The organism is Serratia sp. 14-2641, from assembly GCF_001692375.1.
Lineage (GTDB): Bacteria > Pseudomonadota > Gammaproteobacteria > Enterobacterales > Enterobacteriaceae > Chania > Chania fonticola_C.
Map to the genome: position 1 here is coordinate 1 of NZ_LXKR01000021.1, position 56,481 is coordinate 56,481.

At 56.0% G+C, this 56,481-nt stretch carries 58 protein-coding genes (1 of these 58 only partly in view); 32 read left to right on the forward strand and 26 right to left on the reverse strand.

The window, feature by feature from the left end; genetic code table 11:
• The first annotated feature begins 461 nt into the window (after positions 1-461).
• From A6U95_RS08740 to A6U95_RS08780, 9 genes are all read left to right on the forward strand, one after another.
• Positions 462-2,129: a methyl-accepting chemotaxis protein gene (locus A6U95_RS08740; protein WP_065684191.1), complete on the forward strand. Its 1,668-nt coding sequence runs from the start codon at positions 462-464 to the stop codon at positions 2,127-2,129.
• An 88-nt stretch (positions 2,130-2,217) separates the two neighbouring features.
• Positions 2,218-3,849: a methyl-accepting chemotaxis protein gene (locus A6U95_RS08745; RefSeq protein ID WP_065684192.1), complete on the forward strand. Its 1,632-nt coding sequence runs from the start codon at positions 2,218-2,220 to the stop codon at positions 3,847-3,849.
• 21 nt (positions 3,850-3,870) lie between these two features.
• Positions 3,871-4,743 carry a protein-glutamate O-methyltransferase CheR gene (gene cheR, locus A6U95_RS08750; protein WP_065684193.1) on the forward strand — a complete coding sequence of 291 codons (873 nt, stop codon included), beginning with the start codon at positions 3,871-3,873 and terminating at the stop codon, positions 4,741-4,743.
• Positions 4,743-5,792, forward strand: coding sequence for a chemotaxis response regulator protein-glutamate methylesterase (locus tag A6U95_RS08755; RefSeq protein ID WP_021180928.1), 1,050 nt, complete (start codon positions 4,743-4,745; stop codon positions 5,790-5,792). Before cheR ends, A6U95_RS08755 begins: the two co-directional genes overlap by 1 nt.
• 49 nt (positions 5,793-5,841) lie before the next feature.
• On the forward strand, positions 5,842-6,231 hold the full coding sequence (cheY, locus tag A6U95_RS08760; RefSeq protein WP_021180929.1) for a chemotaxis response regulator CheY: 390 nt from the start codon (positions 5,842-5,844) through the stop codon (positions 6,229-6,231).
• A gap of 14 nt (positions 6,232-6,245) precedes the next feature.
• Complete coding sequence (gene cheZ, locus A6U95_RS08765) at positions 6,246-6,890, forward strand: protein phosphatase CheZ (protein ID WP_065684194.1); 645 nt, start codon at positions 6,246-6,248, stop codon at positions 6,888-6,890.
• 153 nt (positions 6,891-7,043) lie between these two features.
• A complete protein-coding gene (gene flhB, locus A6U95_RS08770; protein WP_065684263.1) occupies positions 7,044-8,186 on the forward strand; it encodes a flagellar biosynthesis protein FlhB in 1,143 nt (380 codons plus the stop codon).
• Complete coding sequence (gene flhA / locus A6U95_RS08775) at positions 8,179-10,257, forward strand: flagellar biosynthesis protein FlhA (RefSeq protein WP_024528908.1); 2,079 nt, start codon at positions 8,179-8,181, stop codon at positions 10,255-10,257. The genes flhB and flhA overlap by 8 nt, the downstream gene beginning before the upstream one ends.
• Positions 10,257-10,658 carry a flagellar protein FlhE gene (locus tag A6U95_RS08780; protein WP_065684195.1) on the forward strand — a complete coding sequence of 134 codons (402 nt, stop codon included), beginning with the start codon at positions 10,257-10,259 and terminating at the stop codon, positions 10,656-10,658. Before flhA ends, A6U95_RS08780 begins: the two co-directional genes overlap by 1 nt.
• On the opposite strand, the gene A6U95_RS08785 is transcribed toward A6U95_RS08780, so the two are convergent.
• Positions 10,649-11,560 carry a LysR substrate-binding domain-containing protein gene (locus tag A6U95_RS08785; protein ID WP_065684196.1) on the reverse strand — a complete coding sequence of 304 codons (912 nt, stop codon included), beginning with the start codon at positions 11,558-11,560 and terminating at the stop codon, positions 10,649-10,651. The genes A6U95_RS08780 and A6U95_RS08785 overlap by 10 nt on opposite strands.
• 129 nt (positions 11,561-11,689) lie before the next feature.
• Here A6U95_RS08785 and A6U95_RS08790 point away from each other — a divergent pair, with 129 nt between their 5' ends.
• Complete coding sequence (locus A6U95_RS08790) at positions 11,690-12,262, forward strand: hypothetical protein (protein ID WP_065684197.1); 573 nt, start codon at positions 11,690-11,692, stop codon at positions 12,260-12,262.
• Between the two features lie 135 nt (positions 12,263-12,397).
• Here A6U95_RS08790 and flgN read toward each other — a convergent pair whose 3' ends face one another.
• The 3 genes from flgN to flgA all read right to left on the reverse strand — a co-directional run bounded on the left by flgN (position 12,398) and on the right by flgA (position 13,944).
• A complete protein-coding gene (gene flgN / locus A6U95_RS08795; RefSeq protein WP_024528906.1) occupies positions 12,398-12,832 on the reverse strand; it encodes a flagellar export chaperone FlgN in 435 nt (144 codons plus the stop codon).
• A 21-nt stretch (positions 12,833-12,853) separates the two neighbouring features.
• A complete protein-coding gene (gene flgM / locus A6U95_RS08800) occupies positions 12,854-13,165 on the reverse strand; it encodes a flagellar biosynthesis anti-sigma factor FlgM (protein WP_024528905.1) in 312 nt (103 codons plus the stop codon).
• A gap of 122 nt (positions 13,166-13,287) precedes the next feature.
• The gene (flgA, locus tag A6U95_RS08805; RefSeq protein WP_065684198.1) at positions 13,288-13,944 is read right to left on the reverse strand and encodes a flagellar basal body P-ring formation chaperone FlgA; all 657 of its coding nucleotides are present in this window, start codon (positions 13,942-13,944) and stop codon (positions 13,288-13,290) included.
• Positions 13,945-14,106: 162 nt separating this feature from the next.
• Between flgA and flgB the strand changes: the two genes are divergently transcribed.
• The 11 genes from flgB to flgL all read left to right on the forward strand — a co-directional run bounded on the left by flgB (position 14,107) and on the right by flgL (position 24,191).
• Positions 14,107-14,520: a flagellar basal body rod protein FlgB gene (gene flgB, locus A6U95_RS08810; RefSeq protein ID WP_024487043.1), complete on the forward strand. Its 414-nt coding sequence runs from the start codon at positions 14,107-14,109 to the stop codon at positions 14,518-14,520.
• Positions 14,521-14,525: 5 nt separating this feature from the next.
• Complete coding sequence (flgC, locus tag A6U95_RS08815) at positions 14,526-14,930, forward strand: flagellar basal body rod protein FlgC (protein WP_021180939.1); 405 nt, start codon at positions 14,526-14,528, stop codon at positions 14,928-14,930.
• A gap of 15 nt (positions 14,931-14,945) precedes the next feature.
• On the forward strand, positions 14,946-15,656 hold the full coding sequence (flgD, locus tag A6U95_RS08820) for a flagellar hook assembly protein FlgD (RefSeq protein WP_024528902.1): 711 nt from the start codon (positions 14,946-14,948) through the stop codon (positions 15,654-15,656).
• A 79-nt stretch (positions 15,657-15,735) separates the two neighbouring features.
• Complete coding sequence (flgE, locus tag A6U95_RS08825; protein WP_065684199.1) at positions 15,736-16,974, forward strand: flagellar hook protein FlgE; 1,239 nt, start codon at positions 15,736-15,738, stop codon at positions 16,972-16,974.
• Between the two features lie 12 nt (positions 16,975-16,986).
• Positions 16,987-17,742, forward strand: coding sequence for a flagellar basal body rod protein FlgF (locus A6U95_RS08830; RefSeq protein WP_021180942.1), 756 nt, complete (start codon positions 16,987-16,989; stop codon positions 17,740-17,742).
• Between the two features lie 17 nt (positions 17,743-17,759).
• Entirely contained in the window at positions 17,760-18,542 is a 783-nt protein-coding gene (gene flgG, locus A6U95_RS08835) for a flagellar basal-body rod protein FlgG (RefSeq protein ID WP_021180943.1), read from the forward strand.
• 125 nt (positions 18,543-18,667) lie between these two features.
• Positions 18,668-19,321 carry a flagellar basal body L-ring protein FlgH gene (locus A6U95_RS08840; RefSeq protein WP_051363241.1) on the forward strand — a complete coding sequence of 218 codons (654 nt, stop codon included), beginning with the start codon at positions 18,668-18,670 and terminating at the stop codon, positions 19,319-19,321.
• A gap of 10 nt (positions 19,322-19,331) precedes the next feature.
• Positions 19,332-20,432 (forward strand): flagellar basal body P-ring protein FlgI, encoded by a 1,101-nt coding sequence (locus A6U95_RS08845; RefSeq protein ID WP_065684200.1) that lies wholly within the window; start codon positions 19,332-19,334, stop codon positions 20,430-20,432.
• Positions 20,432-21,373: a flagellar assembly peptidoglycan hydrolase FlgJ gene (flgJ, locus tag A6U95_RS08850; RefSeq protein WP_065684201.1), complete on the forward strand. Its 942-nt coding sequence runs from the start codon at positions 20,432-20,434 to the stop codon at positions 21,371-21,373. Before A6U95_RS08845 ends, flgJ begins: the two co-directional genes overlap by 1 nt.
• Before the next feature lie 141 nt (positions 21,374-21,514).
• The gene (flgK, locus tag A6U95_RS08855; RefSeq protein WP_065684202.1) at positions 21,515-23,167 is read left to right on the forward strand and encodes a flagellar hook-associated protein FlgK; all 1,653 of its coding nucleotides are present in this window, start codon (positions 21,515-21,517) and stop codon (positions 23,165-23,167) included.
• Between the two features lie 61 nt (positions 23,168-23,228).
• On the forward strand, positions 23,229-24,191 hold the full coding sequence (flgL, locus tag A6U95_RS08860) for a flagellar hook-associated protein FlgL (protein WP_024528896.1): 963 nt from the start codon (positions 23,229-23,231) through the stop codon (positions 24,189-24,191).
• 293 nt (positions 24,192-24,484) lie between these two features.
• Here flgL and sra read toward each other — a convergent pair whose 3' ends face one another.
• The 14 genes from sra to fliF all read right to left on the reverse strand — a co-directional run bounded on the left by sra (position 24,485) and on the right by fliF (position 35,768).
• Complete coding sequence (gene sra / locus A6U95_RS31190) at positions 24,485-24,610, reverse strand: stationary-phase-induced ribosome-associated protein (protein ID WP_098930689.1); 126 nt, start codon at positions 24,608-24,610, stop codon at positions 24,485-24,487.
• Positions 24,611-24,901: 291 nt separating this feature from the next.
• A complete protein-coding gene (gene fliR / locus A6U95_RS08865) occupies positions 24,902-25,684 on the reverse strand; it encodes a flagellar biosynthetic protein FliR (RefSeq protein WP_024528895.1) in 783 nt (260 codons plus the stop codon).
• A 2-nt stretch (positions 25,685-25,686) separates the two neighbouring features.
• A complete protein-coding gene (gene fliQ / locus A6U95_RS08870) occupies positions 25,687-25,956 on the reverse strand; it encodes a flagellar biosynthesis protein FliQ (RefSeq protein WP_025121519.1) in 270 nt (89 codons plus the stop codon).
• 203 nt (positions 25,957-26,159) lie between these two features.
• A complete protein-coding gene (gene fliP, locus A6U95_RS08875) occupies positions 26,160-26,915 on the reverse strand; it encodes a flagellar type III secretion system pore protein FliP (RefSeq protein WP_021180951.1) in 756 nt (251 codons plus the stop codon).
• On the reverse strand, positions 26,912-27,316 hold the full coding sequence (gene fliO, locus A6U95_RS08880; RefSeq protein WP_065684203.1) for a flagellar biosynthetic protein FliO: 405 nt from the start codon (positions 27,314-27,316) through the stop codon (positions 26,912-26,914). The genes fliP and fliO overlap by 4 nt, the downstream gene beginning before the upstream one ends.
• Positions 27,316-27,729, reverse strand: coding sequence for a flagellar motor switch protein FliN (fliN, locus tag A6U95_RS08885; RefSeq protein ID WP_021180953.1), 414 nt, complete (start codon positions 27,727-27,729; stop codon positions 27,316-27,318). The genes fliO and fliN overlap by 1 nt, the downstream gene beginning before the upstream one ends.
• Complete coding sequence (gene fliM, locus A6U95_RS08890) at positions 27,722-28,726, reverse strand: flagellar motor switch protein FliM (RefSeq protein WP_024528892.1); 1,005 nt, start codon at positions 28,724-28,726, stop codon at positions 27,722-27,724. Before fliM ends, fliN begins: the two co-directional genes overlap by 8 nt.
• A 6-nt stretch (positions 28,727-28,732) precedes the next feature.
• A complete protein-coding gene (gene fliL, locus A6U95_RS08895) occupies positions 28,733-29,221 on the reverse strand; it encodes a flagellar basal body-associated protein FliL (protein WP_065684204.1) in 489 nt (162 codons plus the stop codon).
• 135 nt (positions 29,222-29,356) lie between these two features.
• A complete protein-coding gene (locus tag A6U95_RS08900; protein ID WP_065684205.1) occupies positions 29,357-30,577 on the reverse strand; it encodes a flagellar hook-length control protein FliK in 1,221 nt (406 codons plus the stop codon).
• On the reverse strand, positions 30,574-31,020 hold the full coding sequence (gene fliJ, locus A6U95_RS08905; RefSeq protein ID WP_065684206.1) for a flagellar export protein FliJ: 447 nt from the start codon (positions 31,018-31,020) through the stop codon (positions 30,574-30,576). Before fliJ ends, A6U95_RS08900 begins: the two co-directional genes overlap by 4 nt.
• An 18-nt stretch (positions 31,021-31,038) precedes the next feature.
• A complete protein-coding gene (gene fliI, locus A6U95_RS08910) occupies positions 31,039-32,400 on the reverse strand; it encodes a flagellar protein export ATPase FliI (RefSeq protein WP_065684207.1) in 1,362 nt (453 codons plus the stop codon).
• Positions 32,400-33,098 (reverse strand): flagellar assembly protein FliH, encoded by a 699-nt coding sequence (gene fliH, locus A6U95_RS08915; protein ID WP_021180959.1) that lies wholly within the window; start codon positions 33,096-33,098, stop codon positions 32,400-32,402. The genes fliI and fliH overlap by 1 nt, the downstream gene beginning before the upstream one ends.
• Complete coding sequence (gene fliG, locus A6U95_RS08920; protein WP_021180960.1) at positions 33,091-34,083, reverse strand: flagellar motor switch protein FliG; 993 nt, start codon at positions 34,081-34,083, stop codon at positions 33,091-33,093. Before fliG ends, fliH begins: the two co-directional genes overlap by 8 nt.
• Positions 34,080-35,768: a flagellar basal-body MS-ring/collar protein FliF gene (fliF, locus tag A6U95_RS08925; protein ID WP_065684208.1), complete on the reverse strand. Its 1,689-nt coding sequence runs from the start codon at positions 35,766-35,768 to the stop codon at positions 34,080-34,082. The genes fliG and fliF overlap by 4 nt, the downstream gene beginning before the upstream one ends.
• A 317-nt stretch (positions 35,769-36,085) precedes the next feature.
• On the opposite strand from fliF, the gene fliE reads away from it, so the two are divergent.
• Complete coding sequence (fliE, locus tag A6U95_RS08930) at positions 36,086-36,400, forward strand: flagellar hook-basal body complex protein FliE (RefSeq protein ID WP_024528887.1); 315 nt, start codon at positions 36,086-36,088, stop codon at positions 36,398-36,400.
• An 818-nt stretch (positions 36,401-37,218) separates the two neighbouring features.
• Here the strand turns inward: fliE and A6U95_RS08935 are convergent.
• The 4 genes from A6U95_RS08935 to fliD all read right to left on the reverse strand — a co-directional run bounded on the left by A6U95_RS08935 (position 37,219) and on the right by fliD (position 40,605).
• The gene (locus tag A6U95_RS08935; protein WP_065684209.1) at positions 37,219-38,085 is read right to left on the reverse strand and encodes a helix-turn-helix transcriptional regulator; all 867 of its coding nucleotides are present in this window, start codon (positions 38,083-38,085) and stop codon (positions 37,219-37,221) included.
• 314 nt (positions 38,086-38,399) lie between these two features.
• Positions 38,400-38,768 carry a flagella biosynthesis regulatory protein FliT gene (fliT, locus tag A6U95_RS08940; protein ID WP_065684210.1) on the reverse strand — a complete coding sequence of 123 codons (369 nt, stop codon included), beginning with the start codon at positions 38,766-38,768 and terminating at the stop codon, positions 38,400-38,402.
• Entirely contained in the window at positions 38,768-39,178 is a 411-nt protein-coding gene (gene fliS, locus A6U95_RS08945; RefSeq protein ID WP_024528884.1) for a flagellar export chaperone FliS, read from the reverse strand. Before fliS ends, fliT begins: the two co-directional genes overlap by 1 nt.
• A 23-nt stretch (positions 39,179-39,201) precedes the next feature.
• A complete protein-coding gene (fliD, locus tag A6U95_RS08950) occupies positions 39,202-40,605 on the reverse strand; it encodes a flagellar filament capping protein FliD (protein WP_065684211.1) in 1,404 nt (467 codons plus the stop codon).
• Positions 40,606-40,888: 283 nt separating this feature from the next.
• Between fliD and A6U95_RS08955 the strand changes: the two genes are divergently transcribed.
• From A6U95_RS08955 to tcyN, 7 genes are all read left to right on the forward strand, one after another.
• Positions 40,889-42,145 (forward strand): FliC/FljB family flagellin, encoded by a 1,257-nt coding sequence (locus A6U95_RS08955; protein WP_065684212.1) that lies wholly within the window; start codon positions 40,889-40,891, stop codon positions 42,143-42,145.
• A gap of 181 nt (positions 42,146-42,326) precedes the next feature.
• On the forward strand, positions 42,327-43,049 hold the full coding sequence (locus A6U95_RS08960; RefSeq protein ID WP_065684213.1) for an RNA polymerase sigma factor FliA: 723 nt from the start codon (positions 42,327-42,329) through the stop codon (positions 43,047-43,049).
• Positions 43,050-43,109: 60 nt separating this feature from the next.
• Complete coding sequence (gene fliZ / locus A6U95_RS08965; protein ID WP_065684264.1) at positions 43,110-43,619, forward strand: flagella biosynthesis regulatory protein FliZ; 510 nt, start codon at positions 43,110-43,112, stop codon at positions 43,617-43,619.
• Positions 43,620-43,745: 126 nt separating this feature from the next.
• Positions 43,746-44,732: a D-cysteine desulfhydrase gene (locus tag A6U95_RS08970; protein ID WP_065684214.1), complete on the forward strand. Its 987-nt coding sequence runs from the start codon at positions 43,746-43,748 to the stop codon at positions 44,730-44,732.
• A 118-nt stretch (positions 44,733-44,850) separates the two neighbouring features.
• On the forward strand, positions 44,851-45,651 hold the full coding sequence (gene tcyJ / locus A6U95_RS08975; RefSeq protein WP_024528878.1) for a cystine ABC transporter substrate-binding protein: 801 nt from the start codon (positions 44,851-44,853) through the stop codon (positions 45,649-45,651).
• Entirely contained in the window at positions 45,651-46,313 is a 663-nt protein-coding gene (tcyL, locus tag A6U95_RS08980; RefSeq protein ID WP_021180972.1) for a cystine ABC transporter permease, read from the forward strand. The genes tcyJ and tcyL overlap by 1 nt, the downstream gene beginning before the upstream one ends.
• Before the next feature lie 3 nt (positions 46,314-46,316).
• Positions 46,317-47,069 carry an L-cystine ABC transporter ATP-binding protein TcyN gene (gene tcyN, locus A6U95_RS08985; protein WP_021805696.1) on the forward strand — a complete coding sequence of 251 codons (753 nt, stop codon included), beginning with the start codon at positions 46,317-46,319 and terminating at the stop codon, positions 47,067-47,069.
• 32 nt (positions 47,070-47,101) lie between these two features.
• On the opposite strand, the gene A6U95_RS08990 is transcribed toward tcyN, so the two are convergent.
• The 3 genes from A6U95_RS08990 to A6U95_RS09000 form a co-directional block, all read right to left on the reverse strand.
• A complete protein-coding gene (locus tag A6U95_RS08990; protein WP_065684215.1) occupies positions 47,102-47,515 on the reverse strand; it encodes a type II toxin-antitoxin system HicB family antitoxin in 414 nt (137 codons plus the stop codon).
• Between the two features lie 27 nt (positions 47,516-47,542).
• Positions 47,543-47,731 carry a type II toxin-antitoxin system HicA family toxin gene (locus A6U95_RS08995; RefSeq protein WP_065684216.1) on the reverse strand — a complete coding sequence of 63 codons (189 nt, stop codon included), beginning with the start codon at positions 47,729-47,731 and terminating at the stop codon, positions 47,543-47,545.
• Positions 47,732-47,930: 199 nt separating this feature from the next.
• The gene (locus A6U95_RS09000; protein WP_065684217.1) at positions 47,931-48,866 is read right to left on the reverse strand and encodes a nitronate monooxygenase; all 936 of its coding nucleotides are present in this window, start codon (positions 48,864-48,866) and stop codon (positions 47,931-47,933) included.
• Positions 48,867-49,074: 208 nt separating this feature from the next.
• On the opposite strand from A6U95_RS09000, the gene A6U95_RS09005 reads away from it, so the two are divergent.
• Positions 49,075-49,704, forward strand: a complete 630-nt coding sequence (locus tag A6U95_RS09005) for a TetR/AcrR family transcriptional regulator (protein ID WP_065684218.1) — start codon at positions 49,075-49,077, stop codon at positions 49,702-49,704.
• Between the two features lie 81 nt (positions 49,705-49,785).
• Here A6U95_RS09005 and putA read toward each other — a convergent pair whose 3' ends face one another.
• Positions 49,786-53,757, reverse strand: a complete 3,972-nt coding sequence (gene putA, locus A6U95_RS09010; protein ID WP_065684219.1) for a trifunctional transcriptional regulator/proline dehydrogenase/L-glutamate gamma-semialdehyde dehydrogenase — start codon at positions 53,755-53,757, stop codon at positions 49,786-49,788.
• 556 nt (positions 53,758-54,313) lie between these two features.
• Here putA and putP point away from each other — a divergent pair.
• On the forward strand, positions 54,314-55,792 hold the full coding sequence (gene putP / locus A6U95_RS09015; protein ID WP_139102346.1) for a sodium/proline symporter PutP: 1,479 nt from the start codon (positions 54,314-54,316) through the stop codon (positions 55,790-55,792).
• Between the two features lie 239 nt (positions 55,793-56,031).
• Positions 56,032-56,481 carry the 5' portion of an iron uptake transporter permease EfeU gene (gene efeU / locus A6U95_RS09020; RefSeq protein ID WP_065684221.1) on the forward strand. The gene runs 396 nt beyond the window's last position, so the window shows 450 of its 846 coding nt (coding positions 1-450); it begins with the start codon at positions 56,032-56,034; the stop codon falls past the right edge of the window.

Genomic DNA, 56,481 nt, shown 5'->3' on the forward strand with positions numbered 1-56,481 from the left:
GATCGACCTGAGAAATAGGTCGATCATCATGGGTAAAGGATGTTAAAAAGTGTTCACCATGTCCTTGAACACCTGTCTACCATGTCCCCGGTCTGTACACTCCCACAGGGAGAGGGAGCTGGTACGGCGCTGTGTTCAGATGCAGAAGCTAATCTGTAAAACGTGCGATATTGGCTGTAGTTAATCAGTGGTACTTTCGTTTCCTTTGCCCTTTGGGAAAGCTGTAATCGGGATGATGTGAAGGACGCATACGGTACTAATCAGTTGCACGTTCTGTTCCCTCTCCCTGTGGGAGAGGGTTAGGGTGAGGGGCCATCCCTTCGCCGAGCTAAAATCTTACCCCCCGCACAATACAAAAAAATAGTTACAGATTTTTCTTAAAGTTCTCTTCTGCCACGCCGATAACCCAGACAGTTAACGTACACAGCGCTTGTCTGTGCGGGCTTCCAAGAAGGGTAAAAATGTTTAATCGTATGAAGGTGGTCACCAGCTTATTGCTGGTGCTGGTGTTATTCGGTGCCTTGCAGCTGGTTTCCGGTGGGCTGTTTTTCACTTCGCTGAAAGATAACAAAGAAAATTTTACCGTACTGCAAACTATCCGACAGCAGCAGTCAGAACTGAATGAAAGCTGGGTAAACTTGCTGCAAACCCGCAATACCCTCAATCGTGCCGGGATCCGTTACATGATGGACCTCAATAAAGCGGGCACCGGTGCTACCGTTGATGAACTGCTGGTCTCGGCGAAAAACACCTTGAGCATGGCGGAACAGCACTACGCTGCCTATGAGAAGATCCCTCTGGATGCTCGCCAGGATGCCGCAGCGGCAGATGAACTCAAGCAGCGTTATACCACTTTGCACACTGCACTGTCGGAACTGATCCCGCTGTTGGGTGACGGCAAGCTGGACGCCTTCTTTGAACAGCCCACTCAGCGTTATCAGACTGAATTTGAACAGCTCTATAACCGCTACCTGACTCAGAACGACAAGCTATACCAGATTGCGGTCGAAGATGGCGACAGCTCTTTCGAATTTGCCGTTTGGACGCTGGGCGTGGTGCTGGTACTGGTGGTGGCGGTGATCGCCATGGTTTGGTTCGGCATCCACCATATCCTGGTGCGTCCACTCAACCGAATGATTGAGCACATTAAACTGATCGCCGCAGGCGATCTGACTCACCAGATCGACGTCAACAGCCGCAACGAAATGGGCGTGCTGGCAGCCAGCCTCCGACATATGCAAGGCGAACTGATCGACACCGTCAGCGGCGTGCGTCTGGGGGCCGATGCCATCTACAGCGGTGCTTCCGAGATTGCCGCAGGTAACAACGATCTCTCTTCCCGTACCGAACAGCAGGCCGCCTCGTTGGAAGAAACCGCCGCCAGCATGGAACAGTTGACCGCGACGGTGAAACAGAACGCCGAAAATGCCCGTCAGGCCAGCCAACTGGCGTTGAGCGCCTCAGAAACCGCGCAGAAAGGCGGCAAAGTGGTCGCCAACGTGGTGCAAACCATGCACGACATCGCTGGCAGCTCGCAGAAGATTGCCGATATTACCAGCGTGATCGACGGTATCGCCTTCCAGACCAACATCCTGGCGTTGAATGCGGCAGTAGAAGCGGCTCGTGCCGGTGAACAGGGCCGTGGCTTTGCCGTGGTGGCCGGTGAGGTACGTAACCTGGCAAGTCGCAGCGCGCAGGCAGCCAAAGAGATCAAAGGCCTGATTGAAGACTCGGTTAGCCGCGTCGATATGGGCTCGGTGCTGGTGGAAAGCGCCGGTGAAACCATGGGCGATATCGTTAATGCCGTCACCCGCGTCACCGACATCATGGGTGAAATCGCTTCGGCCTCCGACGAGCAAAGCCGTGGTATCGATCAGGTTGGCCAGGCGGTTGCCGAAATGGATCGCGTCACCCAACAGAACGCCTCTTTGGTCGAAGAATCGGCCTCTGCGGCGGCAGCTCTGGAAGAGCAGGCCAGCCGCCTGACCCAGTCCGTTGCGGTATTCCGACTGAAAGCGGAAGGCCAAAACGAGTTCAAGTCATCCGCCAACAGTAAAGTCGTTACCCCGGTAATCAATCATAAAAAAATGAACGCCAGCGATCCGCAGGAGAACTGGGAAACGTTCTAACCGGCATTGGGCTGCGTTCTCCCTACGAGAGCGTGGCCCTTTTTTCCGTCCTAAGTCGTGTTAACCCGCGGCTACCTGGAGGTTTATCGTGTTTAACCGAGTCCGTATCTCTACCAGTCTGTTTTTATTACTGCTGACCTTTTGCCTGATGCAACTGATTAGCACCGGCTTGTCGTATACCGCTTCCCGCTCCGATAACCACAATCTTAATCTGATTAGTCTGGGTAGCCAGCAGCGTGACGCCCTCAGCCTGAGCTGGGTTTCCCTGCTACAGGCACGTAACACCTTGAACCGGGCCGGCACCCGTGCAGCGCTGAAAGTGCCGCAAGAACAGGTCGATGCCCTGATGGGCAACGCCCGCAGTTCGTTGCAGAAGGCCGATCTCTATTTTAATCAGTTCCTGGCCGTCTCGCGTAACAGCGACCAGGAGCAGCAACTGACAGAAACCACCCAAGCCAGCTATGAGCGGCTACGCGGTGCGCTGCGCGAACTGATCGTCTTCCTGGAGGGCGGCAATCTGCAGGGCTTTATGGATCAACCCACGCAGAAAATGCAGGACCTGTTCGAAGCCGACTTTGTCCAGTACCTGCAACTGGTCAACGAAAATATCGCCCAGGCCAATGCGGCCAACCAGCGCTCCTTCACGCTGGCCGGTTGGCTAGTGTGCGGCGCGGTGCTGATGCTGATCCTGGTGACCGCCAGCGCCATGTGGTGGTTGCGCAATATGTTGGTTCAACCGCTGAATATTATGCGCAGCCACTTTGACCGTATCGCCGACGGCGATCTGGCCGCGCCGATCCAGGTGTATGGCCGCAACGAGATCAGCCAGCTGTTTGCCAGCCTGCACCGCATGCAGAACTCGTTGATTGGCACAGTGGGTGCGGTGCGCGAAGGTGCCGAGTCGATCCTGATCGGGCTACAGGAGATTTCGGAAGGTAATAACGATCTCTCTTCCCGCACCGAACAGCAGGCCGCGTCGCTGGAAGAATCTGCCGCCAGTATGGAGCAGTTAACTGCCACGGTGAAACAGAACGCCGACAATGCCCGCCAAGCCTCAAAGCTGGCGCGCGATGCCTCAGCCACCGCTGCCAAAGGCGGGGAAATGGCCGACGATGTGGTGACCACCATGCACGATATTGCCAGCAGCTCGCAGAAAATTGGCGCCATTACCAGCGTGATCGACGGCATTGCCTTCCAGACCAACATCCTGGCATTGAACGCGGCGGTTGAAGCGGCGCGGGCGGGTGAACAAGGGCGAGGCTTTGCCGTGGTGGCCGCAGAGGTACGCAATCTGGCACAGCGTAGCGCCCAGGCAGCCAAAGAAATCAAAGTGCTGATCGATGAGTCGGTCGGCCGTGTTAAGCAAGGGTCGGTGTTGGTCGAAAACTCTGGTGCCACGATGAAGGATATCGTGCGTTCGGTGACTCGCGTTACCGACATCATGGGCGAGATCTCCTCGGCTTCCGATGAGCAAAGCCGCGGTATCGAGCAGGTCACTCAGGCCGTGACCCAGATGGATCAGGTGACGCAACAGAACGCCGCGCTGGTGGAACAAGCGGCCTCTGCGGCGGCGGCATTGGAAGAGCAGGCTATTACGCTGGCCGATGCGGTAGCGGTATTCCGCCTGGCGGACGACAACATCACCTTATCAGAAAGTCTTAACAACGGAGTTTTATCAGTGGCAAAGGAAGCAACTAGTGTCGAATTGTATGGCAAGTAACAACCCATTGGGTGAAGGGCTATGAGTGGTTCCTCTTCACCCGCCAATAAAGAGCCTGCGTCTTTACTGACACAGATGGTGCAACGGCTGCCCCTGTCGGATGTGCATTTCCGACGGATCAGCCAGTTGATCTATCAGCGTGCCGGTATTGTGTTGGCTGAGCACAAACGCGAGATGGTTTACAACCGTCTGGTTCGCCGTCTGCGGCTGCTGGGAATACCCGATTTTGGTAGTTATCTGGTGCTGCTGGAAAGTGACACCAACAGCGCCGAATGGCAGGCATTCGTCAACGCCCTGACCACCAACCTGACGGCGTTCTTCCGTGAGGCGCATCATTTCCCGATCCTGGCGGAACATGCGCGTTCGCGGCCCAATGGTTACTGCGTGTGGAGTACCGCTGCCTCGACCGGTGAAGAGCCTTACTCGATCGCCATTACCTTGAATGAGGCGCTAGGACAGCGGGCTACGGGGACGCAGGTGTGGGCCAGCGATATTGATACTCAGGTATTGGAAAAGGCCGAAGCGGGGGTGTATCGCCAGGAAGATCTGCGCACCCTGACACCGGCGCAGATGCAGCGTTATTTCCTGCGAGGGACCGGGCCTCACCATGGTCTGGTACGGGTTCGGCCAGAACTGGCGGCACAGGTGCATTTCCAGCCGCTCAATCTGCTGGCCCCTGAATGGGCGTTGCCGGGTCAATTTGATGCGATATTTTGCCGTAACGTCATGATCTATTTTGACAAGGAAACACAAGAGCGCATTTTGCGGCGCTTTGTGCCGCTGCTTAAACCGGGGGGCCTGATGTTTGCCGGCCATTCCGAAAACTTCAGCCAGATCAGCCGGGATTTCTACTTGCGTGGGCAGACCGTGTATGGCCTGACCAAGGAGAGGTAATGAATAAAATCAGCGTATTAAGCGTAGACGACTCTGCCCTGATGCGGCAGCTGATGACCGAGATTGTCAATAGCCATCCCGATATGGAGATGGTGGCGACAGCCCCCGATCCGCTGGTGGCGCGCGATCTGATCAAGAAATTCAACCCGCAGGTGCTGACGCTGGACGTCGAAATGCCGCGTATGGACGGGCTGGATTTTCTGGAAAAACTGATGCGCCTGCGGCCGATGCCGGTGGTGATGGTATCGTCGCTGACCGGAAAGGGATCGGAGATCACCCTGCGGGCGTTGGAACTGGGCGCGGTGGATTTTGTCACCAAGCCGCAGCTGGGGATCCGCGAAGGCATGCTGGCCTATAGCGAGCTGATTGCCGAAAAGATCCGCACGGCGGCCAAGGCGCGTCTGCCACAGCGTTCAACGGCACCGGCTCCGGAGATCCTCAGCCATACGCCGTTGTTGAGCAGTGAGAAGCTGATCGCTATCGGGGCGTCTACCGGCGGTACCGAGGCAATCCGCCACGTCTTGCAGCCGTTACCGGCTACCAGCCCGGCGTTATTGATCACTCAGCATATGCCGCCAGGGTTTACCCGTTCATTTGCCGAGCGGCTCAACAAGCTGTGCCAGATCACGGTGAAAGAAGCCGAAGACGGCGAACGCGTCTTGCCGGGCCATGCCTATATCGCGCCGGGAGATCGTCATCTGGAGCTGACGCGCAGCGGCGCCAACTATCAGGTTCGGCTGCATGATGGCCCGCCGGTGAACCGGCATCGTCCTTCGGTCGATGTGCTGTTCCGTTCGGTGGCCCAGTTTGCCGGGCGCAATGCGGTGGGGGTGATCCTCACCGGTATGGGAAATGACGGTGCGGCAGGCATGCTGGAAATGCACCGTGCCGGGGCGTACACCCTGGCGCAGAACGAAGCCAGCTGTGTGGTGTTTGGTATGCCACGTGAGGCGATTGCCACCGGCGGAGTCAATGAAGTAGTGGAATTGGAGCGCATGAGCCAACGCATGTTGGCGCAGATCGCGGGTGGTCAGGCGCTGCGTATTTGATGTTATGCCCCGAACCTCGGGGCAAAAACGATTAACCTTAGGAGCAATAATGGCAGATAAGAACCTTAAATTTCTGGTGGTGGATGACTTTTCTACCATGCGCCGCATCGTCAGAAATTTGCTGAAAGAACTGGGTTTTAACAACGTCGAAGAGGCGGAAGACGGGGCGGATGCGTTGAACAAACTGCGCGCTGGCAGCTTCGATTTCGTGGTATCGGACTGGAATATGCCGAACATGGATGGTCTCGAGCTGTTGCAAACCATCCGTGCCGACGGTGCACTGGCATCTATGCCGGTGCTGATGGTGACGGCGGAAGCCAAGAAAGAGAACATCATTGCTGCCGCTCAGGCGGGTGCCAGTGGTTACGTGGTCAAACCCTTCACGGCGGCGACGCTGGAAGAGAAGCTCAACAAGATCTTTGAAAAACTGGGCATGTAAAAAAGGAGAGGGCGATGAGAGATATTCCAATGCCTGCCAGCGATGCAGCGACAGCGGGTGAGATCATCTCCCGCATCGGTCAACTGACCCGCATGCTGCGTGACAGCATGCGTGAGCTGGGGCTAGATCAGGCTATCGCTCAGGCTGCCGAAGCGATCCCGGACGCACGCGACCGTCTTGATTATGTGGTCACCATGACGGCGCAGGCGGCGGAACGAGCGCTCAACTGCGTGGAAGCGGCACAACCCCGACAGGCGGAGTTGGAGTCGCAGGCCAATACGCTTAAAGGGCGCTGGGACGAGTGGTTTGCCAACCCGATCGAGCTGGCAGATGCCCGTTCACTGGTGACGGATACCCGTCAGTATCTGGATCGGGTGCCGGAGCACACCGCATTCACCAACGCCCAGTTGCTGGAGATCATGATGGCGCAGGATTTCCAGGATCTCACCGGCCAGGTGATCAAGCGCATGATGGACGTGGTGCAGGAGATTGAAAAGCAGCTGCTGATGGTACTGATGGAAAACATCCCGGATCAGCCAGCCAAAGAGAAAAGGCCGAACGGCAGCTTGCTCAATGGCCCGCAGCTGGATCAGAACGGGGCTGGCGTAATTGCCAATCAGGCCCAGGTGGACGATCTGCTCGACAGCCTGGGTTTTTGATCATTTATTAGGGCGCACCCTGCGCCCTAAATCTTTTTGCTAGCCCATCCCCGAAATAACCGGCCTTTTGCGCCGTTGTTCCCGCAATGAAATCCGTATTTTTTTGGCATGCTGGCGGCAATTCTATTCTTCGCACGCATGGGAACCCTCGCCTTGGCCGAAGACAGTGATATGGAAAAAACTGAGGCCCCCACACCCCACCGGCTGGAAAAGGCGCGTGAAGAGGGCCAGATTGCGCGTTCGCGTGAACTGACTTCGATCCTGATGCTGATCGCGGGGTTGTCGATCTTGTGGGTAGCGGGCGGCCATATCGCGCAACAGTTGGCGAGGATGTTATCGGAAGGGCTGCATTTTGATCACAACATGGTCAGCAACGATAAGCAGATGCTGCGCCAGTTTGCCATGCTGCTGCGTCAGGCGGTGTGGGCGCTGATGCCGATCCTCGCTGGATTGGTGCTGGTGGCGCTGTCGGCCCCGATGCTGCTGGGTGGCGTGGGCTTCAGCCTTAAGTTTGATGCCAAGCGCATGAACCCGATCTCCGGATTAAAACGGATGTTCTCCACCCAGGTGCTGGCAGAGTTGTTGAAGGCCATTCTCAAAGCGACGCTGGTGGGGTGGGTAGCCGGGCTTTATCTGTGGCACAACTGGGCGGCGATGCTGCATCTGGTCACCCAGCAACCGCAGGACGCACTGCGCAATGCGCTACAGATTGTGATCTTCTGCGGCATGCTGATCGTCCTTGGGCTGGTGCCGATGGTGGCCTTCGACGTGTTTTATCAGCTATGGAGCCACTTCAAGAAATTGAAGATGACCAAGCAGGAAATCCGCGACGAACATAAGCAGCAAGAGGGCGATCCTCATGTCAAAGGGCGTATTCGCCAGCAACAGCGGGCCATCTCTCGCCGCCGCATGATGTCCGACGTGCCGAAGGCCGACGTGATTGTCACCAACCCGACACATTACGCCGTGGCATTGCAATACAACGACAAGAACATGAGCGCGCCAAAAGTCCTTGCCAAAGGGGCAGGGGAGATCGCCTTGCGTATCCGTGAATTGGCGAACGAACACCGTATCCCGACTCTGGAAGCTCCGCCGCTGGCGCGGGCGCTATACCGTCACAGTGAGATTGGGCAACACATTCCCACGACCTTGTATGCCGCCGTGGCCGAGGTCCTGGCCTGGGTCTACCAGCTGCGCCGTTGGCAGCGTGAAGGTGGCCTGATCCCGAAAAAACCTCAACGTTTACCGGTGCCTGAAGCACTGGATTTTGCTGGAGAGAATAACTCAGATGGCTAATTTGGCCTCCCTGCTTCGTTTGCCGGGTAATTTTAAAGATACGCAGTGGCAGGTGCTGGCTGGCCCGATACTGATCCTGATGATCCTGTCGATGATGGTGCTGCCGTTACCGGCATTTATCCTCGATCTGCTGTTTACCTTCAATATTGCCTTGTCGATCATGGTGCTGTTGGTGGCGATGTTTACCCAGCGGACGCTGGAGTTCGCCGCCTTCCCGACCATCCTGCTGTTCTCAACCCTGTTACGCCTATCGCTGAACGTCGCTTCCACGAGGATCATCCTGATGGAAGGGCATACCGGCGCGGCGGCCGCGGGGCGGGTGGTTGAAGCGTTCGGTCACTTCCTGGTGGGTGGCAACTTCGCCATTGGTATCGTGGTGTTCATCATTCTGGTGCTGATCAACTTTATGGTGATCACCAAAGGGGCCGGGCGTATTGCCGAAGTGGGCGCCCGTTTTGTCCTTGACGGGATGCCGGGCAAACAGATGGCGATCGATGCCGATCTGAACGCCGGGTTGATCGGCGAAGACGAGGCTAAAAAGCGCCGATCCGAAGTGACGCAGGAAGCGGATTTCTACGGTTCGATGGACGGTGCCAGCAAGTTTGTGCGCGGTGACGCGGTAGCAGGCTTGATGATCATGGTGATTAACGTGGTGGGTGGCCTGTTGGTCGGCGTGATCCAGCACGGTATGGAGTTGGGTACCGCGGCTGAAACCTATACCTTACTGACCATCGGTGATGGCCTGGTCGCCCAGATCCCTGCGTTGGTGATCTCGACGGCGGCCGGTGTGATCGTCACCCGCGTAGCGACCGATGAGGACGTTGGCGAGCAGATGGTCAACCAGCTGTTCAACAATCCGCGTGTGATGGTGTTGAGTGCTGGGGTATTGGGGCTGCTGGGGATGGTTCCTGGTATGCCAAACCTGGTGTTCCTGCTGTTCACGGCGGCACTGCTGGCGTTGGCCTGGCGGCTACGCGGGCGTGAACAGCAGGCGCCGAAAGTCAAAGAACCGCCGCTGCCGCAGGAAAATCCGCAGGCGGTGGAGGCCAGTTGGTCAGATGTACAGCTGGAGGATCCGTTGGGCATGGAAGTCGGTTACCGCCTGATCCCCATGGTGGACTTTCAGCAAAACGGCGAGCTGCTGGGGCGTATTCGTGGCATCCGTAAAAAATTCGCTCAGGATACCGGCTATCTGCCGCCGGTGGTGCATATTCGCGACAACCTCGAACTGTCGGCGGCCAGTTACCGCATTCTGATGAAAGGGGTAGAGATCGGTAGCGGTGAGGCACATCCGGGGCGCTGGCTGGCGATAAATCCGGGCAATGCGGTGGGTGAGCTGGCCGGTGACAAAACCGTCGATCCGGCCTTCGGGCTGGAGGCGGTGTGGATCGATAGCGCACTGCGTGAACAGGCGCAGATCCAGGGGTTCACGGTGGTGGAAGCCAGCACCGTAGTCGCCACTCACCTTAACCATTTGCTTGGTCAGTTTGCCAGCGAGCTGTTTGGCCGCCAGGAAACCCAGCAATTGTTGGATCGTGTCTCGCAGGAGATGCCGAAGCTGACGGAGGACTTTGTGCCTGGCGTAGTTTCGCTGACCACGTTGCACAAGGTACTACAGAATCTACTGGCCGAGCGGGTGTCGATTCGCGATATGCGTACCATTATAGAAACGCTGGCGGAACATGCGCCAACGCAAAGCGATCCTTTCGAACTGACCTCCGTGGTGCGCGTGGCTCTTGGGCGGGCCATCACCCAGCAGTGGTTCCCAGGTAACGGTGAGATCCAGGTCATTGGTCTGGATACGCCGCTTGAGCGCCTGCTGTTGCAGGCTCTGCAAGGGGGCGGAGGTCTTGAGCCGGGGCTGGCGGACCGCTTGTTGGATCAGGCCAAGCAGGCGCTGCAGCGTCAGGAAATGCTCAGCGCACCGCCGGTGCTGCTGGTAAACCATGCGTTACGTGCCCTGCTGGCCCGCTTCCTGCGCCGTACCTTGCCGCAGTTGGTGGTGCTGTCGAACCTGGAAATCAACGACGAACGTCAGATCCGCATGACCTCAACCATAGGCGCCGCCTGATGAAAGCTTTCCTTCCTTTATTGGTGTTGTTCGCTCCGTTGGCTGCGCAGGCAGTGTCGGGCTCTTGGGCCGCGGATGCCAGCGGCGTCACGTTGGAAACGGGGAGCGTGCGTGATGCCTCCCCCAGCCTGCGGCCAGCTAATCCACCGGCGGCCGATGCTCGGGTGACCAGCGTAAGCTGGCGTTATCAGTTGCTGGCAGGCGCGCCTGCCGGATTACAGGTGCAGCTTTGTACCTCCTCACGCTGCCTACCGCTCGGCGCGGGCAGCGGCCGAAGTGAGGCGTTCAACGGTATTCCCGCGGACAGTGAGTTCCGCTTCATTTATTACGTGCAGTCTCGCGGCGCGTTAAATCCTCCGCTGCGGGCGATCTCTAATCAGGTGATTGTGAATTATGAGTGAGGATGATAGGTCATCCCTGGCGTTATTTGCCTTAACAGCCAGTCACGCAACGCAATGATATCCGGGCGTTGCGCGTTTTCTTCCGTGGTAACCAGGTAATAGCGGGCACCGGGTAATGACATTTCGAACGGCGCGGTTAACACGCCGCGTTGTAACAAATCTCGCGCCAGCAACTGGCTGGCAATCACCACCCCCTGTCCCGCAATCGCCGCTTGAAGCGCATGGGTTTCATCGCTGAAGGTCAGCCCCGCCTCTACATTCAGATCCTGTGGCCCATAGTTCCTCCGCCAGTTTTGCCAGCTCGGGGAGTCGGTGGGCACTAGCCGGTTTTCTACGTGAAACAGCGTCGCCCCGCGTAAATCGTCGATATCTGCCAGCGCCAATGACGGGCTGGCTACTGCGATAAAGCGATCCTCGTACAATAAAGTTGAGTGCAACGTTTGCTCCGGTATTTCCCGGTAGCGAATGGCGACATCGACGGTGCGTTGCGTTAAATCGACCCGTTCTACGCTGGTATGTAACCGCAGGTCGATGTCCGGGAATTCCGCCTTGAAATCGGCCAGGCGCGGCACCAGCCAATGGGTCAGAAAATTGGAAGTGGTGGTGACCGTCAGAGCCTGAGGCTGTTGAGAATGCATAATCTGCGCGGCGGCCTGCTCCAGAGCCGCAAAGGCGCGTTGCGTGCCGGCATATAACATCTCGCCGGTTTCGGTCAGGCTAACCCCGCGCGCACTGCGTTCGAAGACCCTGCATACCAGAATCGACTCCAGTAATTTGATCTGATGGCTGATCGCCGTTGCGCTGACGTTGAGTTCCTCACCAGCCTGTTTAAAGCTGCTACAGGTGGCAACGGCATGAAAGGCGCGCAAAGCGCCCAGCGGGGGGAGATGGATTTTTTTCATGGCTGAATTATTCTCATCCAAGGCTGAAAACTATGAGTTTGTTATGACTATATACCTTGGATAGGCTGATGGCATTCGATTAATGGAGTGAGATTAATTCATCATTCCATCCCAGTGTCAGGAGCCGTGATGAGAACACCAGCAGAAATAAGTACCGCAGGCGCGGTAGGGGAACCGGGAGCGATTGCTCGCACCATCATATACAGCGTATTGATATCGGCAGGCGTTGTGCTGTTGAACATTGGGTGGGGAAGGCCGGAGGTTGCCATCACGCAGTTACTGACGCTGCTGTTAGCCTATGCCTGTGGCGTGGTGTTAATGCGTTTGCTGGCGGCGAAAAAACAGAAAACCCTGGCCGCGTTATGGCAGAGCCTGCTGCTTTCTGCCGTCGGATTGTTGCTGGTGTTACTTGGCAGCAATGATTGGCTGATGATGTTGCCGGGGATCGTTATCGGCGGTATTGGGCTGGGGAGCGCTAGCCGGGTGACGACGGTGCTGTTGCAGCCGTTAGCCCATATCAGCGTAGTTGCCGGTGTTGCCTCATTAGCGGTCATCGGTGTCGTTTTGTCGGTGACGTTGTTGATCTACGCACAGGCATCGCCGAACTTTGCCATCGCGTGGTTGATCGATCTGCTTTTGCTCGGCGCGTTGGTGGTGCGCATTGCAGAGCGTGAAGGCCCCTCACCCCAACCCTGGAGCTAGAGCGAGTACAGGAGCCAATTCCAGCTGGCGCTAGCTCAGGTGCAAATGAAATTGTGGGAATGGTATGAGATGCAGACTCAGCAGCAGAGTTGTGGCACGTTCTGTCCCCTCTACCTGTGGGTGAGGGGGCCGTGCTCAAACCCCAATCTTACGGCCCAGCAGGCTCCCTGCGCGGGACTGACCATCGGGGCCGTACAGCGATTTATTCTGCTTGTTTAAAATCGCCAGAGCCTGCGTATTGTGCTCAATATGATGATTGAGCAGCATGCCGTTATGGTGATTCTGTTCGCGCAGTTGCAGGCTTTGCTGTTGCACTTGCTGCCAGCGGGTCGCCAACTGCGGTTGGCCATCATAAGGTGCCTGGCAGTGTTGCAGCCGTTCCATCTCCAGCCGCTGTTGGTCCAGATAATTGACCGTCGCCAGCAGTTGGCTTTTTGCATCGGTCACGCGTTGCAGAGCCACGCCAGCCAAGGTTTTCGAGCACAGTAAAGTGTGCTCCTCCGTCTGCACCGTGCCTAATGCCTGCAAGGTGTCCAGCAGCTTATCCAGCAGTTGTGCCAGGTTTTCCATATCAATGACTCACCCTTGGTGTTAACCCCGATCGGCGCCGGACTGCCATTCGCTTTGCACGTCTTGTAACAAGGCGTCGGCAATCTTGCCGGTATCCATCTTCAATTCGCCGTTGCGGATCGCTTGCTTGATGCTTTCCACTCGCTCCATATTGATATCTTGGCTACCCGGCTGCATCAGGCGAGCCTGTGCATCACTCAGCTTAACCTGGGTGCCGCTGACCGCAGTTTCCGTCGATACCTTTTTACGTGCTTGCAACGTGCTGTCTGTCTGTGTTTCTCGCGGATGCACCGTGGGCACGGGTTGCAACCGTTGGGTACGATCGATACTCATGTTCAATCTCCATCTTTACCACCGCCGCCGAGGCAACGGGGAATTCAACTCTGTGGCCCTGGTGGCCGGATAAATGCTGCTATGACTTTGTTATCGACAAGTATTGGCAAAGCTTTATTTTTTTATAGAGTAATACGAATTGTGCCATCGTCATTGGCAGTACCGCTGACAATCTGCCCGGAGGCCATGCGCACGCGCACGCTGTCTTCGGCGGCGGCGTTGTTCATCGCTTTCCCTGCACCGCTGATATTAAATCCATCGCCCTGCGCCATCACCTGTACCGTTTGCCCGGCCTTGATCGCCCAGGCCCGTCTCAGCATCACCATATTCAAGGGCTGCCCAGGGCTGATATTGCGCAGGCTGACGGCTCCGATCGCCTTGGCGTTATCGGTCAGGGTACGCGCCGGCAGGGTGTCTAATCGGCCGGTTTTCAGCTTGATATCCGCTGCAGTGAGTTTGCTACCCGCGCTGATCCCCCGTGCTGCCACCAGATAATGTCCCGCCACCTGCACCTGCGCCTGAATAAAACGCCGCTCCTGGCCACAACGGGCCGAGATGCTGATGTTACCCCAGCGGCGAGCATTCTGTGGCAACGAAAGCTGTGGCAATTCGCACTGCGGCCAACGGCTTGCTGGCGTGCGCACCAGCACCTTGACGTCAGTCACGTTGGTACTGGTGGCAAATTGTGACTTGATAAAGCTCTCCACCTGTCCGTCCAGGCCCTCGGCGTGCGCGTTCAGCCCGATCAGCAAGCCGACCAACAGCAGGATCCTTTTCATATTTTGCCTCACAGGCGCAGCGACCACAGGGGGACAAGTGTAACCGTTACGCGCGCAGGCTAAGCAGACAAATAGCGACGCATTTTGCCCTTATTCCCACGATAGGCTGACAGGTAGGGCGTTTATGCTGTCGGCTCCAAATTCTAACCTCGCGGAGGGAGCATGCTCGACAAATTGGACGCTGCTCTGCGTTTTGGCCAGGAGGCGCTGAACCTGCGCGCCCAGCGGCAGGAAATCCTGGCGGCCAACATCGCCAACGCAGATACGCCGGGCTATCAGGCTCGTGATATCGATTTCGCCAGCCAACTGAACAAAGTCATGGAGCAGGGGCGCGTCAACGGCAGCGGTGTGGCGCTGAATCTGACCTCGGCGCGCCATATCCCGGCGCAGAATATGCAGCCACCGTCGCTGGATCTTATGTTCCGCGTACCGGATCAGCCTTCCCTGGATGGCAACACGGTCGATATGGACCGTGAGCGCACCAACTTTGCTGATAACAGCCTGAAATATCAAACCGACCTGACGCTGTTGAACGGCCAGATCAAAGGCATGATGTCCGTGCTGCAAGGAGGATAATTCCCATGTCGTTATTGAATATTTTTGATATCTCCGGTTCGGCCCTGTCCGCACAATCCCAACGTCTGAACGTCAGCGCCAGCAATATGGCCAACGCCGACAGCGCCACCGGCCCGGATGGCCAGCCTTATCGGGCCAAACAGGTGGTGTTTGAGGTTGCAGCAGCACCAGGCCAGTCGACCGGCGGCGTGCGTGTCGCTCAGGTGGTAGACGATCCCTCTCCGGAGCGCTTGGTGTTTCAGCCGGGTAACCCGCTGGCGGATGCCAAAGGCTACGTGCGAATGCCCAACGTCGATGTAGTAGGGGAAATGGTCAACACCATCTCGGCCTCGCGCAGCTATCAGGCCAACGTCGAAGTGTTGAATACCACCAAATCCATGTTGATGAAAACCCTGACGCTGGGTCAGTAACCGGAGCTTTTATTTATGGCCATTGCCGCCACCACCAATGAATCACTCGACAACAGCATTGCCGGTACCGGCGCCAAAAGCGGTGCGAATGGCAATACCAGCCAGGATCTGAGCAACAATTTCCTGACGCTGTTGGTGGCCCAGTTGAAAAACCAGGACCCCACCAACCCGATGCAAAACAACGAACTGACTACCCAACTGGCCCAGATCAATACGGTCAGCGGGATCGAGAAGCTCAACACCACGCTGGGGTCGATCTCCGGCCAGATCAGCGGCAACCAGTCGATCCAGGCCAGTTCGCTGATTGGCCACGGCGTGATGGTGCCGGGCAAGGAGATCCTGGTGGGGAATGACGCTGGCAAGGTCAGCACCACGCCGTTTGGCATCGAGCTGGAACGCACCGCCGATGCGGTGACGGCGACCATCAGCGATGCCACTGGCAAAGTGGTCCGCACCATCGATCTGGGCGGGCTGACCGCCGGTGTGCACTCCTTCTCCTGGGACGGTTCGCTGGAGGATGGCACCAATGCGCCAGATGGCTCTTACACCGTGGCGATCAACGCCAAAAACGGTGGTGAGCAGTTGGTGGCGCAGCCACTGCGTTTCGCCATGGTTAATGGCGTCACGCGCGGTACGGATGGGGCAAAACTGGATCTGGGCGTGGCGGGGACCTCAACGCTGGATGACGTACGCCTGATCCTGTCCAAACTGGGTTCGTCAAACTAAGCGCAGTGATTTTCCACGTCGGCAATGGATCGCTCGATCCTGAAGACACCTTTTTAAATGACCTATTTCGGAGAACGACATGGCTTTTTCTCAAGCGGTCAGCGGTTTAAACGCGGCTGCAACCAACCTGGATGTGATTGGTAACAACATCGCCAACTCCGCCACCTATGGCTTTAAATCCGGCAGCGTATCCTTTGCCGATATGTTTGCTGGCTCGCAGGTCGGGCTGGGGGTGAAAGTGGCGGGGATCACCCAGAACTTCAACGGCGGTACTACCACCAACACCAACCGGGCAATGGATATCGCCATCAGCCAGAACGGCTTCTTCCGTATGCAAGACGCCGATGGTGGCATCTTCTATACGCGTAATGGGCAGTTCATCATGGATGCCAACCGCAACATCACCAACATGCAAGGGTTGAGCCTGACCGGCTACCCGGCGGCTGGCTCGCCTCCAACCATCCAGCAGGGAGCCGATCCGGTACCGCTGAGCATCCCTGAAGGCATGATGAACGCCAAAGCCAGCACCAGCGGCAATATGGTGGCCAACCTGAAATCGACCCATAAGCCACCGGCGGTGACGCCTTTCGATCCTAACAAGACCGACTCGTTTAACTACGTCAACACCATTACCACCTACGACACCCTGGGCAATGCACACAACATCAACGCCTACTTTGTTAAAACAGCCGATAACAAGTGGGACGTTTACACCCAGGACGGCAGCGTGACAGGTGCTCCGTCTGCCAAAGCGGGCAGCCTGAACTTTGACAACAGCGGTACGCTGACCGGAACGCTGAATGCGCAGGGCCAACCAAGCGCCACGCCATTCAACCTGGTCGTGCCAATGTCGGCTAAAGACGGCGCGCTGGCGCAAAACTTTAACCTGAGCTTTGCCGGTAGCCTGCAACAGAACGTTGGTAGTGACTCTGTCAGCAAGATTTCCCAGGACGGCTATGCCACCGGGGAATACCAGGGCTTCCAGATCAACAAAGATGGCACCGTGGTCGGGGTATACAACAACCAGCAGACCCAATTGCTGGGGCAGATCGTGTTGACCAACTTCTCCAACCCGGAAGGGCTGGCCGCACAGGGCGATAACGTCTGGAAGGAGACCGGTGCTTCAGGTCAGCCACGTGTGGGCCTGGCGGGCGGCGGTGGTTTCGGTTCACTGACCAGCGGCGCGCTGGAATCTTCCAACGTCGATCTGAGTCAGGAACTGGTGAACATGATCGTCGCGCAGCGTAACTACCAGTCAAACGCGCAAACCATCAAAACTCAGGATTCGATCCTGCAAACGCTGGTCAGCCTGCGCTAATAGGATTGATTTATGGATCACGCGATTTATACCGCGATGGGGGGTGCCCGGCAGACGCTGGAGCAGCAGTCGGTCACGGCCAACAACCTGGCCAACGCCTCCACGCCGGGCTTCCGTGCACAGCTTTCGGCGCTGCGTGCAGTGCCGGTTGATGGGCCAAGCATGCAGACGCGTACGCTGGTGGCCGCTTCGACGCCTGGGGCAGACATGAGCCAAGGGCCGCTGAACTACACCGGGCGGCCACTGGATGTGGCATTGCAGCAGGACGGGTTTCTGGCGCTAAGGCTGCCGGACGGCACCGAAGCTTACAGCCGTAACGGCAGCATCCAGATCTCTTCCACCGGGCAGTTGATGGTGCAGGGCGTGCCGCTGATGGGGGATGGCGGGCCGATCGAAGCCCCGCCGCAGGCAGAACTGACGCTGGCGGCGGACGGCACCATCTCGGCGTTAAATCCAGGCGATCCGCCTAACACCATTTCCCAGATTGGCCGCCTGAAGCTGGTAAAGGCCGATGCTCGGGAAGTGGTGCGCGGGGACGACGGCCTGTTCCATCTGACTGCCGAGGCTCAGCAGCAGCGTGGCAACCAACTACCGAACGATCCCGATGTGCGGATCATGCCGGGAGTGTTGGAGGGCAGTAACGTCAAACCGCTGGAGACGATGGTGGATATGATCGCCAACGCTCGCCGGTTCGAAATGCAAATGAAGGTCATCCACAGCGTGGATGAAAACGCACAGCGCGCCAACTCATTGCTGTCAATGAGCTGAGTGCAGAGGAATAAATCATGATCCCATCCTTATGGATTGCCAAAACCGGTCTGGATGCGCAGCAGACCAATATGGACGTGATCGCCAACAACCTGGCGAACGTCAGTACCAACGGGTTTAAACGCCAGCGTGCGGTGTTTGAAGATCTGCTGTACCAGACCATGCGTCAGCCCGGGGCTCAGTCTTCCGAGCAAACCACGCTGCCTTCCGGTTTGCAGATTGGTACCGGCGTACGCCCGGTGGCGACCGAGCGCATCCACAGCCAGGGTAACCTGTCGCAGACCAACAACAGCAAAGACGTGGCGATCAAGGGGCAGGGCTTCTTCCAGGTGGTGTTGCCGGATGGCACCCAGGCCTATACCCGCGATGGTTCATTCCAAATCGATCAGAATGGCCAATTGGTGACCGCCAGTGGTTTCCAGGTGCAACCGGCGATCACCATTCCGGCCAACGCCCTGAGCATTACCGTGGGCCGTGATGGCATCGTCAGCGTGACCCAGCAGGGTCAGACGGCGGCGCAGCAGGTCGGGCAACTGACGTTGACCACCTTTATCAACGATAGCGGCCTGGAAAGCATGGGTGAAAACCTGTACCAGGAAACCGAAAGCTCCGGCGCACCTAACGAAAGTACCCCTGGCCTCAACGGGGCAGGCCTGTTGTATCAGGGTTATGTTGAAACCTCTAACGTCAACGTGGCGGAAGAGTTGGTCAACATGATCCAGACCCAGCGTGCCTATGAGATCAACAGCAAAGCGGTATCAACGTCTGACCAGATGCTGCAAAAGCTGACGCAACTGTAATCGACGGGCGCAGCCTGCTGCGCCCGTAATCCTTATCCAGAGCAACAAAGGCGATACCCGTGGTAACCACCTTTTTAGCGGCCAGCGTGCCGCAGCAAGGCAAACGCGTCCTGGCCGGGCTGCTGATGCTGACAGTTGGCGGCTGTGCCTATATTCCGCATACCCCCCTGGTTGACGGGGCTACCACGGCTCAGCCCGCTCCGGCAGGCGCACCGGTGCCGAACGGTTCGATTTTCCAGACGGTACAGCCGATGAACTACGGCTATCAGCCGCTGTTTGAAGATCGTCGCCCGCGTAATATCGGCGACACCCTGACCATCGTGCTGCAAGAAAATGTCAGCGCCAGCAAGAGTTCATCCGCCAACGCCAGCCGCAATGGGGCCAGCAAATTTGGCGTAGCCACTTCACCGCGTTACCTCGAAGGGCTGCTTGGTAACGCGCGAGCCGACATGGATATCTCCGGCGACAGCACCTTCGGCGGCAAGGGTGGGGCGAACGCCAACAACACCTTTAACGGCACCATTACCGTCACGGTCAATCAGGTCTTGGCCAACGGCAACCTGCACGTGGTGGGCGAAAAGCAAATTGCCATTAATCAGGGCACCGAATTCATCCGTTTCTCCGGTGTGGTTAACCCCCGCACCATCAGTGGCAATAACTCGGTCACGTCCACCCAGGTGGCGGATGCGCGTATTGAATACGTCGGCAACGGCTATATCAATGAAGCGCAGACCATGGGGTGGCTACAGCGCTTCTTCTTAAATGTTTCACCGTTCTAAGGATTGACCGATGCTGAAAAAGTTTCTTCTCACACTGTCCATGATGCTGGTTTGCCTGCCCGCGACGGCGGAACGCATCCGCGATCTGGTGACGGTACAGGGCGTACGTGACAACGCGTTGATTGGCTACGGCCTTGTCGTGGGATTGGACGGCTCTGGCGACCAGACCATGCAAACCCCGTTTACCACCCAGAGCCTGAGCAACATGCTGTCGCAGTTGGGGATCACCGTTCCGCCAGGCACCAACATGCAGTTAAAAAACGTGGCGGCGGTGATGGTAACTGCCAAGCTGCCGCCGTTCTCCCGTGCGGGGCAGAATATCGACGTGGTGGTGTCCTCAATGGGTAACGCCAAAAGCCTGCGTGGCGGGACACTGCTGATGACACCGCTCAAAGGTGTTGATAATCAGGTCTATGCGTTGGCACAGGGTAACGTGCTGGTCGGCGGGGCCGGTGCGTCCTCCGGGGGCAGCAGCGTGCAGGTCAATCAGTTGGCCGGTGGCCGTATCAGCAACGGCGCTTCCATCGAACGCGAATTGCCGACCACCTTCGGCCAGGATGGCGTGATCAACCTGCAACTGAACGACGATGATTTCACCCTGGCACAACAGATCAGCGACGCCATCAACCGCCAGCGCGGCAGTGGCACCGCCTCTCCGCTCGATTCCCGTACCGTGCAGGTATTGGTGCCGCGCGGCAATAGTTCGCAAGTGCGCTTTCTGGCGGATATTCAGAATATCAGCATTAACGTTGGGGCGATGGATGCCAAAGTGATCATCAACTCCCGGACCGGCTCGGTGGTAATGAACCGCGATGTGGTACTGGATTCCTGCGCGGTAGCACAAGGGAACCTGTCGGTGGTGGTCGATCGGCAAAACACCGTCAGCCAGCCGGATACGCCATTCGGCGGTGGCCAGACCGTAGTGACGCCGAATACCCAGATTTCCGTGCAGCAGCAGGGCGGTTCACTGCAAAAAGTGAACGCCAGCGCCAACCTCAATAACGTGGTTCGCGCGTTGAATGCGCTGGGGGCGACGCCGATCGACCTGATGTCTATCTTGCAGGCAATGCAGAGCGCTGGTTGCCTGCGTGCCAAACTGGAAATTATCTGATGAGCAGCGATCTGATGGCTATGTCGGGTGCTGCCTATGACACCCAGTCGCTGAACGGCTTGAAGCGTGATGTTGCCGCCGATCCGCAGGGCAATATCAAGCAGGTTGCCCAGCAGGTTGAAGGAATGTTCGTGCAGATGATGCTGAAAAGCATGCGTGCTGCGTTGCCGCAGGACGGTGTGTTGAGCAGCGATCAGACGCGGTTGTATACCTCGATGTACGATCAGCAGATCGCCCAACAGATGTCACAGAAAGGCCTGGGGCTGGCGGACATGATGGTCAAACAGCTCTCTGCCGGAAACAGCCGCCCAAGTGAAACCGCAGGAACGGTGCCGATGGCGCTGGACAACGAGGTGTTGCAGACCTTGCCGCGTCAGGCATTGGAGCAGATGGTCCGCCGGGCAGTGCCCAAAATACCTTCGGCGCCTCCCTTGCCGTTGAGCAACGGCAACTTTGTGGCGCAGTTGTCCATTCCGGCACGGGTTGCCAGCCAGCAAAGCGGTATTCCGCACCAGTTGATTGTGGCGCAGGCTGCGTTGGAGTCTGGCTGGGGGCAACGCGAGATCCCAGCGGCGGATGGCTCACGCAGTTATAACCTGTTTGGTATCAAGGCTGGTAGCAGTTGGGATGGCCCGGTGACGGAGATCACCACCACCGAGTTCGAGGAAGGGGTGGCGAAGAAGGTCAAGGCACGCTTCCGCGTGTATGGCTCCTATATGGAAGCGATTGGGGATTACGTCAAATTGCTGACCAACAACCCGCGCTACGCCAACGTTGCCAGTGCCAGCAGCCCCGAGCAGGCGGCACATGCGCTGCAAAAGGCCGGCTATGCGACCGATCCGCTGTATGCCAAAAAGCTGGTCAGCATGATCCAGCAAATGAAAAGCGCTGGGGAGCAGGTAACCAAGGCCTATACCCACGATTTGCAGGATCTGTTTTAGCCGTCGGGCGCTGCATGCAGCGCCCATTTTTTTACTCAAGTTTGCCGTCAGATGGCCGATAACCCAAACAGGCTGGATGGCAACGCCCGGCACAATTTTTGACCTCTGTGGGCCGCTGGCACCGCAGCATAAGGAACCTCTATGTCCAACAGCTTAATCAATACCGCGATGAGTGGCCTGAATGCGGCGCAGGTTGCGCTTAGCACCGTCAGTAATAACATTTCCAACTACAACGTGGCGGGCTATAACCGCCAAACCGCGATCCTGGCGCAAAACGGCGGCCTGGGCACCATGAACGGATTTATCGGCAACGGAGCCACCGTGACTACGGTCAATCGCGAGTATAACCAGTTCATCATGACCCAGCTGCGCGGAGCGCAAAGCGAAGCTTCGGCCCAGAGCAGCTACTTCGAAAAAGTCTCCCAGATCGACAACCTGCTGGCGTCCAAAACCAATACCCTGGCATCGGGGATGGAAGATTTCCTCAAAAATCTGCAAAACGTTGTCAGCAATGCCGGGGATGACGCTGCCCGTCAGACCGTGTTAGGCAAGGCCAACGGCCTGGTGAATCAGTTCAACAATGCGGATAAATATCTGCGCGATATGGATGCGGGCGTCAACCAGCAACTGAGCGACAGCGCCAACCAGATCAATACTTACAGCCAGCAGATCGCCCGTTTGAATAACGAAATCACTCAGGTGCGGGCCAGCAGCGGCGGCAGCGAGCCGAACGCCTTGCTGGATCAGCGCGATCAGTTGGTGACAGAGCTTAACAAAGTGGTCGGCGTTCAGGTCACTCAGCAGGACGGTGATGCCTATACCGTGACCTTCGCCAACGGCTTGACGCTGGTGCAAGGCAACTCCTCCTATCAGGTGACGGCGATGCCTTCCAGCAAAGACCCGTCCCGCCTGACGCTGGGTTACGATCGCGGCAATGGCGCTAGCGAAATTCCGGAAAGCCAGATTGGCAGCGGCAGCGTCAGCGGCGTGCTGAAGTTCCGCAGTGAGTCACTGGACGGCGCACGTAACCAGTTGGGGCAACTGGCCCTGGCGCTGGCCGATAGCTTTAACCAGCAGCATCGCGAAGGTTTTGATATCAACGGCGATCCGGGGGAAGATTTCTTCAGCTTCTCAGGTGGGCGTACGGTCAACAATATCAACAACACCGGCAATGCCTCGCTGTCGGTCTCCTTTACCGATACCAGCAAGGTCAAGGCCAGCGACTACCGCATGGAGTTTGACGGTGCCAACTGGCAGGTCACGCGCCTGTCCGACAACGTTAAAGTGCCTGCCACCGCAGGCACCGATGCGGATGGCAAACCGACGCTGAGCTTTGATGGCCTGCAGGTCGGTGTGACGGGCAACGCGCAAAAGAATGACAGCTTTACCGTGAAGCCGGTTAGCGATGTGGCCGGAACCCTGAAGGTCGCGATCAGCGACTCGGCCAAGTTTGCAGCCGCAGGAACGGAAGATGGCGGTAAGGGTGATAACGACAACGTCAAGAAACTGCTCGATCTGCAAACCGCCAAAGTGGTGGAGGGTAAAGCAACCTTGAGCGGCGCCTATGCCGGATTGGTCAGCAGCGTGGGTAACCAGACCGCTACCGCCAAGGTCAACGCCACCGCACAAACCAATATTGTGACCCAATTGCAAACCCAACAGCAGTCCATCTCCGGGGTTAACCTGGACGAAGAGTATGGCGAACTGCTGCGTTTCCAACAGTATTACATGGCCAATGCGCAGGTGATCCAGACCGCCAGCTCGTTGTTTGACGCCATACTGAATATTCGTTGATTTTACCGTTAACTGCAGCCGGTATACCGGCTGCGGATGCCCTTAGTGAGGAATCCAACCCATGCGCATGAGCACCAGCATGATCTACCAGCAGAATCTGTCGGGGGTCACCAATAATCAGTCTCTGTGGATGCAGTCCGGGCAGCAGCTTTCCAGCGGCAAGCGCGTGCTTTACCCTTCGGACGATCCGTTAGCGGCGTCACAGGCGGTGATGATCTCGCAGTCGATGTCAGAAAACAGCCAGTACGCGCTGGCGCGCACCTTTGCCCGTCAGAACATCTCGATGGAAGAAACCGTGCTGCGTAGCGCTGCCGACGGCATCAAGGACATGAAAACGCTGATCGTCAACGCCGGTGATGGCACGCTCAGTGATAATGACCGTGACTCTTTGGCCACCCAGTTGCAGGGGCTGAAAGATCAGCTACTCAGCCAGGCCAACAGTACTGACGGTAACGGCCGTTTCATTTTTGCTGGCTTTGCCAATGACAAAGCCCCGTTTGTCGAGCAGGGCGGCAAGGTAGTTTATCAGGGCAGCAACTCGGCCATTGAGCAGAAAGTGGATGCCAACCGCACCATGACCGTGGGCCACACCGGCAGCTCGATATTTATGTCGCTGACCAGCAATATCAAACCGGAGCCGGACGGCAGCGCTTCCGAAACTAACGTGTTCGAGAGTATCGACACGGCGCTGAAAGCGTTGAAAACCCCGCTGCAAGGGGCCGATGAGGCTACTCGCGCACAGGTGACGGCGGCGCTTGATAAGGCAACCCGTGGTCTGGATAACAGCTATAACAACGTGCTGAGCACCAATGCGGTGCTGGGGACTCAACTGCAAGAGTTGGACGTGCTGGACAGCATCGGTATCGAAAACAATACGGCTAACAAAAATCAGCTGACCGCGCTGGTTGAGGCGGATGTGGTGGAGGCGATCTCGTCTTACTACATGCAACAGGCTGCTTTGCAGGCATCGTATAAGACCTTCAGCGATATGCAGGGTATGTCGCTATTTCAAATGAATCGATAATACCCGTTGTCTTTCAAGCTGCAGCGTTGTTACCTGCACTATCTCACCCCAGTCACTTACAAAAACGTAAGCTCCTGGGGATGAGATAGTTTGTCGCCTAGCTGCTGCTTGAAATCCATAGGGTATTAATTCTAGATAATGTCTATATTCATGGTGTAGGGCACTGCGCCCTATAACGTGGATATAGAGCGCAGTACCGTTTTTACACAGCCTGATTTAACGGCGGGAAACGTCAGGATATTCAGGCTGGATAAGTGAGCTTGCTATTTTTAACGTCACGCATTAAAAACAGATTATTTTTTCTTTTTGGCTACGGTCCAGATTTTTCCGCAGGCGGACGCCGTGATCTGAATGCGATTAGTGGTCCAATGCGCCATGCCCAAGGCTCTGCGTGCTTTCCTGTTAGTTTTCGCTTTCATTTGATGCTCCTGGCTATATTGAGATAAATAAAATCCCGCCGCCCTAAGGTGCGGTTATTTTATTTTCTTGGTGTTCCGTTGGTGTTAATAAATCACGCGACCAACCTAATGGTCTTTTACCGTTTTTTTATACGGCATGGGATTTATTTAATGAGGCCATTCTAAGGGGGGTATTTTATTATTCAAGCCCGGCAGAATAATCGCCGCTAAATCTGGTTAATTTCACTTTTTCAACTTTTTATCTCGGAAAATATCTTTCCCTGCTAGTTTGTCTCGCGGGTAACCTCAGCGTTAAGGGGTCATACCGCCGATCACCGCCGCCAGCCGATCGAAAAACTCACCGAACAGGTGCTCGCAGAAGGGAGCCAGCATTGGCATCATCATGCCAAGAGTCAGCATGCCGATGGTTAACGTGACAGGGAAACCGATAACAAACACCGAAAGCTGTGGGGTAACGCGGTTGAGCAGGCCAAGCGCCAGGTTCAGCGTCAGCAGCAGGCAGATCAGCGGCAGAGCCAGCATCATACCGTTAATGAAGATCAACGTTCCCGCTTGGGTCAGCGCCAGGAAACCGTTGCCGTTCAGCGGCCGCGCCTGGATAGGAAGGGTGTGAAAGCTGTCTGCCAACAGCGAGATCAGCCACAGGTGACCATCGAAGGTTAGGAACAATAGCATCGCCAGCAGGTTCAGCAGGCGCGCCAGCAGTGGCGTATTGGGGCCACCGGAGGGATCGAAGAAGGTGGCGAAGGACAGCCCCATCTGCATGCCGATCACCTCACCCGCCAGGCGCACCGCCGCAAAGGCGAACTGCATCGTCAAACCGATCGCCACGCCGATCAGGATCTGCTGCACGGCCAGCCACAGGCCGGTGACGGAAAACAGGGGGATGTTGCTGGTGGGCAGCGTGGGAGCGATCAGCAAAACGATCAGGCCGCCCAGGCCGATTTTCACCCGCTTGGAGATCTGCTTTTCACTGAACAGCGGGGCGGTGCTAATCAGCGCCAGGACGCGTAGCAGAGGCCAGAAGAACTGGCTGAGCCAGACGCTGAGTTGGGCGCTGTCAAAGGTCAGCATGGTTAGCCGATCAGGTTCGGCAGGTTGCTGAACAGCATGCGCATGTAGTCCAGCAGCAGGTTGAGCATCCATGGTCCGGCAATGATCAGGGTAGCGACCACGGAGAGAATTTTGGGAATGAACGACAGCGTCATTTCGTTAATCTGCGTGGCGGCCTGCAACAGGCTGACGATCAGCCCGCTGAACAGCGCGGCCAACAGCAGCGGGGCGGCCAGCGCCAGCGCCACTTTCATCGCTTCCGTACCCAGCGCCATTACCGATTCAGGTGTCATCTCTTTTCTCCAATATGGGCGGTTGCGTTCTGCCCCTCACCCCAACCCTCTCCCAAAGGGAGAGGGGGCTAATCTGTGCTCTTTCGGAAAGAATATTGTGCTGTTAGTCATTCTTTTCTTTCAGATGGATAACTAAAGTTTCAGCAAACTCGATCGGTCCCCTCTCCTGGGGGAGAGGGTGAGGGCGAGGGGTCAACACCGATCTAGCTATAAAAACTCTGCGCCAGCGAACCCAACAGCAACTGCCAACCATCCACCAGCACAAACAACATAAGCTTGAACGGTAGCGAGATAGTCGCGGGCGGCACCATCATCATCCCCAGCGCCATCAGCACGCTGGCCACCACCAGGTCGATGATCAGGAAAGGAATAAACACGGTAAAACCAATCTGGAAGGCGGTTTTCAGCTCACTGGTGACATAGGCGGGCAACAGAATACGCATCGGGACGGCCTCTGGGCCTTCCAACGCGGGCAGGTTAGCTAGCCTGGCATACAGGGCGAGATCGCTTTCCCGCGTCTGGCGCAGCATAAACTCGCGCAGTGGTTGCGAACCTTTGTCGATCGCCACTTCCATGCTGATCTTGTCCTGGCTGAACGGCAGATAGGCATCCTGGTACACCTTGTCGAACACCGGTGACATGATAAAGAAGGTCAGAAACAGCGCCAGCCCCAGCATCACCTGATTGGGTGGTGCCGACGGGGTACCGAGGGCGTTACGCAGCAGCCCCAGCACGATGATGATGCGGGTGAAGCTGGTCATCATCAGCAGCATTGCGGGCAGGAAGCTGAGTGAGGTGATCAGTACCAGCGTCTGTACCGGCAGCGTCCAGCTTTGGCCGCCGTTGGCCGTAGGTTGGCTAATCAGCCCCGGCAACTGTGCCAAAGCGGCAGGGCTGAGCAGTAGCAGGCCTGCGGCCAGCAGCGGGCCAAAAGCCCGGCGGTGGGAGAATGGATTCATGCCGATTTATCCGGGCGTTTTAATACGTTTTGCATTAGCTGGCGGAAATCTGCCGGTGATTTATGGTCGGTTGCTTCCTGTACCGGTGGTGCGGGCAGGGTGTGCAACGGGGTGATTTGCTGAGCCGTAACGCCCAGCACCAGCCAGGTGTTATCCACTTCAACCACCACCACGCGTTCACGTTGGCCAACCTGACAGCTGGCACGCAGGTTGAGCAATTTTTGATTGCCACGGGCCTGCGGAGCAAAGCCCAGCCGACGAAACAACCAGCCAGCGAGCAGGATCAGCAACAAAATAGCGCCCAGCGCGCTGCTGACCTGCATCAATACCGAGCCTGTGGGCAGCGCCGAACCTGCGGGCTGCTGGGTGCTTTGCGTCTGCACGCTGGCGTTGGGGTTCATCAGCGGCTCAGGCGGCGCATGCGCTCGGAAGGCGTGATGATATCGGTGATGCGTACGCCGAACTTGTCGCCAACCACCACCACTTCGCCCTGGGCAATCAGATAGCCGTTAATCAGGATATCTAATGGTTCACCGGCCAGACCATCCAACGCCACCACCGAGCCTTGCGACAGGCGCAGCAGCTCTTTGATGGTCATCTTGGTGCGGCCCAGCTCCACGGTCAGCTTGACCGGAATATCCAGGATCAGATCGATATCTTGCAGGCTACCCAACGCATCCTGAGCTTCCAGCGACTTGAATACGCCTTCGGTAGAGGCGGATTTTTCGGTCGCCTGTTGCTCGTTAAACGCATCAGCCCACAGATCGTCTACGGAGTCCTTCTCTTCGCCAGACGGTTGTTTAGGATCACTCATTGGGCCGTTCCTCACTCAGGGCATTCAAAATAGGGTTAATCAAATGTTCAACACGCAGGGCGTACTGCCCGTTCAAGGTGCCGTATTGGCTGGTCAAGACCGGGACGCCGTCAACATGGGCGATCAGGCGTTCCGGTTTATCGATCGGTAACACGTCGCCCGGCTGGAGTTTCAGCACTTTCGACAGGCGCATCGGGATATCGACAAAGTTGGCTATCAGTTCCAGTTCGGAGTGCTGAACCTGTTTCACCAGCGTTTCCCGCCACTGGCTGTCTTCCTGGCGGGAGTTCTCCACTGGTGGGTTAGTCAGCAGCTCGCGCAGTGGCTCGATCATGGCGAACGGAATACAGATATTGAACTCACCGCTCAGCGCCCCGATCTCCACCTGGAACGGCGTGGTTACCACGATATCGTTGGGAGAGGTGGTGATATTGGTGAACTTGACCTGCATTTCGGCACGTACGTATTCCACGTCGATCTTGTAGATGGCGCTCCAGGCATCGCCGTAGGCATCCAGCGCCAAGCGCAGCATGCGCTTGATCACCCGCTGTTCGGTTGGCGTAAATTCCCGGCCTTCCACCTTGGTCGGAAAACGGCCATCGCCGCCGAACAGGTTATCCACGGCGATAAACACCAGGCTGGGGGCAAACACAAACAGCGCCGTGCCGCGCAGTGGATTCAGGTGGACCAGGTTCAGGTTGGTCGGCACAGGCAGGTTGCGGGCAAACTCATGGTATGGCTGGATCTTGATCGCCCCGACGGTGATATCCGGGCTACGGCGCAACAGGTTAAACAGCCCCATGCGAAACTGACGGGCAAAACGCTCGTTAATGATCTCCAGGGCTTGCAGGCGCTCACGCACCACGCGGCGTTGGGTTGTGGGATCGTAAGGTTTGACCTCACTTTCATTACCGATGACGGCGGCGGGTTCATCCCCCGCGCTGTCGCCATTGAGCAGTGCGTCGATCTCGGCTTGTGAAAGAATATTGTCGCCCATGGTTAATTACCGCAGTATGAAGGCAGTGAACAGCACATCGCTGACCACTTGCTTCGGTTGTCCCGTCACCAGCGGTGGGCTGAGCACGTCTTTAATCTGTGCCACCAGTTGCTGTTTCCCTTGCTCGTTGGCCAGTTGGCTTGCTTCCTGCCGTGAAAGCAGCATTAGCAGACGGCTACGCACTTCCGGCAGAAAATCGTTCAGCCGGCGGCGTGTTTCTTCATCTGGCAGGCGCAGCGTCAGGCCGATATACAGCACGCGGTCCAGATTGTTATCCGGCGTCACCAGATTGACAGTAAAGGTATCCAGCGGCATAAACACCGGTGCCGGAGGTGGCTGCTTTTTTTCCTCGGCGGCGGGTTGACCGTTCTTATGCTGCATCAACCACCAGCTATAGCCTGCGGCACCACATGCGCCCAAGGCGATCAGTACCAGCAGGATCACCAGTATTGGACGTTTCTTTGTTGCTGCTGTTGGAAGGGAGTTCTGAGACATTACCAAGTCAAATCCTGTTCTCTGCGTGCAGATAGGCAGCACGCAATACATGTAAAGCTATTATCCCGCTTATTCCGGGCTGCAATAGCCAGAATAGGCGGGGAAAAGCGTGCCAGCTTGGGCGTTTGCACGCCGTCAGGCGAAAATATCAACGCCGTCGACCGAACGAGCCATAGCCTGCAGCGCTGCTGGGGCGTTCAGGGCTTCAACGCCGGTTTCGGCGCTGCCATGTTGTTCACGGTAAGAAGGCTGCCCGCCTTGGTGAGAGGCTTGCTGCTGCGACTGTTGCGGCTGCGGCAGGGACTCACCGCCAACGCTGCTCTGACCAAGGTTGATGCCACTTTCCGCCAGCGCATGGCGTAGATGGGGCAGCGCGGCTTCCACCGCCGCACGAACCTGTCCGTGTGCCGAGGCGATATGCAACTGGGCCTGGTTATCGTCGAGCTTCAGCGTGATTTGCAAGGCACCCAGTTCCTGCGGATGCAGGCGTAATTCGGCGCTCTGTTGGCCGTTGCGGTGGAACATCAGCACCTGCTGACTCAGCGCCTGTTGCCATTCCGGGCTGCCGAGTTGAGCGTTCAACTGTGGCGTTGCTGGTGCGCTAACCGTCGCGCTGACGGGTTGGCTGGCGATCACCGGGCTGGAAACTGGCGCTGGGGCCGCGTGCTGTGGCGTTGCAGAAGATTGCGCCGATTCAGCCGCCAGTTTCAGTGGGGTGGTGCCGGTATCCTGATTGTCATCGGCCTGAGAAGACAGTACCGCCGCCGTGTTAGTTTTGGCGGCCAAGGCGGATTTATCGTCTGCGTTAGGCTGCGATTTTGACGTTGGTAGACCGGTAGTGGATGTCGCGGGTTTTTCGCTCAGGGTGGCTAATAGTGATGCAGCTCCCGTCAGCGGTGCTTCGTCCCCGTTTGGCTCAGCGGCGGTTGCAACCCCATTCCCCGGTAACGGCTGCACTACGGCGGCAGGCAGCATGGCAAACAGGGCCTGCAAGCTGGCCGCATCCAAAGTATCGACAGGGTGCAACGGCTGTTCGTCATCGCGCTTGCTTAACCGGGTGTGGCTATCGTCTGTCGCATCCAGTTCCTGCGGAGCGGCCAGCAAACGGCCACGATCGCTGAGCGAGGTCAGCAATTGGTTAAGCTGTTGGCGGCTGAGGGTTGAGAGTTGTGGTTCTTCGGCCAGTAGCTGTGCCACGTTCGGCTTGCCTTTCAGTTGACCCTCGGGCGTGAAGCGCTCGCCGAGCAGTTGGGCAAAGCTGGCAGACAGTCCGGCATCATCCAACGACAGCGCGGTAAGGCCAGTCTCCGTGCCGTCAGCGGTCGCTGGCAAGCCAGAGAGAACGTTGAGATTCATGGGTTTAGATTCCTTTGTGAACTGCGTTGAGCGAACTCATCCATCAGTTTTTGGTCACGCTTGTTTTCCAGCATCAGCTCGGCGCTGATGGCTCGGGTGTTGAGCGTTTCAAAAGCGTTCAGCCGCTGCTGTTTGTCCTGCCACTGCTTGACCGCCCGTTCTACCTTCTCGCTCCACTGCAGCAACTGCTGGCGGTGCTGGCTGATGGCCTGCTCGAGCGTGCCGATAAACTGCTGGTAGTTTTGCCAACTGGCGGAACCCATGCCGCTAGACAGGGTGTTGTTCAGCTTTTGCCGATACTCATCCTGGTAGTTGAGCAGCATGGCAAGCTGTTGTTCCGCCGCCTGTTGCGCCTGACGTGCCTGACCGAGGTGCTGTGCGGCCTGTTCTACGGCATCCTGCGCCAGATCGCGCAGGATAATCAGCGGTGACTGTGGTTTCATGGTGCTCAGGCTCCGTGGTTAAACAATCAGTTGCTGTAACTGCTGGCAGGCATCGTCGTAGCCGCTGCGCTCGAAGATGCCCTGTTGCAGGTAGGCTTCCATCTGCGGATACAGCGTCATGGCCTTGTCCAGCAGCGGATCGCTGCCTGCGGCGTAGGCTCCTACACTGATCAGATCGCGGTTACGTTGGTAACTGGCCAGCATCTGTTTGAAGTTACGTACCCGCCGGTAATGCTCCTCATCGATCAGCGAGGTCATGGCTCGGCTGATCGAGGCTTCAATATCGATGGCGGGGTAGTGGCCCGCCTCGGCCAAGCGCCGGGAGAGCACTACATGGCCATCGAGGATGGCGCGTGCCGAATCGGCAATCGGGTCTTGCTGGTCATCACCCTCGGTCAACACTGTATAAAAAGCGGTGATGGAACCGCCGCCGCTGATGCCGTTACCGGCACGCTCTACCAGCGCGGGCAGTTTGGCGAATACCGAAGGCGGATAGCCTTTGGTAGCCGGGGGTTCGCCGATCGCCAGGGCGATCTCACGTTGCGCCATGGCGTAGCGGGTCAGGGAATCCATAATCAGCAGCACGTGTTGGCCACGATCGCGGAAATCTTCGGCGATACGGGTGGCATAGGCGGCGCCTTGCATGCGCAGCAGCGGGGAAACGTCTGCCGGTGCAGCGATCACCACCGAACGGGCTCTTCCCTCTGTGCCGAGGATGTTTTCGATAAAGTCTTTCACTTCGCGGCCACGTTCGCCGATCAGCCCGACGACGATCACGTCGGCCTGGGTATAACGCGCCATCATGCCGAGCAGTACGCTTTTACCCACGCCAGAACCGGCGAACAGGCCCATACGCTGGCCACGGCCCACGGTGAGCAGCCCGTTGATGGTGCGCACGCCCACGTCGAGAACCTGTTCGATCGGGGTGCGCTGCAACGGGTTGAACGGGGCGGTGATCAGCGACGCACGGTAGCCGGTATCGGGTGCTGGCAGACCATCGAGCGGTTTGGCACCGCCGTCGAGCACCCGGCCAAGCAATGCCGGGCCGAGGGGTAACTGTTTGCTGGCGCTTTGCCCTTCGGGGGAGACGCGAGCATAGACCCGAGCACCGGGCACGATGCCGTCGACCTCTTCCAGCGGCATCAGGAACAGCCGCTGGCCGTTAAAACCGACCACCTCGCTTTCTACTTCCTGCACCACACCGCTGTCATGGCGTTCGATCAGGCAGGTGGCCCCCAGCGGTAACTGCAAACCGGTGGCTTCCAGTACCAGACCGGTAGCTCGGATCAGGCGGCCATAGCGGCGCACCGCGGGCGCACGTGCAATGCGTTTTTCCAGACTGTCCAGCGAGTTCAGCCAGCGGCCGAGACGAACGGTCATCACAGCTCTCCCGGGGCGGCCAGACGGCACAGTTCATGCCAGCGGGTGGCCAGGCTGGCATCCAGATCGCCTTCTTCTGCGCTGACCTTGCAGCCGCCTGGATGTAACTGTCCATCGGCCAGCAGCCGCCAGCCGTGCAGGCTGAGGGTCATGCCAAGCTGCTGCTCTACTCGTTCGTAATCATCCGGGTGTACGCGCAGTTGAGGTTTGCCGCTGAACATCGGTTCTTGCTGGATCAACTGTTGGATCTGGCCGAGCAGGGCGGTGCCGTCGCACACCGGCGCTTGGCCGATGACCTGTTTGGCCGCCGTCAGAGCCAGCTGCATCAGGCGTGAAGCAATCACGCTGTCGAGCGCGTCCAGCGTGTGCTGGAACTCGGTGACCAACTGTTGCCAATGTTCCGTGATCGGTTGCTGCTGCTGTTGGCCCGCCAGAATGCCTTGCTGACGGCCTTCCTCCAGCCCGGCCTGGAAACCGGCGTCATAACCTTTCTGCTGGCCCTCGGCAAAGCCTTGTTGCTGACCTTGCTGCTGGGCCTGCAAACGCAGCATCTCCAGCCGTTGCTGTTCGTTGATGCTGTCGTCCTGTGGGATGATGATCACCTCAGGTGGGCTTTCGGGTTCCAGCACCGGTTTGGGATCCGCCAGGTCGTTAAGCGACCAGGGCTGCCAGGGCAGGGTATTGAGGCGATCAGACATAGGTGTCCTCGCCACCGCCGATGATCATTTCGCCGGTTTCTGCCAGGCGACGTACCACCAACAGGATAGCCTTCTGTTCGTTCTCCACCTGCGACATGCGCACCGGGCCACGGTTGGCCAGATCGTCGCGCAGAATATCGGCGGCACGTTGCGACATGTTCTTGAGGAACTTCTCGCGCAGCGGCTGTTCGGCCCCTTTCAAGGCGATCAACAGGGATTCGCTTTCCACGTCCTGCAACAGGCGCTGGATGCTGCGATCGTCCACTTCGACCAGGTTTTCGAACAGGAACATTTCGTCGATGATCTTCTGCGCCAGCTCGCCGTCGTAGTCGCGCATGGCACCGATAACCGCCTCTTCCTGCTGGGTTTTCATCAGGTTGATAATCTCGGCGGCGGTACGGACACCACCCATTTTGCTGCGCTTGAGGTTCTGGCCGTCCAGCAGATTGTTCAGCACTTCGGTCAGCTCTGCCAGGGCGTCTGGCTGAACACCGCCGAAGGTGGCGATACGCAGCATCACGTCGTTGCGCAGGCGCTCCTCGAACTGTGCCAGGATATCTGCCGCCTGGCCGCGCTTGAGGTGAACCAGGATGGTGGCAATGATCTGCGGGTGTTCGTCGCGGATCAGATCGGCCGCGCTCTGCGGCTCCATAAAGTTGAGCGTTTCCATGCCGGAGGTGTCTTCGCGTGATTCGAGAATATCCTCCAGCAGGCTGCTGGCACGTTCTTCACCCAAGGCTTTAACCAGCACCGAGCGCAGGTAGTCGCTGGCATTGACGCTCAGCGCGGCATACTGTTCGGCATCGTCTTCAAACTCGCGGAGGACTTCCCCCAGCTGTTTGTGGGACACCTGACGCATACTGGCCATGGTGCCACTCAACTGCTGCACTTCCCGTGACGAGAGGTGTTTGAAGACTTCGGCGGCGCGATCTTCACCCAGCGTCATCAGCAGGATGGCGCTCTTTTCGGTACCTGTCAGGCTCATAGTTCGTTACTCATCCATTGACGGATCACCAGGGCGACCACGCGTGGATCTTTATCGGCCAGTTCGCGGATCCGCTGGCCCTGGACTTCAGCATTGACGCGCTGCTGTGATTTCTTATGCAGCGCCTGCTCTTCATGACTTGGTTTGTTCACCTCAGCCGGGCGACTAGCTGGCGTATTGGCAGCGACCACTGCAGCTTGTTGCGCCGCCTGACGGCTTTGCAGCTGCGGACGAACCAGTTTGCGCCACAAAATCCAGGCCACCAGCAGTACCAGCAAATAACGGCCTGCGTTGAACAACTGATCGATAAACGACTGTGACTGCCAGAAAGGCAACTCGCCGCCGGTCTGCTCTACATCGTTGAACTGGGTGTTGACCACGTTAAGCGTATCGCCACGACTGCTGGAGTAACCCATCGCTTCACGGACCAGCGATTCCACCTGGGCCAACTGCTCTTTGCTCATCGGCAGCGGTTTGCCGTCCTTATCGGTGCCCAGGGTGTTGAGCACCACGGCGACCGACAGGCGTTCCACGGCTCCAGCCTTGTGCTGGGTATGACGAATAGTGCGATCCACCTCATAGTTGGTAGTTTCATCACGGCGACTGTTTTGCGCTACGTTACCGCTAGCCCCGGTACGCGTGCTGTTATTGGCGTTGTTTGCCGTGGCTGGCGTATTAGTATTGCCCGCAGCTGTAGCTTTTGGTGTTTCTATCGGTGCAGTCGGTGCTGCACTCGGCTGGTTGGAAAGGGCACCCGGTACGCCGCCGATCTGTTGCCCGCCGTTCTGTTCACTCTGGCTGAGCTGTCTGGAGCGTATTGCGGATTTATCCGGCTGTTGGTTGGGCTGGTACTGTTCGTCGGTTTGCTCGCGGGTGGAGAAATCGATTTGTGCCGTTACCTGTGCACGCACGTTCGCGCTGCCGACAATCGGTGCCAGAATGGCTTCAATACGGCGCTGATAGCGGTTCTCAACCTCATTGGCGTACTTCAACTGTGCGGCATTGAGATCGCGCCCGGTGCCGTCGGATTGGGTCAGCAGGCGGCCAGCCTGATCGACCACCGTGACGTTGCCCGGCGGCAAACCGGCCACGCTGCTGGACACCATATACACCACGGCATTGATCTGGCCGTCATCCAAGGTGCGTCCAGGTTGCAGCGTTAGCGTCACGGATGCAGAGGGGTTCTTTTGTTCGCGTACAAACAGCGAAGGCTTAGGCAGTGCCAGATGCACACGGGCATTCTGTACCGGCCCCAGGGATTCGATAGTGCGTGACAGTTCGCCTTCCAGCGCGCGCTGGTAGTTGATCTGTTCGCTGAACTGGCTGATGCCGAATTTTTCCTGATCCAGCAGTTCAAAGCCGACGGCACCTCCCTTAGGCAGCCCCTGTTGCGCCAGACGCAGGCGGGTTTCATGCACCTTCTCCGCCGGGATCATCAACGCCGAGCCGTTCTCGGTAAAGCGATAGGGGATGTTCATCTGCGTGAGTTGCGTGACGATGGCGCCGCCGTCGCGATCGTTGAGATTGCTGTACAGCACGCGGTAATCCGGGCTTTTGGCCCATAGCGTCAGCGCAACCACGATGGCGATCGCTGCCGAGGCCGCGATCAGCAGTGGAATTTTAGGGTTGGCACGCAGGCGATTCCATAGGGCCAGCAGGCCGTTATCACGGCTTTCACCATTCATGCTGGTACCCACTCTAGTGGGTTCGAGGTATGGCTAGCGTTGTTGTGTGATGACAAAACAGACTCCCTGATACACAGTTCTTTACGGCCTAACAAAAGCGCCCCCATTTTTGGGCATGCCATTATTTGCTCTTGGAGCCAATTTCGATGGCCCGATAAACCGGTGTTTTTGCAGTTAATTAGCCGCTTTAGCCGGAAAACACTGTGGTAGGGTGTGCAGCATCGGGATCATGCAGGCGAATGAAGGCGCGGTTTTCCCGCCGTCTTTCAGGCCGCCGCTTGAAATCCATAGGGTAGGAATGAAGTGACGAGGTCATGATGGCAATTCAGGGTATTGAAGGAGTGGTGCAGCAGTTGCAAGCCACGGCGGTTCAGGCTGGAGCGCTGCGACAAAACGATCCGGTGCAGGGAGCAAGCTTTGCCAATGAGTTAAAGGCGGCTCTCGGTAAGATCAGCGAGACTCAACAAACTGCGCGCCAGCAAGCACAGGATTTTGAATTGGGTGTGCCAGGTATCAGTTTGAACGACGTGATGGTCGATCTGCAAAAATCTTCGGTTTCATTGCAACTGGGTGTGCAGGTGCGTAATAAACTGGTTGCGGCTTATCAAGACGTCATGAATATGGCGGTCTAGGGGTAAATAAAGGGTGGCTATAGCACACAACAGATAATCTGTTCTGTATTGGCGTAAGCCTCCCTAATGTGATTCTCAGTGGTTTTCGACCCGTTTGCCCAATCAATAAATCATGGCAAGCCGGTGTCTTGAGCGTCGGCGGTGTTTTTTATGGGCAACGCCAATCTTTTTACTATCAATAACTTTGGCATGTTTCTTAAAGGAAAAAAGGCATAAAACAGTCAGCGATGCTACCAAATACTCCATTATCTTATCCTCCTTGAAATTGGTTAATTAAGCTAATATTTGTAGTTATTGTCCTAAATGTCAATTAACCGGGGTGTAAATTAGATATATCCTTATGGCACCCAGGAGCTATCTTATATTTTTATCTGGAGTCGTTCTTTGTCGATCGTAGCCTATGTAAAAAGTATTGACTGACGGTGAGGAGATTGAGTCTCATTCAAACACTGGCTGAGAACTGCGAATTGTGTAACTTAAAGAAATACCTCTGTTTTATTGAAAGACCTAATTCCTGTTGTGCGGTGGTTGTTATTTTTTCGACCGTGCTTTGGAGTATGCTGATGCCGTTGTGGATAAGGTGAAGGATACACAGCTTTGGCAAGGATGTTATTTTTTCTAGGAAATAATCGCGCTAATAGTATTTATTCGGGAAAGGTGATGAGCACTAAAAGTGAAGTAAGATGGCGTTTTTTCAGCATTGTCATGTTAATTGTGTTGGCCGTATTGACCTATGTGTTAGTTAAGCTCAACTGATGTACGGGCCACTCAGGGTGGCCTTCGTCACATCCTCAGCCTGCCGTTGTTAAAACCAGCACCTATTCCTCTACCGTATTTAGCCATGGATATGCCGTGGGCTGCGCGGCGGTGGGCTGCATAATTCGCTGGTGCCCACGGATGGCGGTAGGTGCGAAGCCGAATCGTTTACGGAAGCGTTCGGCAAAACGAGAAGAACTCTCATAGCTCACATATTGTGCAATGGCGGAAATCGGCCAGTCTGTGGCCTGCAATAGCAGCAGCGCGCGGCTCATACGTACATCGATCATCAGGCTGCGCAAGGCGCTATTCTCCGCCGACAGTTTACGCCGCAGCACCACCTCGCTCATCATCAGATTTTCAGCCACTTCGGCGGCGGTCCAAATCCGTTGCGGATCGCTTGCCAGCAAGCGGCGCACCTGCTGGGTCAGATTATTGACTTCCTGATGAATAAAGCGAATCCCCAGGTGTGCCAGCCAGAGTAGGATTTCGCACATTTTATGGCGGATAATCATCTGGGGAAAACGATCGTGCAGCGTCAGTGCCAGCGCCGCGGTTTCAAAACTGTGCAAGAACGGGCAGGGCAGCTTCGTCAGCGTCGTGACGCCGGTGAAAGGGAGAGGCGGCGCGATAGGCGTATTGGCTACCGTATCAAACAGCAAGGGATCGCAAATCAGCAGTTGGCAGCTGAATATTCCGCTGTCTGAAAGGCTATTAATCACATCTGCGGTTAGCCCACCTTCTACGATCAACAGTTCCCCAGCGCGAGCTACCACCTCCCGCTGCTGCCACCGTATACGTGTTTGCCCTTGCTGGATCAAAAACAGATGCGTCTGCTCAAAATAGAGCGACGGAAGTCGCAGTTCAGTATGCTGAATGATGTGTGCTGAGGCACCGATCCCGGGACAAAAATTAATTAAGCGTTCCATCAATATTCATTTCATCGTTATTATCTACGAATATCTTTACGCTTTGCTGGGGGATGGAGCAACATTTTTTCGCCTGTTGCCGATCACAACTCGGTAATTTACTTGTCAAGAATCAGTTTCCTGTTGAACAGAAAACGTCCGTGTCGGGATAAAGTGTTATCCATTAAATCGGCAATAGTGCCAGCGGTTTGCATTTTCATGCATTACCTGCCATACGAATTATTCAAATCTCATGCGTTTATATTATGGTGCAATGGGATAATAATAGTGTTTTATCCTATTAATTACTTAGGACAGACGGTAAAACATAAGATTTATCTTGGTTGTGGCTCACCAAGCAGCAAAGCGCGGTCATGGAATTGACCGTAGGTGCTGTTGACCACGCTCTGGCGGGTAGACTGCCCGATCAACACCGTTAACTCGTCCATGCGCAGCTGCATTAGTCGCTTCAGTTCGGTTTCGTTTTTGAGGATTTGCTGCAATTTACCGCGTAAAATATCCTGCAAGCTCGAAGATGGCTCAGGGATACCCGCCAGTTGGGCGGTTTTTTCTACCGCCTGGACATAGATGATCTCCATTTCAATCAGCGCATCCCACTGGCCAGCCTGCGCCAGGGTGATCATCTGCTCGCTCAGGGTATGGATCTGTTGATAGGCCGATAGCAGTTGTTGGTGGTGTTCCATTATACGCCGTCCTGAACGGGTTGATAATTGGGGCCAATTTGGCGCCAGGCGTCGGCAATGTTCTCCAGCAGCCCGCTGACTTCGTCAAGGGCCGCGACATCATTGTGCAGGTTAGCCTGCATCAGACGGCGTTTCATATAGTCATATAAGGCTGCGAGATTATCGGCGATCTCCCCCCCCTGTTCATGATTGAGGCCATTTTTTAGCCCGTTATCAATGATATTAATTGCTTTTGAGATCGCCAGCCCCTTGCCGGCGATATTCCCCTGATTCATCAGAATGCGTGCACGAAGCAGGGCGCTGAGCGCCCCGTCGAATAGCATTACGATGAGCTGGTGCGGGCTGGCACCCATCACGCCACTTTCTACACTAACCTGGGCGTAAGCCTGGGTTCCGCTGCGGTTGTACATGCTATTTTACCTGGTTAACGCGCCTATTTAGACGTGAACTGTTGGGTTAAATAATTACTGGTACCATTCAGTTTCGACATCATGGTATCCAACTGAACAAATTGCTGTTTGTAACGATCGATAGAGCTTTGAATGCTTTCGGTCACGCGGGTGATTTGGGTATTCAAACGGTCGAGGTTGGTATTGATACTCTTGGTCGAGTTCTCAATCACGCCACCGGCCTTGATATAGTTTTGGATCTCATTGTGGATTTCCGTCGCCATACCGCTCTCCTTGCCATCACCCGCGAAGAAATTGGCCACCTGATCGGGTTTTTCATCGATCGCTTTTTTCAGCTTTTCGCTGTCCAATTCCAGTTTGCCGGTTTTGGTATTGGTAGTAATACCCAGGTTGCCCAGGCCCTTCAGCTCCGGGTTATCCTGTGCGGCGCTCAGCGCACTCTTAATGGAGGATTGGATGCCGCGCAGCGTATTGTCGCCCAGCAATGCCCCATTTTTGTTGTTCTGTGCTTCGCCACTCTTTACTGGGGTGTATTTGGTCAGGGAATTAAAGGTATCCAACAGCGAGTTATAGCTATCAACCCAAGCCTTGACCTTGTCCGAGGTGCCGCTTTTATCGGCGGTGACCACCAGGTTCTGCGGTTCGCCCGGTTTGGTGGTGGTTTTCAGATCCAGCGTCACCCCTTGCAGGGCGTCGGCGACCGAATTGGTGCTGCGCTTGATGGTGGTGCCGTTAATGGTCAACTCGGCATCCTGGCCTTTGACCGTTTCCTTCATCGCGTTGCTGGTGCTGGTAGGATCATAATTTAAGATCGCCCCCAGTTTATCGTCATTATTGACTTGCACCTTGACCGTATTTTTTTCGCCGGTGGTGGAGGAACTGATGGCCAACTGATAGTCGTTGTCGCCCACGCGCATGATGGTGGCGTTCACCCCGGCTTTGGCGCCGTTAATCGCATCACGCATTTCCAGCAGTGAGGTTTGATCGTCACCTAGCGGGATTTTGACCTCTTTGGGCGGGTTGCCGGCGGTGATCGAAATCGAACGATCGCTGGCGCCGCTAGTGCCCAGCTTTTCCGCTTGATCTTTAATATCGGCCTTTGTCGTCAAGGTTTGCGGCTGTGCCAGGTGCAGCACCTCGACGCTATAGTTACCCGGGACCGATTTGGCGGTGGTAGTCACGTTAAACTGATCGTGAGTGGTGGCGGTAGTATTGTTAAAGAATTCTGGCTTGGCCAAATCCTTGCTCAGGTTATCGAATTTTTCCAGCGAGCTTTTCAGCGTGCCGTAGGCAGTCAGCTTGGCGTTATAGCTGGTTTGCTGAGTAGTATAAGGTGTCAGACGTTGTTGTTCCGCCTTGGTCAGCTTGTCCAGCAAGCCGTTGAGGTCCAGCCCTGAGCCGATGCCTAATGAACTAATCGATGCCATTCGTGATTCTCCTATGGTCAATGACTTTTACGCTCTATGCGTTATCGGCTCAGTATTCAAAAAGTTTACGGATAAATAGAAAAAACGATGGCGCAGTAGAAGAGGGAAAAACAGCGTTATTCGCGCCATTGGCGAAAAGTGAAAAAAACGCAAAAAAAATCTAAAGGTTGTGGGGGGAGCGCCGATACCTGAGGAGACGGTGGTTGACGCCGTGGACCAACAAGGTCCGAACCCTTTAATTGTGAATGCGAACGTCGCAACTGATTCGTAAGGAAAGCAAATTATGGCACAAGTAATTAATACCAACAGCCTGTCGTTGATGGCGCAGAACAACCTGAACAAATCTCAGTCTTCTCTGGGGACCGCTATCGAGCGTCTGTCTTCCGGTCTGCGTATCAACAGCGCGAAGGATGATGCTGCGGGTCAGGCGATCTCTAACCGTTTCACCGCTAACATCAAAGGCCTGACTCAGGCTTCCCGTAACGCTAACGACGGTATCTCTCTGGCGCAGACCACTGAAGGCGCACTGAACGAAGTCAACGACAACCTGCAGAACATCCGTCGTCTGACCGTGCAGTCTCAGAACGGTTCTAACTCATCCAGCGACCTGCAGTCAATCCAGGATGAAATCTCTCAGCGTCTGAACGAAATCAACCGTATTTCAGAGCAAACCGACTTCAACGGCGTGAAAGTGTTGAGCAGCGACCAGAAACTGACCATTCAAGTCGGTGCCAACGATGGTGAAACCATCGATATCGATCTGAAAGATATCAATGCCAAGACTCTGGGCTTGGATAAGTTCAGCGTAGCAAACCCAATCGATACTGCCAAAGTGGGCGGAACAGCATTGACTGCTGTTGATAAAATGGGGCCACCGGCTATTCAGGCTGATGGTAACGCAGCGACAAAAACCAGCGATGGCAAACTTTACACTGCGAATGGCACTGATTTCTTTGTAAAAGCTACCGATGGTGCTATTTACGATGCAACGGTTGCCACTGACGGTAAAGTGACCTGGGATTCTACCACTGCGACCACTAACCCAACCGCAGGGATCAAGGAACAGGCTCAAGTTAAAGTTGGTACCACCGCCGTTACTGGCCTGACCGGTAGTGATGAACTGCGTACCTATACAGATCCAGCCGGTAAATCAGGTTATATGGTTAAAGGTAAGGATGACAACGGTAACGACGCTTACTATGCAGCTACTGTAGATGCATCTGGCAAAGTAACCAAAGGCGCGCAACAGTCTACCGATCCAAAAACTGCTGACCCACTGGCAACTTTGGACAAAGCTCTGTCACAGGTTGACGGCCTGCGTTCTTCCTTGGGTGCGGTACAGAACCGTTTCGATTCTGTAATCAACAACCTGAACAGCACCGTTAACAACCTGTCTGCTTCCCAGTCTCGTATTCAGGATGCTGACTACGCGACCGAAGTGTCCAACATGAGCCGTGCCAACATCCTGCAACAGGCTGGCACCTCTGTTCTGGCCCAGGCTAACCAGTCTACCCAGAACGTACTGACCCTGCTGCGTTAATCGACTTTCTCCGATTAGCCTTGTCATCCAAACCCTGCTTCGGCAGGGTTTTTTGTCTTCTGCTGCCGTCTGGGTTTTTACATGGCACAAATAAAGCCCGTTTTGTACGGCTGTTCAGACGATTGGTATTGCGCCTGCTACGGATAATAGTCATGACTCCGTTATCCGCAGGTTAGACATAGTGAGCGATCTGTATACCGCCGAAGGCGTCATGGACAAAAATTCTCTCTGGCTGCGCTACGTTCCGCTAGTGCGCCACGAGGCGTTGCGCCTGCAGGTTCGGCTGCCCGCCAGCGTGGAACTGGACGATCTGCTGCAAGCAGGGGGAATAGGGCTGTTAAACGCCGTTGAGCGTTACGATGCCCTACAAGGAACGGCCTTCACGACCTATGCCGTGCAGCGTATTCGCGGTGCAATGCTCGACGAGTTGCGTAGCCGCGACTGGGTGCCGCGCAGCGTACGCCGCAATGCTCGGGAAGTGGCGCGCATGATGCAGCAGTTGGAACAGCGGCTTGGCCGCCCGGCCAGCGAAGTGGAGGTGGCACAGGGGCTGGATGTCTCGCTGGACGAGTATCGCCAGATCCTGCTGGACACCAATAATAGTCAGCTATTTTCCTACGACGAATGGCAGGAAGAGCATGGCGACAGCGCCGAACCGGTGCTGGAAGGTCATGAAGCTGCCAATCCGCTGCATCAACTGTTGGAAGGCAATCTGCGCCAGCGGGTGATCGATGCCATCGAGGCGCTGCCGGAACGCGAAAAACTGGTGCTGACGTTGTATTACCAGGAGGAGTTGAATCTGAAGGAAATTGGCGCAGTGCTTGATGTGGGTGAGTCGCGAGTCAGCCAGTTGCACAGCCAGGCGATTAAACGCCTGCGGGCACGTCTGGCCCAGAACAACTGAGCCCCAAAGCCTGCCTCCCTAACCAACCTGATTACTGCCGCAATAAATGGACTGCAAATGATGCCAGGAAAACAGTTGAAGAAACGGCCACTCAGCCGCTACCTGAAAGATTATAAACACAGCCAAACCCATTGCTCCCAGTGCGAGAAGGTGCTCGACCGCATGGCGCTGGTGTTCCGTGGCAAGATCATCAATAAGGAAGCCATCGCCCGGATGGATCAGCCGATTGACGATCTGGTCTGGCAAAACGTGCAAAGCGAGTTGACCGCGCTATGCCGGTTTTGTAGTGAAATCTCCTGTAATAGTCACCCCAGCTACTTCGACATCATGGCGTTTAAACAGTATCTGTTTGAACAGACCGAGATGAACCACAGCACCATCCGCGAATATGTCGTGCGCCTGCGGCGCCTGGATGAAATGCTGGTGGCACACAACTATCCTGCCGATCAGTTTGCCAGCGCGTTCAACCATCAGCGTATTATTGACGATCTGCCACCGGCGGCGAGCGATAACTATCGCATCGCGCTGCGCAAATACGACCAGTACCTGGCCTGGCAAAAAAGCTACTGAGTGATCTGACCCGGTCGGTTGGCCGGGTTACCTTGCACCCACCCCCACGAATAAAGAGTGATTATTCAGAGCACATCTGATAAATCTATCACTCAAACACCGTTATTTTATTCCCTGGGGGAAGTTGTGGATCTGCAACAGCAACTGGCGCAATTCCCGCGCCTGGATTTGGTTGGCTCTGCCACGCCGCTCGAAAAGTTATCCCGCCTTTCAGACTACCTTGGCCGCGAAATTTATATCAAACGTGACGACGTCACGCCGATGGCAATGGGTGGCAACAAGCTGAGAAAGCTCGAGTTTTTAGCCGCCGACGCGGTACGCCAAGGGGCCGACACCTTGGTTACTGCCGGTGCCATTCAATCCAACCACGTTCGCCAGACTGCCGCCGTGGCGGCCAAGCTCGGCCTGCAATGCGTTGCGCTGTTGGAAAACCCCATCGATACCAAAGCGGAAAACTACCTCAGTAACGGTAATCGTCTGCTGCTCGATCTGTTCAATGTTGAAGTGGTGATGTGCGATGCCTTGCACGATCCGCAGATGCAGCTGGCCGATCTCGCCACACGTTTGGAAGCCCAGGGTTTCCGTCCTTATGTCATCCCCGTAGGTGGTTCCAACGCGCTCGGCTCATTGGGCTATGTGCAGTGTGCGCTGGAAATTGCTGCGCAAAGCCATGGCGTTACCTTCAGTTCGATCGTGGTGGCATCCGGCAGTGCCGGGACGCACGCCGGTCTGGCGGTGGGGCTACAGCAACTGCTGCCTGAGAGCGAACTGATTGGCGTGACCGTTTCCCGCAAGGTGATCGATCAGTTACCGAAGGTTGAACAGTTGCAAAAGGCGGTCGCCTGTTCGCTGGATATTGACGAGTTGGCCCCCATTACCCTGTGGGATGACTATTTTGCCCCGCAGTACGGTATGCCGAATGACGAAGGTATGGCGGCGGTGAAGCTGCTGGCGCAGCAGGAAGGTGTGCTGCTGGACCCGGTCTATACTGGTAAGGCGATGGCGGGGTTGATTGATGGCATCAGCCAGAAACGTTTTCGCGATGAAGGTCCGATCCTGTTCGTGCATACCGGTGGGGCACCGGCGCTGTTCGCCTATCACCCGCAGGTCTGATGCCGAGCACAGTTGTTATTCCATTTAGAACTATAGTTATTAGGTTATATTCCTTTATGAAGTATCTATGACTGTTAAAGTCATGAAATCAAAAAGATAAACAACAGATGGGGTGTCTATGGTCTTTTCAAAATTTCGTCGTCAACTGCTGCTGGGTGTGATGGCCGTGGCGCTGACCACCGGCTTGAACGTGAAAACCTACGCGGCCGATAACTTGCTCGATCAGGTCAAGCAGCGCGGCACGCTGATCGTTGGGCTGGAAGGCACCTATCCGCCGTTCAGCTTCCAGGGCGAGGACGGCAAACTGACCGGCTTCGAGGTGGATTTCGCTAATGCACTGGCGGAACATCTGGGGGTGAAGGCCAAGCTCAATCCAACCAAATGGGATGGCATGTTAGCCTCGCTGGAGTCCAAGCGTATCGACGTGGTGATTAACCAGGTCACTATCTCCGATGAGCGTAAGAAAAAGTACGATTTCTCTACCCCGTACACCGTTTCCGGTATCCAGGCGCTGGTGAAGAAAGGCAATGAAGGCATTATTACCAAGGCCGACGACCTGAAGGGTAAAAAGGTCGGCGTGGGTCTGGGCACCAACTACGAACAGTGGCTGCGTGACAACGTGCAGGGTGTTGATGTGCGTACCTACGACGATGACCCAACCAAGTATCAGGATCTGCGCGTAGGCCGCATCGATGCCATTTTGGTCGACCGTCTGGCGGCGTTGGATCTGGTGAAGAAAACCGGTGATACGCTGGCTGTCGCTGGCCCGGCATTCTCTCGCCAGGAAGCTGGTGTAGCGGTGCGTAAAAATAATCCGGAACTGCTGGCCGCTATCAATCAGGCGATTGCCGAAATGCAGAAAGACGGGACGTTGGCTAAGATCTCTGAAAAATGGTTTGGCGCGGACGTAACTAAATAATGCAAGAGAGTATTCAACTGGCGCTGGATTCAGCGCCATTTTTATTACGGGGTGCGCTGTTAACCCTCCAGCTCAGTCTGGGTGGTATGGCGCTCGGTTTGATCCTCGGGTTTTTGCTGGCGCTGATGCGCCTTTCGCCGTTATGGCCGATCTCCTGGCTGTCACGAATCTACGTTTCCCTGTTTCGCGGTACGCCGCTGATCGCCCAGCTGTTTATGATCTATTACGGCTTACCGCAGTTTGGCATTGAGCTGGATCCGTTCCCGGCGGCATTAATCGGCCTTTCGTTAAACACCGCAGCCTATACGTCGGAAACGCTGCGTGCGGCGATTTCCTCGATCGATAAAGGGCAGTGGGAAGCGGCGGCCAGTATCGGTATGACGCCTTGGCAGACCCTGCGCCGGGTGATCCTGCCGCAGGCGGCTCGCACCGCGCTGCCTCCGCTGGGCAACAGCTTTATCGGTTTGGTCAAGGATACCTCGCTGGCGGCGACCATTCAGGTGCCGGAGCTGTTCCGTCAGGCGCAGCTGATCACCTCACGTACGCTGGAAGTGTTCGCCATGTATCTGGCGGCATCGCTGATCTACTGGGTGATGGCCACCTTGCTTTCCGCGTTGCAGAACCGCCTGGAAGCGCACGTTAACCGTCAGGATCAGGAGTAGCCGATGAGCGCCATCGAAGTCAGACAGTTGGTTAAAAAGTTCAAAGGGCAGACCGTATTACACGGCATCGATCTTGAGGTGAACGCGGGTGAAGTGGTGGCGATTATCGGGCCGAGTGGTTCCGGTAAGACGACCTTGCTACGCAGCATCAACCTGCTGGAGGTGCCGGATTCTGGCACTATCCGTGTCGGTGACATTTTGATCGACAGCGCTCGCCCGCTGAGCAAACAAAAAAATCAGGTACGGGCCCTGCGCCAGCAGGTGGGCTTTGTGTTTCAGAGCTTCAATCTGTTTCCCCACCGTTCGGTGCTGGAAAACATCATTGAAGGACCGGTGATCGTTAAAGGAGAGGCCAAGGCCAGCGCTGAAAAGCTGGCGCGTGTCCTGTTGGCAAAAGTGGGGCTGAGCGGTAAAGAGCAGGCTTACCCTAAACGTTTGTCCGGCGGCCAGCAGCAGCGCGTAGCCATTGCCAGGGCGTTAGCGATGCAGCCCGAGGTCATTTTGTTTGATGAACCGACCTCTGCGCTGGATCCTGAACTGGTTGGTGAAGTGCTCAATACCATTCGCGCCTTGGCAGAAGAGAAACGCACCATGGTGATCGTCACCCACGAAATGAGCTTTGCCCGTGATGTGGCCGATCGCGCCATTTTTATGGATCATGGCCGCATTGTCGAACAGGGGCCCGCGAAGGCGTTGTTTGCCAACCCGCAGCATCAGCGAACCAAGCAGTTTCTGGATAAGTTTCTCAATCAGTGAGTTTGTCAGGGGGCGATGCCCCCTTAACCTCGTTACCCTGCCTTTAACAACTCATTACGCGCTGCGGCGGCGAGAAATGCGCTGCGGCTGCCATAACCCGGGTGCTGCTGCACCAACGAATCAATACGGTTGAGCAACCTGTGGGGCAACGTGATATTGATGCGTTCTGCCCGGCCATCGAACTTGTCCATATTGATATCCACCAGTAACCACTGGCCGCCATTAAGGGCGTCGTTGCCCTGAGCCAGATGGAAGGACACTGCTTGTGGGCGTGGAATGGCCTGATTCTCTTCGCTCAATAATTCAAAGTGGGCATCCAGCGCGCTTTTGGCATCCTGGAAGGTCTGATCGAGACTGTCTCCGGCAAAGTAGCAGCCTGGCACATCGGGAAAAAAGCCGCTGGCGCTGCCATCGGGCTCGGCATGTATATAAGCGGGATAAAACATAGTGTTACCTCGTCATTGCGAAATGGTCTAGGAATTAAGCAACCCTGCATCCTTCATGATTTGCCGCAGCGTTCCCAATTTCACATCCTTATTGGGATGAGGCACGGTGATCACCAACGGTGAGTTGGGGTGTTTGAATTGATGGTGGCTGCCTTTGATCCGTTGTAAAACCCAACCATGGCATTCGAGTCGTTTAATCAGTTCTGAACTTTTCACCTGTTCATTCCTTATAATACACACCATACACATTTATTGGCAAGGAGATGAATACGGTATCGGCTGACTTTTGTGCAGGCAATAAAAAACCCCGCGTCAATGCGGGGTTTGCGAAGAGGCTCGCAATTGGGGCTGCCATCTTCATTCTGCCAGGGCTTTTGGGATGTTCGTGGTGCTACTGGCTACTCAACAGAATCTATTAGTGAAAGGCAGAAGAGAATTCGCAGACCACTTCCTTAACGCTGCTAATCTTGCCAATGCCGCCAGCGGCGCCAGATACCGTGATCACCCCATAGTGGTGGTCTCCGTCTAACATACCTGTCTTGATGATGCCCACTTCGCTCTCGCCGCGTCCCGCGCGGATACTCTCGGTGGCGATGACGCGAATATCTCCCGCCGGAGTATTAATTTCAACCAACTCCTCAGACTGAACGTCGACAATCGCTTGCTTGGTATTGAGGCTGGCAGGGGATTCAAACGTGGTGATAAAACGTGTGCCGACATAGATCCCGGCAGCTCCCATTGCCATGGCCGCCTTTGCGGTTTTCAGGTTATAGATACCTCCGGCGGCAATCACCGGGATTTTGACCACATCGGTGACCTGGGGCAGTAAAACCAGGGTGCTGATACGGTGTTCACTCAGGTGTCCTCCAGCCTCATGGCCGGTGACAATGATCGCATCCACCCCGATATTTTCCGCCATGATGGAGTTCTCAACTGTCGGTGAGATTTCGCGGTGAATAACGATAACTCCAGCCTCTTTCAGCCTGCGGATGTATGCTTCACCTTTGGTAATATCCTTACCACTGGTTATGACGATGTTAATTTTTTCCTGCAGGATGGCCTCCAGTAACGGCTCGGCGTATTTAAAGCTGATATCGACTCCTTCGATGGGCAGGAGATAATTAACGGCAAAGGGTTTATCCGTTAAGCTTCGGGTTTTCCTTATTTCCTGGCGGAAAGCTTCTACGGTCGCAACTATTCCGCCATTGGCAACCTGGCGTCCGGCATTCGGGCCTAATACTCCCAGCCCCCCAGCGTTGGATACCGCAGCGGCCAGTTCGGCTGAGTTCAGCCACACCATGGAGGCTTGGATAACCGGTGTTTCGATCGCCAATAAACTCTGTAATTTCATGATTCCATTCCTTAGTAAAGTTTTGCGCAGGACGATCCTTACAGGTTATGTAACGATCGTTATTTAATGACCATACGCGCAGAGTGGCGATGATGCAATCATATTTTGTAATGATCGTTATTTTAAGTGGTACCATGGTATATACTGGGGCAATATTTTATAGTGATCGTTACATAAATGGTGTCACCAAGGCCCAGGAGCCCTATACATGAGAAAGGATCTACCGGAGCGGCCTGCACGTGGCAGGCCTAAAAAACTCGATCGCGACGATGTGCTGGAGAAGGCTATGGGGTTGTTCTGGCGCTTTGGCTATGAACCTACGTCGATGTCTCAACTGATTGAGGAAACAGGCACCAAACCCTCTTCGCTATACGCTGAGTTTGGTAGCAAGGAAGGCTTATTCTGTGCGGCGGTGGATAAGTATCTGGCCACTTACGGCCACGCCAGAGATGTAATCCTTGAACAGGACGATCTCCCTTTGCCACAGGTGATTGAGCAGTTGCTGCGGACTTGCGTTGATTGGTTTACCGACACAGAGACTCCCGCCGGCTGCTTTATGGTTGTTGCCACTTTTGGGATGTCTGCTGAGGATGAGGCGTTATTTAACCAGCTTAGCCAGCCAAGAAATTCCGCAGAGAAAAAAATTGTCGAGTGCCTGGAGCTGCGCGTTCGCCGGGGAGAACTGCCGGAAAACACCAACTGTGCTCTGTTGGGTAAGTACATTGCCAATGTCATCCAGGGCATGTCTGTGCAAGCCCGCAATGGCGCAACCCGAGAAGAGCTCTCTGGGTTGGTGGATATCTTTATGGATCAATGGCAAGCGATATCCTCATCCTGACGGCTTTTGAACTGCCATACCTCAGACAATAAAAAACCCCGCATTGCTGCGGGGTTGGCGATGTTACTCGAAATTTGGCGATTAACCGATCGTCATCAGGCTGGCGTTACCCCCGGCGGCAGCGGTGTTGACGCTTAATGAGCGTTCGATCAACAGGCGCTCCAACAGGATATTGGTTTCACCGCGAGCGAAGCCCTGCACCGAGACAATGGCACCGCTGCGTTGAGCAATCTGCTCACACAGGGTGCGCAGCTGATCGGCGTCGCCGTGATAGATGGCCGCATCAAACTCGACTTTATCCTGAGCCCAATCCTTGGTGAAACCGATCCGTGCCTGTACGGCGGCTGGCAAGCTGCGATACAGCGTACGCTGCAATTCCGCTTCCGGCCACAGCGCCTGGCTGCCAACCGCCAGCACGGCGGCCAACTGGTTCAGCGCATCGGCGTTGTTGTCCGCCAGGCACAGCACGCGTTCACGTGGCAGCAGGGCGTAAGTGTTGCGTTCCCCGGTTGGGCCTGGCAGCGGGCGAACGGTGCCACCCTGACCCAGTTCGGCGTATTGTTGCGCCAGAACTGCCAACTCGCGATGGTTCTCTGCTACGGCCCATTGTTCCAAAGCCTGATGCGGCACAAGCAGCGTAGGGCGCACGCTAGCCTCCAGAGGACGCTCGTTATCCTGGCGATTCAGAGTGCGCTGCACGGCATCCTGTGGACGGCTGGCCAGCAGGCGGTACAGATAGAGTGGACCACCGGCTTTCGGCCCGGTGCCAGATAATCCCTCGCCGCCAAACGGCTGCACGCCTACCACTGCACCCACCATATTGCGGTTAACATACAGGTTACCTACCTTGGCATGATCGGTGACTCTGGCGATGGTTTCATCGATACGCGTATGGATACCCAGCGTCAGACCATAGCCTGAAGCATTGATCTGATCGACCAACGCGCCCAGGTTGGCACGTTGGAAGCGAACCACGTGCAGTACCGGGCCAAAGATCTCTTTTTGCAGCTCGTCAAAGCTTTCCAGTTCGATCAGCGTTGGTTTCACAAAGGTGCCGCGAGCCCACTCTTTTTCATCATCTCCCAGGCTTTTTGCCGCCTGATAAACTTTGCGGCCCTTGGCACGCATGGCCTGGATATGGCGTTCAATGCCGGTTTTGGCTTCGGCGTCAATCACCGGGCCAATGTCGGTAGACAGGCGTTCCGGGTTGCCCATCCGGCATTCGGCCATCGCCCCGCGCAGCATTTTCAGAGTGTGTTCTGCCACGTCTTCTTGCACGCAAAGGATGCGCAGGGCAGAGCAACGCTGCCCGGCACTGTCGAAGGCGGAGGCCACGACGTCGGTCACCACCTGTTCGGTCAGGGCGGAAGAGTCGACGATCATCGCATTCAAACCGCCGGTTTCGGCAATCAACGGCGTCGGGCGGCCTTGAGGATCAAGGCGGCCTGCAATGTTGCGTTGCAGAATGCCCGCAACGTCGGTAGAGCCGGTGAACATCACGCCGCGTACACGGGAATCATTGACCAATAGGGAACCGACGGTTTCACCCTGGCCAGGCAACAGTTGCAGAACACCCTGAGGAATACCAGCCTCTAGCAGGATGCGTACCGCCTGGGCGGCGACCAACGGCGTCTGTTCTGCCGGTTTTGCCAGCACGCTGTTACCGGCGGCAAGGGCGGCGGCAACCTGACCGGTGAAGATGGCCAGCGGGAAGTTCCACGGGCTGATGCAGACTACCGGCCCTAACGGGCGATGGCTGTCGTTGGCGAAGTCGTCACGCACTTGGCCAGCGTAGTAATGCAGAAAATCAACCGCTTCACGGACTTCTGAGATGGCGTTATTGAAGGTTTTACCCGCCTCACGCACCAGGATCCCCAGCAGGCTTTGCAGTTGGCTTTCCATCAGCTCTGCCGCGCGTTCTAAAATGGCAGCACGTTCGGAAGGTGGGGTAGCAAACCAGATCGGCCCGGCAGCGGCAGCAGAGTCTAATGCCCGGCTGACCTCACCTTCGGTGGCCTCACGCACATAGCCGACAATATCACCCGGTTCGGCTGGGTTGATCACCGGTTGTTCAACTCCTTGATCCAACGGAGCATCAATAATCGGCTCGGCACGCCATTGTTGGCTTGCGCTGGTGAGCAGGGCGCTGGACAGCGAAGCCAGCCGCTGTTCGTTGGCAAGATCCAGGCCGCTGGAGTTAACGCGTTTTTCACCATATAGCTCACGCGGCAACGGAATGCGCGGATGCGGTAAACCTATGCGGCCTTCGCTAGCCGCCATGGCCTCGACCGCGCTGACCGGATCGGCTACCAGTTCGTCGAGCGGCAGGGTGGCATCGGCAATACGGTTAACGAATGAGGTATTGGCCCCGTTTTCCAACAGACGGCGTACCAGATAGGCCAGCAGCGTTTCGTGCGTGCCGACTGGCGCATAAATACGGCAAGGGCGGTTCAACTTGCCGTCGGCCACTTTACCTACCACCTGTTCGTACAGCGGTTCGCCCATGCCATGCAGACACTGGAATTCGTACTGGCCAGGATAGTAGTTATTGCCTGCCAGATGATAGATGGCGCTGAGGGTATGGGCGTTGTGGGTAGCAAACTGCGGATAAATCAGGTTCGGTACCGCCAGCAGCTTGCGGGCGCAGGCCAGATAGGAAACGTCGGTATACACTTTGCGGGTATACACCGGGTAACCTTCCAGACCATCCATCTGGGCGCGCTTGATTTCGCTGTCCCAGTAAGCGCCTTTAACCAGGCGGATCATCAGGCGACGACGGCTGCGGCTGGCCATATCGATCACCGCATCAATGGCAAACGGGCAGCGCTTCTGGTAAGCCTGAATAACAAAGCCAATGCCGTTCCAACCGGCCAACTGCGGCTCAAAGCACAGCTTTTCCAGCAGATCGAGGGAGATTTCCAGGCGATCGGCCTCTTCGGCATCGATATTGATACCGATATCGTATTGGCGCGCCTGCAACGTCAGCGACAGCAAGCGTGGATACAGCTCTTCCATCACGCGATCGTACTGGGCACGGCTGTAACGCGGGTGTAGCGCCGAGAGTTTTATCGAGATGCCCGGGCCTTCATAGATGCCACGGCCATTGGAGGCTTTGCCGATAGCGTGGATTGCTTGCTGATAGGAAACCAGATAGGCCTGCGCATCGGCTTCGGTCAGTGCGGCTTCACCCAGCATGTCGTAAGAGTAACGGAAGCCTTTGTCTTCCAACTTACGTGCGTTGGCCAGCGCTTCGGCGATGGTTTCACCGGTCACAAACTGTTCGCCCATCAGGCGCATCGCCATGTCGACCCCTTTACGGATCAACGGCTCGCCGCGCTTACCGATGATGCGGTTCAGTGCGCTGGAGAGATTGGCTTCATTATGGGTAGATACCAGCTTGCCGGTAAACAGCAGGCCCCAGGTTGCGGCGTTGACGAACAGCGAAGGGCTGCGGCCAAGGTGGGAGTGCCAGTTGCCGTTGCTGATTTTGTCGCGGATTAACGCATCGCGCGTTGGCTTGTCTGGAATACGCAGCAGTGCTTCGGCCAGGCACATCAGAGCCACCCCTTCCTGAGAAGAGAGCGAAAACTCCTGCAGCAACCCTTGCACCATACCGGCACGACCGTTGGCACTCTTCTGGTTACGCAGCTTTTCGGCAATGCCATAGGCCAGTTTATGGGTGGCCTGTGCCAGATCGGCAGGTAAACGCGCCTGTTCGAGCAGCATTGGCACCGCTTCAGTTTCCGGGCGGCGGTAGGCGGCGGTGATAGCCGCACGAGTGACGGACTGCGGCAGGATCTGTTCAGCAAACTCAAGGAAAGGCTGATGGGACTCTTCTGGCACCTGCGGCGTAACATCATCCGCTTCTGCCTGGTTGGTTGCGGCCAGCGTCGGAATTTCTGGCAGATCGGAACCACTCTCCAGACGCTCAAGATAATTGAAAATAGCCTGCTTGATTAACCAGTGTGGCGTGCGGTCAATTCGTTGTGCCGCGCTCTTGATGCGATCGCGGGTTGCTTCATCGAGCTTCACGCCCATTGTGGTAGTGCCCATGCCAATCCAGCTCCTGTGTTTGGAACCCCTCCCAACCGGCGAGATTAGGGGCGCTCCGTAGAGTAATGAGGTTTTTGATGCCGACAATATCCTGCATGTTGCAACTTTGTGCAACCTTGTTAAATGTGGCCTGGTGGCGAAGTGTGACTCCAATCGATTTTTTAACATCTGAGCACTGCGGATGACGGGCAGATAAGCGGGGTTGTGGTGTAAGACTAGGGTATTTCCCTGTATTAATCAGGGTTAAGTAAGAGGTGCAACTCACTCCTGCTGTGATGAGTACAACCTTGACAGCCAATAAATGTGAGCTGGCGTGAGTTTCGTGTGACTTTTTTGTTAAATCTCTTGTTGGTTGTTGACTGCCTCAACTAGGATAGCCAGCGTTCAGACCATGATGGGTATAAACGCTGTTCGCTCGCCACCATCGCAATGCGCCTCGTTCCGGCACTTGGCGGGTGAAATTACTGACATAAAAATACCCGATAACTTTCAATAGGCTGCTAACATACGGCGGCTTGAAAGGGAGAAGGGAATAAGAATTGGAGAGTTTAAGATAATGAACACACCTATGCTGGTGACCTTCGTGGTCTACATTCTTGGGATGGTAGTGATCGGCCTGCTGGCCTATCGGGCCACCAACAACTTTGACGATTACATTCTGGGTGGCCGCAGCCTGGGCAGCGTGGTGACCGCGCTCTCCGCCGGAGCATCCGACATGAGCGGCTGGCTGCTGATGGGGTTACCAGGTGCGATTTTCCTTTCCGGTATTTCGGAGAGCTGGATCGCCATCGGGCTGACCATCGGTGCCTACCTGAACTGGAAGCTGGTGGCAGGGAGGTTGCGCGTCCATACCGAAGCCAACAACAATGCCTTGACGCTGCCGGACTACTTCACCAGCCGTTTTGAGGATAACAGCAAACTGCTGCGGGTGATTTCCGCCATCGTGATCCTGGTGTTCTTCACCATCTATTGCGCTTCCGGCATTGTGGCCGGTGCGCGCCTGTTTGAAAGCACCTTCGGCATGACCTACGCTACCGCGCTGTGGGCCGGAGCAGCCGCTACCATTCTGTATACTTTTATCGGCGGGTTCCTGGCGGTCAGTTGGACCGATACCGTGCAGGCTAGCCTGATGATTTTTGCGCTGATCCTCACGCCGGTGATCGTCATCTTCGCCGTGGGCGGCATCGACAGTTCGATGCTGGTGATCGCGGCTAAAAACCCGGCCAACCTGGATATGATGAAAGGGCTGAATCTGGTGGCTGTCCTGTCGTTGCTGGGCTGGGGCTTGGGCTACTTTGGTCAGCCGCATATTCTGGCGCGCTTTATGGCGGCGGATTCCCACCGCACCATCCGTAGCGCTCGCCGCATCAGTATGACCTGGATGATCCTCTGCCTGGCGGGGACCATTGCGGTTGGTTTCTTCGGCATCGCTTACTTTGCCAATAACCCGGATCAAGCGGGCAATGTGACGCAAAACGGCGAGCGGGTCTTTATCGAACTGGCCATGTTGCTGTTTAACCCATGGATTGCCGGGATCCTGCTGTCGGCTATTCTAGCGGCGGTGATGAGCACCCTGAGCTGTCAGCTGCTGGTCTGTTCGAGTGCGATCACTGAAGACCTGTACAAAGCCTTCTTGCGCAAAGGGGCCAGCCAGCGTGAGCTGGTGTGGGTAGGGCGTGCGATGGTGTTGGTGGTGGCACTGGTGGCGATTGCCCTGGCGGCTAACCCGGAGAACCGCGTGCTGGGTCTGGTAAGTTATGCCTGGGCCGGCTTTGGTGCCGCATTTGGCCCGGTGGTGCTGATTTCGGTGATGTGGTCGCGCATGACCCGTAACGGCGCGCTGGCCGGTATGCTGGTGGGGGCGATCACCGTGATCGTCTGGAAGCATTACGCCTGGCTGGATCTGTATGAAATCATTCCAGGCTTTGTGTTTGGCTGTATCGCCATCGTGGCGGTTAGCCTGATGGGGCGCCAGCCTTCGGCAACCATCACCAAACGTTTTGATCTGGCAGAGGCTGAGTTCAAAACGGTCTAAATCCGCCTTAATCTCTCCCCGGCAATCGGGGAGAGATCCGCTTTCCTCATTACTACTCTCACCAAGCTGTAACAACTAGCGACATTTGATTAATAAAAATCACACTTCCGCCTCTTGTTTTTCTTTTCAGTAGAATGATAATCACTATCGTTCTGGTTTACTTTTCTTTACATTGCCGCAGCCTGGTCGATTCGGCGCCAGCGGCTGACTACAAACGCCTTTTCAGGGGTTAATATTCTATGTTTGTTCCTTTCCTTATCATGTTCCGTGAGGGGTTAGAGGCTGCGCTGATCGTCAGTTTGATCGCCAGCTATCTGAAGCGGACTCAACGCGGTCAATGGCTTGGTGTGGTATGGATTGGGGTGATCGTCGCCGTTGCTCTGTGCCTGGCGTTAGGTATCTTCATCAATGAAACCACCGGCGAGTTTCCACAAAAACAGCAAGAGCTGTTTGAAGGGCTGGTAGCGGTGGTGGCGGTGTGTATTCTGACCTATATGGTGTTCTGGATGCGCAAGGTTTCCCGCTCGGTGAAGGTGCATCTTGAAGGGGCGATTGATAACGCCCTCAACTCGAGCAAAAGGCAAGGGTGGGCGTTGGTGGCGATGGTGTTTTTTGCCGTTGCCCGTGAGGGGCTGGAGTCGGTGTTCTTTCTGCTGGCTGCGTTTCAGCAGGATGTGGGCATTGCCGCG

Bases quoted from the DNA above. Each gene is read 5' to 3' on its own strand.
- flgJ (WP_065684201.1), top strand. From the start codon at position 20,432: ATGAGCAGCGATCTGATGGCTATGTCGGGTGCTGCCTATGACACCCAG.
- fliN (WP_021180953.1), bottom strand. From the start codon at position 27,729: ATGAGTGATCCTAAACAACCGTCTGGCGAAGAGAAGGACTCCGTAGAC.
- fliE (WP_024528887.1), top strand. From the start codon at position 36,086: ATGGCAATTCAGGGTATTGAAGGAGTGGTGCAGCAGTTGCAAGCCACG.
- flgE (WP_065684199.1), top strand. From the start codon at position 15,736: ATGGCTTTTTCTCAAGCGGTCAGCGGTTTAAACGCGGCTGCAACCAAC.
- A6U95_RS08790 (WP_065684197.1), top strand. From the start codon at position 11,690: ATGAGAACACCAGCAGAAATAAGTACCGCAGGCGCGGTAGGGGAACCG.
- flgN (WP_024528906.1), bottom strand. From the start codon at position 12,832: ATGGAAAACCTGGCACAACTGCTGGATAAGCTGCTGGACACCTTGCAG.
- fliL (WP_065684204.1), bottom strand. From the start codon at position 29,221: ATGTCTCAGAACTCCCTTCCAACAGCAGCAACAAAGAAACGTCCAATA.
- fliG (WP_021180960.1), bottom strand. From the start codon at position 34,083: ATGAGCCTGACAGGTACCGAAAAGAGCGCCATCCTGCTGATGACGCTG.
- putA (WP_065684219.1), bottom strand. From the start codon at position 53,757: ATGGGCACTACCACAATGGGCGTGAAGCTCGATGAAGCAACCCGCGAT.
- fliT (WP_065684210.1), bottom strand. From the start codon at position 38,768: ATGGAACACCACCAACAACTGCTATCGGCCTATCAACAGATCCATACC.
- flgC (WP_021180939.1), top strand. From the start codon at position 14,526: ATGTCGTTATTGAATATTTTTGATATCTCCGGTTCGGCCCTGTCCGCA.
- flgD (WP_024528902.1), top strand. From the start codon at position 14,946: ATGGCCATTGCCGCCACCACCAATGAATCACTCGACAACAGCATTGCC.
- fliR (WP_024528895.1), bottom strand. From the start codon at position 25,684: ATGCTGACCTTTGACAGCGCCCAACTCAGCGTCTGGCTCAGCCAGTTC.
- flgK (WP_065684202.1), top strand. From the start codon at position 21,515: ATGTCCAACAGCTTAATCAATACCGCGATGAGTGGCCTGAATGCGGCG.
- fliF (WP_065684208.1), bottom strand. From the start codon at position 35,768: ATGAATGGTGAAAGCCGTGATAACGGCCTGCTGGCCCTATGGAATCGC.
- A6U95_RS08955 (WP_065684212.1), top strand. From the start codon at position 40,889: ATGGCACAAGTAATTAATACCAACAGCCTGTCGTTGATGGCGCAGAAC.
- flgB (WP_024487043.1), top strand. From the start codon at position 14,107: ATGCTCGACAAATTGGACGCTGCTCTGCGTTTTGGCCAGGAGGCGCTG.
- fliZ (WP_065684264.1), top strand. From the start codon at position 43,110: ATGCCAGGAAAACAGTTGAAGAAACGGCCACTCAGCCGCTACCTGAAA.
- flgL (WP_024528896.1), top strand. From the start codon at position 23,229: ATGCGCATGAGCACCAGCATGATCTACCAGCAGAATCTGTCGGGGGTC.
- A6U95_RS08755 (WP_021180928.1), top strand. From the start codon at position 4,743: ATGAATAAAATCAGCGTATTAAGCGTAGACGACTCTGCCCTGATGCGG.
- A6U95_RS08830 (WP_021180942.1), top strand. From the start codon at position 16,987: ATGGATCACGCGATTTATACCGCGATGGGGGGTGCCCGGCAGACGCTG.
- cheY (WP_021180929.1), top strand. From the start codon at position 5,842: ATGGCAGATAAGAACCTTAAATTTCTGGTGGTGGATGACTTTTCTACC.
- putP (WP_139102346.1), top strand. From the start codon at position 54,314: ATGAACACACCTATGCTGGTGACCTTCGTGGTCTACATTCTTGGGATG.
- A6U95_RS08740 (WP_065684191.1), top strand. From the start codon at position 462: ATGTTTAATCGTATGAAGGTGGTCACCAGCTTATTGCTGGTGCTGGTG.
- sra (WP_098930689.1), bottom strand. From the start codon at position 24,610: ATGAAAGCGAAAACTAACAGGAAAGCACGCAGAGCCTTGGGCATGGCG.
- A6U95_RS08780 (WP_065684195.1), top strand. From the start codon at position 10,257: ATGAAAGCTTTCCTTCCTTTATTGGTGTTGTTCGCTCCGTTGGCTGCG.
- fliM (WP_024528892.1), bottom strand. From the start codon at position 28,726: ATGGGCGACAATATTCTTTCACAAGCCGAGATCGACGCACTGCTCAAT.
- flgM (WP_024528905.1), bottom strand. From the start codon at position 13,165: ATGAGTATCGATCGTACCCAACGGTTGCAACCCGTGCCCACGGTGCAT.
- fliH (WP_021180959.1), bottom strand. From the start codon at position 33,098: ATGTCTGATCGCCTCAATACCCTGCCCTGGCAGCCCTGGTCGCTTAAC.
- fliI (WP_065684207.1), bottom strand. From the start codon at position 32,400: ATGACCGTTCGTCTCGGCCGCTGGCTGAACTCGCTGGACAGTCTGGAA.
- A6U95_RS08935 (WP_065684209.1), bottom strand. From the start codon at position 38,085: ATGGAACGCTTAATTAATTTTTGTCCCGGGATCGGTGCCTCAGCACAC.
- tcyL (WP_021180972.1), top strand. From the start codon at position 45,651: ATGCAAGAGAGTATTCAACTGGCGCTGGATTCAGCGCCATTTTTATTA.
- tcyN (WP_021805696.1), top strand. From the start codon at position 46,317: ATGAGCGCCATCGAAGTCAGACAGTTGGTTAAAAAGTTCAAAGGGCAG.
- cheR (WP_065684193.1), top strand. From the start codon at position 3,871: ATGAGTGGTTCCTCTTCACCCGCCAATAAAGAGCCTGCGTCTTTACTG.
- flgA (WP_065684198.1), bottom strand. From the start codon at position 13,944: ATGAAAAGGATCCTGCTGTTGGTCGGCTTGCTGATCGGGCTGAACGCG.
- A6U95_RS08785 (WP_065684196.1), bottom strand. From the start codon at position 11,560: ATGAAAAAAATCCATCTCCCCCCGCTGGGCGCTTTGCGCGCCTTTCAT.
- cheZ (WP_065684194.1), top strand. From the start codon at position 6,246: ATGAGAGATATTCCAATGCCTGCCAGCGATGCAGCGACAGCGGGTGAG.
- tcyJ (WP_024528878.1), top strand. From the start codon at position 44,851: ATGGTCTTTTCAAAATTTCGTCGTCAACTGCTGCTGGGTGTGATGGCC.
- A6U95_RS08990 (WP_065684215.1), bottom strand. From the start codon at position 47,515: ATGTTTTATCCCGCTTATATACATGCCGAGCCCGATGGCAGCGCCAGC.
- A6U95_RS09005 (WP_065684218.1), top strand. From the start codon at position 49,075: ATGAGAAAGGATCTACCGGAGCGGCCTGCACGTGGCAGGCCTAAAAAA.
- A6U95_RS08845 (WP_065684200.1), top strand. From the start codon at position 19,332: ATGCTGAAAAAGTTTCTTCTCACACTGTCCATGATGCTGGTTTGCCTG.
- A6U95_RS09000 (WP_065684217.1), bottom strand. From the start codon at position 48,866: ATGAAATTACAGAGTTTATTGGCGATCGAAACACCGGTTATCCAAGCC.
- flgG (WP_021180943.1), top strand. From the start codon at position 17,760: ATGATCCCATCCTTATGGATTGCCAAAACCGGTCTGGATGCGCAGCAG.
- A6U95_RS08840 (WP_051363241.1), top strand. From the start codon at position 18,668: ATGCTGACAGTTGGCGGCTGTGCCTATATTCCGCATACCCCCCTGGTT.
- A6U95_RS08900 (WP_065684205.1), bottom strand. From the start codon at position 30,577: ATGAATCTCAACGTTCTCTCTGGCTTGCCAGCGACCGCTGACGGCACG.
- flhA (WP_024528908.1), top strand. From the start codon at position 8,179: ATGGCTAATTTGGCCTCCCTGCTTCGTTTGCCGGGTAATTTTAAAGAT.
- fliJ (WP_065684206.1), bottom strand. From the start codon at position 31,020: ATGAAACCACAGTCACCGCTGATTATCCTGCGCGATCTGGCGCAGGAT.
- fliP (WP_021180951.1), bottom strand. From the start codon at position 26,915: ATGAATCCATTCTCCCACCGCCGGGCTTTTGGCCCGCTGCTGGCCGCA.
- fliQ (WP_025121519.1), bottom strand. From the start codon at position 25,956: ATGACACCTGAATCGGTAATGGCGCTGGGTACGGAAGCGATGAAAGTG.
- fliO (WP_065684203.1), bottom strand. From the start codon at position 27,316: ATGAACCCCAACGCCAGCGTGCAGACGCAAAGCACCCAGCAGCCCGCA.
- fliS (WP_024528884.1), bottom strand. From the start codon at position 39,178: ATGTACAACCGCAGCGGAACCCAGGCTTACGCCCAGGTTAGTGTAGAA.
- fliD (WP_065684211.1), bottom strand. From the start codon at position 40,605: ATGGCATCGATTAGTTCATTAGGCATCGGCTCAGGGCTGGACCTCAAC.